This window comes from Agromyces terreus (genome assembly GCF_009749465.1).
GTDB lineage: Bacteria > Actinomycetota > Actinomycetes > Actinomycetales > Microbacteriaceae > Agromyces > Agromyces terreus.
Window position 1 is genome coordinate 1 of the sequence record NZ_WBIS01000004.1, and the last position, 55,869, is coordinate 55,869.

Genomic DNA, 55,869 nt, shown 5'->3' on the forward strand with positions numbered 1-55,869 from the left:
CCTTCGATCCGATCGAAGACCTCAAGTACCTGTTTCTCGGCGGTGTCGAGGCTCTCCGGGCGACCATCCGGAACGAGCAGAGTGACCACCCAGACCGCTGCGAGAAGGCCCACGGCACCCAAGGCGAGCCAGAAAGTTCCTCGGGAAGCACCCATTGAAGCCATTTCCCCAAACTAGAGGTTCCGCGCACGGGTGCCCGCAGGGATCGTTCAGTGAGGCACCCTAGACCTGCTGATATTTTCGTATTACGCTCAAAGTATGGGCGGAGACGAAACGATCAACGGAGCACCGGTCACAGAAGAGCAGATCGCGGCCTGGTCGGCAGAGGCAGAGGCCGGCTATGACGTCGATACGCTCAAGCGTCGCGGGCGCGGGCGCCCCGGGCGTGGCGCCGAGCCTGCCCAGGTCGTCGCACTGAGACTCACGTCCGAAGAACTCGCAGCGCTCGAGGAGCGAGCTGCGCGCGAGCACAAGTCGCGATCGGAGCTCATTCGTGAAGCGATCGCGGCGTACGCCGCGTGAGAGTCCATGACGCAGCGCTGAAGCACGGCATCACACCGGAAGACTCAATCCAGGCAGCATCTTGGCCGCTCTGGATCGAAGACCTCGACGAGGACTCGCCTGCGCGCCAGCTGCGCCTCGGTTTCGACACGCAGGGGCGACTCCTCGAAACCGTCGTCCTCGTCTTCGACAGCGGAAGCGAACTCATCATCCACTCGATGAAGGCGCGCCCACAGATGCTCGACCTCCTGCCCTAGCCCACGGCAGCAAAACGGCGGCACCGACTATCGAGCCACAACGGGGTCGGCCGCTGCCGAGGACCGGCATTCGGGTTCGGGCACGTTCCAGTGCATGGGAATCCGGTGGATGCCGCCCATGCGACGGCCATCATGCGAAATCTCATGCACTGGTCGACCGGCATGCGGGCGGGGTCGGGCTTCCGCTCGCTGCATCGGACCGATGCGTCCGGACCGGATCGGTGGCATCGCCGCATCGGGAATCGCCGATCGGGTGCACGATACTGCTGGCATGGGATCAACGCGGCAATCGAGCTGGGACTCAACGACCATACGTCACAAGCTCCTGGTCGGCGCTGCCATCGTCTCAGGCTTGACGGTTCTCATTATCGGTGGCCGGGTCATATCTGAGAACGCGGCCGAACCCACCGGCCTTGCGGTGTTCGACACCCCGCCGGAGCCGTCAGACAAGCCAAATACCCCGCTGCCCGAAGGGCCAGCCGAAGACACCCGCTATCTCACGAATCTCGTGGGATGGAATATTTTCGCGGCACGTGATCTTGAGCAGCGCGTCTGTCTCATCATCGAGCAGGGCGGAAAAGGCGGGGCGAACTGCGTGACTGAGGAAGAGTTCGACTCGAGCGGGCTGACCACCATCATCTATTACGGCGACATCAGGTACGACGATCGTCCCGCATCGCTCTCAGAAGGTGAAAGCGTTCGGATCGAGTGGTCTCCGAAGACGCTCCCGATCTGGGAAGTCGATAAGGTGCGGTACGTGTCCCAGTGAGGATCCTGCTGCGGTCAGGATCGATAGATTCCGACCGAATTTCGGTGAGAGACGAGTTTGGGCACCGAGTAGTCTGCGTGTGAAGTCGCAGGGAGGCGCATGTCGATCGAATCAATGCCGCGAACGGTGATCCTTTGGGGCGCTGGGGTCGCCGTGGTTGGAGGGCTCCTCGTCGCGGCCGCACCCCAGGTACTTGAAGCCTGGTGGGCGCCCAACACTGACGAATGGTATTCAGCGGCCGGGATCTTCGAGATCCTCATCGCCATCGCACGGACGGTCCTCGCACCGCTCGGTGCTGCCCTTATCGCCGCGGGCGTCGTCATGCACTACGTCGACCGGCGCTTGAAGGGCGACAACATCGCCGACCGGCCCCGCAGATGGCGATGGCCCGACGAGGCGCAGAACCGCAATCAGTAACGGTCGACCGTGACCGCAGCAGGATCCTGGAGCGCCAAACGCATGGCACGCTCTGTGTGGAGGGGCCCATGACCGAAACCGCACCCGTCGACGATAGCCAACCCGCCAAGGTGAGGTGGTTCCGCCGTCGACCGCCAGCCGAGTACGACCGGTTCCTCCGAGGCGTTTGGTGGGCCGGCCATGGGCAGTTCTTCATCGCCGCGGCCCTGCCGTTCGTCGCCGTCATCACCTTCGGGTTCGTCGACATTGACGAACGGAGCGTGTACCTGGGCGTCCTCTTCCTCACGCTGGCGATCCCGTTCTGGTATTCCGGGTGGCTGCTGCGGGGTCTCGCGGGCTTCCTTCCTCCGGCGCACCCGAAACCGCGAGTGTTCGACTGGGTGGGACGGATCTACATCCTCATCCTCGCGGTCGCCGGCATCGGCGTGCACGCGATCATCGGCGTGATCATGCAGGTGCTCGCCGCGATCATGCTCGGCTCGACGATCGCGAGCGTCACCTGATGGGCTGCACCGGAACGGCCGAGTTCAACCAGATCGCCCATGGAAATCCTGAGCGCGGAGTCCCGCGCGAAAGGCCGCGAACCGTCCCTGGTGTGGGAGCAGCCGATCCGTGAGCGGGCGGCCCATTGGTGACTTGAGTTCCTCGTTTTCTTGATGCGGGCTGTCACACTTCTGGTGGTAGTGGCCATGGATGGGGCATGAAGGCAGAAGAACCACAGGCTGAAGACGACCCGGAACTCCGGGCGCGTCTGCGACCCCTGGGTGGTGTCCGACTTGATGAGGCGCTCGCGGTGGCTGCTCGAGAGCTCGCAGTCCAGCTCGAGGACGAGAGCGTCCGGTCAGCGGCGTTCGGAGAGTCGCGGCGGACATCGCGGCGGCGGTCGGGCGTCATCGTTGCGAGCGTGCTGGCTGCGGTTCTCGCGGCCGGTATCGCGGTGCCGGTCACGGCGGTCGCCAACTGGCTCTCGGCCCGAACGGGGGACTACGGCGACACGAGCCGAGGCACTCAAGAAGACAACACCGAGTGGCTCAACCTGGCAGGCGAGGATCTTCCAGCCGTCATTGCAGAGGCCTACCCGGACGGGCTGCAACTACCGGCAAGCCTCGGACGGGAAGACGCGATCGAACGCGTCGATGCAACCGTTTCGCGTCTGGGCAGTGAGCCGAACTCGTTCGTACAGGAGGGAGCAATCACGACGACGTTCGAGTTCTGGGCGATCTGCGCCTGGTACGACGAATGGCTCGACGCTGATGCGGACGACGAATCTGCACGCCGTGCAGTAGCCAGTGATTGGCTGCTTGATCAAGCGCACTACCCGTCGATCGTCGCGAACGACGGCGGCGGCGTCGTCGACCGCCTCCAAGAGATCGCCCGCAGTGCGGCCGCCGGCGACCGGTCCCTCGTTGAGGCCGGGTACGGCGAATCGGCTTGCGATGGACTGCTGGGACGTGACGAGTGAGTACCGAGCCAAGAATCACTTCATCCGCCGCGGCGGGCGTGGGTGAGTCTGGGGAGGGAGATGAGTTCACCGTGTTCGTTCGGTCTATCGCCCCCGAGTTGCTCACCTACTTCGGCCGCCGCGTCAACCCTGCCGAAGATGCCGCTGACTGTCTCGGCGAGACGCTCCTTGTGCTTTGGCGTCGCCGGGACGCATTCCCGGTCGAACGATCGGATCAACGTGCGTGGACCTATGGGATCGCGCACCAAATCCTGAGGACCCGCCGCCGCGGTGCTATCCGTCGGATCCGGCTTACCGAGCGGCTGAGAGACGAACTCCACGTCTCGAAGCAATTCAGCGCACGAAGCGACGACCACACGGCCATCGACGCAATGGCCCGGCTCTCGGAAGCCGACCGTGAAGTCCTCGCCCTCGTCATCTGGGAAGGCTTCACCCTGACGGATGCCGCGAAGATCCTCGGCATCCGCCCAGAAGCAGCACGGGCTCGCTATTCACGCGCCAGAACGCGGATGCGCCGACTGCTCGCCGCGGAGGACTAGACCGCGAAGTGATGCTCGCTGACCTCCAAGCGCCCAACTCGGCCAGAGAGTACCGGTCGCAACGTTCGAGATCATGGCGTCAGCGTTCGAGTCAGAAGCGGATCGACGAACGGGCGACGTGGGCTAGGGGCGGTAATCCGCCCGCTTCGCTGGCAGATCGTCACTCGGGCGGCCTATTGGCAGCCCACCACCCGAACCCATCGCAGAGAGTGCCGAACCTAAGCTCGCAGCTAGCGCTCTCAGCACTCGCCAAATTCCTGGGCGGTACTCCGAATCGGCCATCTCGTCGCCTCCTTCACGGAGGCTAGCAAGGGATGGATGAGACGGCGAGGAATTCACGGATTGGAGCCAGCCCGCAAACCGATCCCCTACTGAGCCGCCACTGCGTCTGCATCGTGAATCAGCCGGAACTCTGTGCCACTGGTGAGGCCCGTCGCTCGAATCGCCTCGACCAAGTCGCCTCGGAGGAAGAGATCACCTCGGGGAAGCTCGGCAAGTTTGAACGCGCTTTTCCCCGCGAGCGCACCCATATTGAAGACATGGCGGCGGATATCCATGATTCGTCCGGATGTAAAACGGACGATTTCAGATTGGTTTTCCTCGAGCGCGTTCGCCACTTGGGGAGCGTTAAACACCATCAGTCGGGCTTCATCACACTCCAGAGGCAGCAGCTCGCCGTGCGGGGCGAGGAGCGGCCCGACAGCCTCAATCGCTTCCTCGCGAAGGATGAGCACATGCCTACCTAGCCAGGGCATTTTCGAACGGCGCCATGGCAGCCCGTGCTCATCGTCCTTCAGGAAACGCATCTGGATCGGCTCCCAAGGACTGCCCGGCTGCCGCTCGGAGAGCGTCCAGAACACCTCGAAGTCGCCCGGATCGACCGGGAAGACCCACTCAAACCCATCGGGCACTGCTGGGCGAAACACGCGGACGTTCATCACGGGAACGCTACTGGGTTTAGAGGAGACCACTTGCGTCGATGTGGTGCCATCCGGGATCCGCTATCGCCTCATCCTCAGATCAGGCGCCGGCTGCCCCAGAGCGGCTTCATAGTCCGGAGGAGCTTCAGGGGATCGGTATTGGAATCAACGTGAATTCGTCGATGCCTGGTTCGTAGCGAATGACGACGTCGTCGAAGTTCCCCTCGTGAGACAGGGTCACCGGCTTTCTTAGCGACCGTCCTAGGAGTACGAGAACTTCGCAGAGGGCGTCGAGCGCGCTTTGATCCTCGAGCTCGCGCAGATCGACGTCGAAGAGTACCTCGTCGCCCAGGAAGAAGTTCACTTGGACGTTGGGCATGGGGCGCACCGCGAATGAATCATGACGGCGATCCGGATCGTGTAGCTGACCAAACTCGACGTTTCCACCGTCGCGATTCCACGCCACGTTCCATCCGGTGCGAGCGATCGCCCGCATTACCGCTGGCCAGTCAGATTGGCTCGACCCGAGGACCTGCCCATCAGGCAAAGGGCCGGCGAAGTCCCCGCCAAAGGCCGCTTTGAAATCGGCGAGGGAGACGACACTCTTCACATTGCTATTCTCGGGTCGGCACTCCAGCCGACCAAACTGTTTCCGATTCGCCGCGACGGCCCGCACACGGATCGGCAACTGGGCCGGCCAGTGCCCTCTGAGAGCGCAGCGGCCGTCCAGTTAGGCTCGCCCCATGGCGTCCTTCGATCTGCAGACCGATCTCGGTCAAGACCCCGCATATCGACTGCTGGCCAATTCGCCCGTCACGCTGTTCCATAGGGCCAACCGGATGGCCTCGACGCTCGAGGAGCTGAGGAAGCTCCGCTATCAAGTCCTGGAGTTCGACGCCACCACTTGGAGTCAGCTCGCGGCAATGCACGATCAGCTCGCGGCTGCGTTTGAGTTCCCGGACTACTACGGACGGAACTTCGATGCACTCGCCGACTGCCTGAGGGACGTCGTCGAGCACGACTACGGGTGGGACCCGAAGGCGACAGGACTCGTCGTCGTACTCAATCGATACGACGCCTTCGTGGAAGCCCATCCCGAATCGGCACAACTTCTCCTCGAGATCATGGCTGAGACATCGCGAGGCGCCGCATTACTCGGCGGCCGCTTGATCTGCCTCGTGCAGTCTGATGACCGCGAAATCGCGATTGCACCGGTCGGCGCGACCGTTGTGCCGTGGCACGATGCGGAGCATTGACCCGATCGACGGCGGTCGCAGCGTGGTCAACTCCAGTGCACCCGCACTGCGCAAGCGGATCCGCTCGCGGGCTGATGCGTTATCGGAGTGTGAGCACGCGTTCAGCGTCGTCTTCCTCGTTCGTCAGTCTCACGGTTACGGGTCTCCCGGTCACCTCGGACGGGAGATCAAACACGTGAGTGGTCGCGGCCATGTCTGCCGTGCACGGGTCATTCGGCGAAGCGCTGAGTGGGATGCTCACGTCATCGGAATCGATCACGTGCAATTCGCCGGCGACAACGGGGCAGCTACTGCTCCCGAACGTGATCAGCCCGAACTCGGACTCGCCCACCCAACCGACGATCGGGTCGCCGGTGAGGAGGTCTGGATTAGGTCCGGCCCAATTGTCCGGAAGCCCACGCACGGTTCTGGGAACCTCTGAGCCAGCGTCTGAGGTACTCCTCCCTTGCTCGACCTCAGCACATCCCGTCAAGATCATCACGCTCGCCACGACAACGCTGCCGGCCACCTGCAAGCATCGGCGGGAACCGCTGCGTACTCGAACACGTTCAACACGGAAATCGGCCACACCTGATCTCATCGTGCCAGCCGGCGGATAAGTGGGGCGACGCCGTTCTGTTGCCAAATCGGTTCCGAAACGAGTTGGAACCGAGATCGCACCGGCACAACCTCCCTGCACGCTCACTCGTTCGCAATGAACAGTGGTGCGATGGTGGATCCACCCACGGGCGCCCGGCGGCCGACCGGCTTTCGGCCTTGACTTCCCGAAGCCGACAGATGCTCCTCGGACCCTTACCTGCTGAGCTCGTCAGACGATCTTGGTTCTCTCGGGCGATGTCGCAACAATACGAACGAGCCGACCAGCAGGCAGCTGATTCCTGCGTAAAGCGGGACCGTTCCAAGGTCCAGAAAATCGTTCACCCGCGGTCGTCCGTCGCCGGCGAACAGTGAGCATTCCAGTCCGAACGGGAAGACGGTGTATCGGAAAGTCGGGTCGTCCTCCGGCCGACCCGAATCGACCGCGCCGGATGAGGACGCATCAACGAGGCACCATGACATCGCAGATCCACCGATTGCTCGAAGCGAGAGCGACAGACCGACAAACACGAGCAACGCAACACCGACGAAGATCAGCACCCAGGCAACTCGGGCCGAACCCGCCTCGCTTCGCATGATCCCCGTCGTCACCAATCCTCAGTTGACTGAACAGATCGAACGCTAGCGGTGGCGCTACTGAGGCGAGGAACCCCATAAGGAGGGCCAGACGTTACACCGCGCGCCCAATCGCCGCCGGGGCGCGCGCCCGCAAGCCGGTCCGGCAGCGGGCCCGCGCTCAACTGAGACTGCGAGCGCGCGCTTCGCCCGAAGGGTTCGGCGCGCCCGAATCCCGCAAGACCCGCCCGCGAAGATGCCCGGTGAAGGGGTGCTTTGCGGGGCAGCCAGCCGGGGCGACCGGATGCGGGCCGCCGAGCCCGAGACGGGAAGTCGATCCGGGTGCGGCCGGAGCCCGGATCGACGGTCGAGACATCCGTCGAAGTGATTGCGACATCCGTCCAATCCGATCTCGCGGGACCTCCGAACCCCTCGTGTCGACCCGCTCCGGGCCGGCCACTACGAAGGAGGAGATCCGATGCGATCGATCCGCAGCACCCGTACCGCACTCGCCGTGTTCTCGATCACGGCCGTCGCCATGCTCGGCCTGGCCGGATGCAGCTCGGGCGACACCACGTCGTCCGAGTCCGACGAGTCCACCATGTCCGAAGAGGCCGCCCCTAGCGAGGAGGCCATGGAGGAGATGGACCCCGCCGCCGACCTCGTCGGCCCCGGTTGCGCCGCCTACGCCGAAGAGGTGCCCGACGGCGCCGGATCGGTCGCCGGCATGGCCGAGGACCCGGTGGCGGTCGCGGCATCCAACAACCCGATCCTGACCACGCTCACCGCGGCGGTCTCGGGTCAGATCAACCCCGACGTGAACCTGGTCGACACGCTGAACGGTGACGAGTTCACCGTCTTCGCGCCCGTCGACGACGCGTTCGCGAAGATCGACGCCGCCACCATCGACACGCTCAAGACCGACGCCGACCTGCTGACGACGATCCTGACATACCACGTCGTGCCCGGGCAGCTCACGCCCGACGAGGTCGTCGGAACGCAGACGACCGTGCAGGGCGGCACCGTCGAGGTGACCGGCTCCGGCGACGACCTGATGGTCAACGACGCCAAGGTCATCTGCGGTGGCGTGCACACCGCCAACGCGACCGTCTACCTCATCGACACGGTGCTGATGCCCACGATGTGACGATCGCCGGGTGCTCCGCCCTCGGGCGGAGCACCCGGCACCCGCACCGAACGTCATGTCGCGGCATCCGCTCGCGCAACTCAGGAGGAAACATCATGGGAAACTCTGTCAACCGCATCGTCGGGGTCGTGTTCGGCGCGGTGTACCTCGTCGTCGGCCTGCTCGGCTTCGCCGTCACCGGCGGCGTCGGCTTCATCGCCACCGAGGGCGGGCTCCTGCTCGGGCTCTTCGCGGTGAACCCGCTGCACAACATCGCGCACCTGCTCATCGGAGCCGCGTTGCTCGTGGCCGGCATCGTGAGCGCCCGCGCGGCGAAGACGACGAACACCGTCGTCGGCGCCGCCTACCTGCTGCTCGGCATCGTCGGGTTCTTCCTGGCGGGCACCGCGGCGAACATCCTCGCGCTCAACACGGCCGACCACTTCCTGCACCTCGCGAGCGCGCTCGTGCTGCTCGGAGTCGGACTCGGCGCCGAGCGCTCGGTCTCGTCCACCCGCACGGCGACGGCCTAGGGAGCCCGGCCGTGTCGGCACTGACGGACCTCACGCGCAGCTGGCCCATGTTCGCCGCACTCGGCGCCGGGCTCGTGCTCACCGCGGTGGGCGCCGGTGCCCTGGGCGCAACGGCATGGGGGACCGCGGCGGCCGTCGCGCTCGTCGGGAGCGGCGTCGCCGCACTCGGCTGGGGCGTGGCGGCGCTGCGGGCAGGTCGTGCGCCCGCCCCCCGCGGCACGCTCGTCGTGTCGCTCGGGATCATCGCGGCGTCCGGGGCGGTCATCGCCTCGGGCGCCGCCCCCGATCTCGGCGTCTCGGTGCTGCCGATGCTCGCCGCCGACGTGTTCCTCGTCGCCGTCGCGTTCGGTGCCGCCGCAGCCTTGCGGTCTCGGCGCGTGGAGCGAGCGGATGCCGCGGGGCCGCGTCGAGCGGATGCCGCGGGGCCGCGTCGGGCGGATGCCTCGGGGCCGCGTCGGGCGGATGCCTCGGGCGGGCGTCGATCCGGCGCTCGCGCCTCGACGATCGGCATGCTCGTCGGCGCGACCCTCGTCGCCGCGCTCGCCACCCCCGCGCTCGCCGCGACGGAGGCCGGCGAGGTCGCCGTGCCGCACGGCGAACTGCACGGCGACGTCGGCCACCACCACTGATCCGGCGACGCCGGACCCACAGACCCCGCCTCCTCGCGTGCCGGCGACGCGCGCGAGGAGGCGGCCCAGAAGACGGCCCCGGGGACCCCGACCCCGGGGCCGTCGTCATGCCCCGAGCGCAGTCGCGAGCGCGACATGCTCGAACGCGCGCGAATGCGACGAGTGCGCGCGGTTCGCACCGCGCGCTCGTCGCATTCGCGCGCACTCGGCGGGGGCGGGGGCGGAGTTGGGCGTGCGGAGGCGGGTGTCAGACGAACGAGTCCGTGTCGACCGGCGTGCGCAGGTCGGCTGCGGCGCGCACGTCGGCTTCGCGCTGCTCGCGGTTCTTGCGGATCATCCGGTCGTCGCGCAGCGGCAGGTGCAGATGCTCCTCGGCCGGGATGCCCGAACGGAGCTGGCGCACCCGCTCCACCTCGGTGTCGAGCACCGCGCCGAGCATGATCGCGAGGTTCGACAGCCAGAACCACAGCATGAACGCCACGGCGAACCCGAGTGCGCCGTAGTTGCGCTCGTACGTTCCGAAGCCCACCGCATACCAGCCGAACAGCAGCGTCGCCGCGGCCCACACGAGCATCGCGCCGACCGCGCCGACGCTGAACCACCGGAAGTTGCGGCGACGCACGTTCGGCGTCGCCCAGTAGAGGAGCGCGATCGTGAGGGCCATCAGGCCGAGCGCCAACGGGATCTTCGCGAGATCCCACCAGAAGACGACCCCCTCGTCGAGGCCGAGCGACCGGGCCGCGGCATCCGCCACCGGCCCGCTCAGCAGCAGGATCAGCGCGAGCGCCCCGCCCAGCACGAGTGCCGCCGCCGCAACGAGGAGCATGAGCGGGCGCGACTTCCAGAACGGGCGGCCCTCGCCGACGTGCAGGATGCGGTTCATGCCGCGCCCGAACACGCCGAGGTAGCCCGACGTCGACCAGAGCGCGCCCGCGAGCCCCACGAAGATCGCGAACCACTGATGCGACCGGTCGAGCAGCTCTTCGACCGGGCCGCTGAGCGCGGCGGCCACCGAGTCGCCCCCGAGATCGGAGACGACGCCCAGGACGTCGCGCGTCACGTCCTGCGCCGTGCCGAACGCCCCGAGGATCGCGAGGGCGGCGAGGGTCGCCGGGAACATGGTGAGCACCGCGTAGTACGTGAGCGCCGACGCGATGTCGGCGCTCTGGTTGATGCGGAACTCGTGCCACGTGCGGACGGCGATCAGGCGCCATTCGTGCCGCGAGACGCGAATGGGGGAGTCCTCGTGCGTCATCTTCGCCTTCCTCGGGTGATCGGCTCCCGCCGATGATCGCACCTGCATCCGCTCAGGTCGAGCCGATCGCCGGATCAGCCGAGGTTCGCGTGCAGGAAGCCCGCCACCCGGACGCGCATCGCCTCGTCGAGGATGCCGATCGAGTGCTCGGAGCCGGGCGCGACGGCCAGCTCGACCTCGACCCCGGCTGCGGCGAGTTCGTCGGCCAGCCGCTGCGACTGGCCGAGCGGGATGATCTCGGTCTCGGCGTGGCCGATGAGGAACGGCGGGTCGCTCGCGTCGACGAACGTCGCCGGCGAGGCATCCGTCGCCTGCCGGCACGCGTCGATGGCGTCGGGCTCGCATCCGAGGTAGTCGGCGACGATGCCGCGGAGCCAGGGGGACGCCCCGTCGGCGAGCAGCGACTCGGCCGAGAGCCCGACCGGGCCCGAGAGCTCGGCGACCGCCGCGACCCGCGAACCCTCGTCGAGCGGCCCTTCGCCGGTCGTGCCGAGCAACGCCGCGAGGTTGCCGCCGGCCGAACCGCCGAACGCGCCGATGCGCGTCGGATCGAGGCCGAACCGGCTCGCCTGCTCGGGGTCGCGCAGCCACGCGACGGCATGCGCCACGTCTTCGATCGCCGCCGGGAACCGCACCTCGGGCACGAGCCGGTAGTTGACGGATGCCGCGACGAAGCCCTCGCTCGCGAGCCACATGCAGACGTTCCGCCAGTCGGCGTTCGCCTTGTCGCCGCGCGCCCAACTGCCGCCGTGGATCGACACGACCGCGGGCAGCGCGGTCACGTCGTCGTCGGTCAGCGCCGCGGCGGCGGCCGGGGCGGCCTCGGCGGGCATCGAAGCCGGTCGGCAGATGTCGAGCGTGAGCACGGTGCCGTCGTCGCGCACCCCGTACTCGAGGTCGGCGTCGACGGTGATGCCCTCGGGCGCGGTGAACGTGCGGATGCCGACGATCGCGGGGGTCGTGACCTCGCTCGCGGCCTGCGCCTCGCCCGGGTCGAGCTCGCGAAGCTGGTGGTGGAAGCCCGAGAGGGCGGACACGCCGACGATCGCCGCGAGGGCGGCAGCGGCGGTCACCAGGACTCGCCGGGAGCGAATGCCGGAGCCGCCTGCGTTTCGGGTCGAGGTCACCAGGAGCTCCGGGTTCAGGGGTGCAGCGATGCTACTCCGCGGATGCCGCAGGGCAAAGTCGAGGACCGGCGGCGACATCGCCGGGTGTACGGCGGTTTCTCAGCGGCATCCGCTATTCTTCAAAGGTCGGTTCTGGACACCGCGCATGTCGTGCGGATGGGTTTGTGAGTCCAGGGGCCGGTTTCGGGGCAGTCGCCCTCGAATAGTCACCGTATGTGAACGGCCCCGGTCGACGATGTTCCGGGTTCTCAGCGCGCCGCCCCGCGGCGGTACTGCCATGTACTTGAAGTAACCCAGAAAGCATCGCCATGCCCAAGAACAAGAAGCCCGCCGGCGGCCGACCCGCCAAGAACTTCGACCCCTCCTACGCGAAGGGCGGCAAGCCCGCGCGCCACGGGTCGTCCAAGCCCGGCAGCCGCAGCGCCGGCCACCGCGGATACCGCGCCGAAGAGGCCGAAGCGCCTCGCGCCAAGGACCGTTGGTCGCGCGACGAGCGCGTCTCCGCCGGTCGCTCGCCGCACCGCGCTGACCGTGCCGACCGTGCGCCTCGCGACGACCGTGCTCCTCGGTCGTACGACCGCGGCGGCCGCGACGAGCGCCCCGCGCGTTCGAACGATCGCGACGACCGCGCTCCCCGCTCGTACGACCGCGGCGGGCGCGACGACCGTGCGCCCCGTTCGTACGACCGCGATGACCGTGCTCCCCGTTCGTACGACCGCGGCGGCCGCGACGAGCGTCCCGCGCGTTCGAACGATCGCGACGACCGCGCTCCCCGCTCGTATGACCGCAACGAGCGTCCCGTGCGCTCGTTCGACCGCAACGACCGCACGGACCGTGCTCCCCGTTCGTACGATCGCGATGACCGTGCCCCTCGCTCGTACGACCGCGGCGGCCGCGACGAGCGCCCCGCGCGCTCGTACGACCGCAATGATCGCAACGACCGTGCGGCTCGCCCGGCCCGCTCGTTCGATCGCGATGACCGTGCGCCTCGTTCGTTCGATCGCGATGACCGTGCGCCTCGTTCGTTCGACCGCAACGACCGCAACGACCGCGCACCTCGTTCGTTCGACCGGAACGACCGCGCCGACCGCGCCCCCCGTTCGTTCGACCGGAACGACCGCCCGACGCGCTCCTTCGAGCGCGACGAGCGCGCGCCGCGCCGCGACTTCGACCGCAACGACCGCCCCGCACGCCGCGACTTCGACCGCCCGGGCTTCCAGGACTCCGCGCGCCGCCCGTCGAGCTTCTACCCGGCCAAGGACGCCGGTGCCCACTTCACCCCGAACGACGACGTCGTGCTCGAGCGCCTCGAGGCCGAGGCCATCCAGGCCGGCGACGTCGACGGCGTGAGCTTCGGCGACCTCGGTCTCGGGCCGAACGTCGTGCGCGTGCTCGCCGAGCTCGGCGCGGCATCCCCGTTCCCGATCCAGGCCGCGACCATCCCGGTCGTGCTCGAGGGTCGCGACGTGCTCGGCCGCGGCAAGACCGGCTCCGGCAAGACCATCGCCTTCGGCGCCCCGACGGTCGAGCGCCTCATGAGCCTGTGGGCCCAGTCGGGCAAGGCCGGCGGCAAGCGCCAGATGGGCCGTCGCCCCCGCGCGCTCATCCTCGCCCCGACCCGCGAGCTCGCGCTGCAGATCGACCGCACCGTGCAGCCCATCGCGCAGAGCGTCGGCCTCTTCACCACGCAGATCTACGGCGGCGTGCCCCAGGGTCGTCAGGTCGGCGCGCTCCAGCGCGGCGTCGACATCGTGATCGGCACCCCCGGCCGCATCGAGGACCTCATCGAGCAGGGCCGCCTCGACCTCAGCGAGATCGCCATCACGGTGCTCGATGAGGCCGACCACATGTGCGACCTCGGGTTCCTCGAGCCGGTGCAGCGCATCCTCCGCCGCACCGCGAAGGGCAGCCAGCGGCTCCTCTTCTCGGCAACCCTCGACCAGGGCGTCGCGACGCTCGTCGACGAGTTCCTCGTCGACCCGGCCGTGCACGAGGTCGCCGGCGAAGACCAGGCCTCCTCGACGATCGAGCACCGCGTGTTCGTCATCGAGAACCGCGAGAAGCGCGACATCGTCGCCCAGCTCGCCAACCGCAAGGGCAAGACCCTCGTCTTCAGCCGCACGCGTGCGTTCGCAGAAGACCTCACCGATCACCTCGAGGACTTCGGCATCCGTGCCGTCGCGCTGCACGGCGACCTCAACCAGTCGCGCCGCACGCGCAACCTGCAGCAGCTCACCTCTGGCCGGGTCGACGTGCTCGTGGCGACGGATGTCGCGGCGCGCGGCATCCACGTCGACGACATCGACCTCGTGATCCAGGCCGACGCGCCCGACGAGTACAAGACGTACCTGCACCGCGCCGGCCGCACCGGCCGCGCCGGCAAGGAGGGACGTGTCGTCACGCTCATCCCGCGCAACCGCCAGCGTCGCATGACCGACCTGCTCGACCGCGCCGAGATCGCCGCGCCGTTCGAGTTCCTCGCGTTCGGCGAGGAGGCGTTCCCCGAGGACGCGCCCGGCTACGTGGCTCCTGTCGCCGAGGTCGCCGAGGTCGAGGAGGCCGTCGAGGTCGAGGCATCCGCCGCTCCCGAGGCATCCGACGCCCCCGAGCAGGAGCAGCCCGACACGGCCGACACCCCCGACGTGCTCGAGGAGGCCGACGAGACGATCGAGTCCGACGACGAGCAGCAGACCGTCTGAGGCATCCGCCGCCCGAGCCGCCGCAGCGCAGCTGAACGAGGCCCCGCGTCGCATCCGACGCGGGGTCTCGTCGCGTTCGGCGCCGGCTGGACTTCGGGGTCCGTGACCCGTTCGGGTTGCGCGCGGCATCCGTCGTTGCGTACGCTCAATTCCCAACCGAACAATCGGTCAGGAAGTCGGGCGACGACGTCGGCTTCCGGGTCCATTCCCCCAAGCACGCCAGAACAACGGAGTTCGCATGTCGACCGAAGTCAGAGAGAGCACGAAGCCCGGGCGCATGCCCGCCGAGGAGCGGAGGGTGCTCGCGGGCACCCTCGTCGGCACCTCGATCGAGTGGTACGACTTCTTCATCTACGCCCAGGCGGCCGGCCTCGTGCTCGCGCCGCTCTTCCTCGCCCCCGTCGCCGAGTCGAACCCGGGCCTCGCCCAGGTGCTCGCGTTCGCGACCATCGGCATCTCGTTCCTCTTCCGCCCGCTGGGCGCGGTCGTCGCCGGCTACCTCGGCGACAAGCTCGGACGCAAGCGGATGCTGGTCTTCACCCTCATCATGATGGGCCTGTCGACCTCGCTCATCGGCTTCCTGCCGACCTACGCCGCGATCGGCATCGCGGCGCCCATCCTGCTCATCCTGCTGCGCATCCTCCAGGGCTTCTCCGCCGGCGGAGAGTGGGGCGGCGCGGCGCTCATGGCGGTCGAGCACGCCCCGAACGGCAAGCGCGGCTTCTTCGGCGCCTTCCCGCAGATCGGCGTGCCCGTCGGCATGATCCTCGCCACGTTCACGCTGTGGGTGCTGACGAGCTCGATGTCGCCCGAGGCCTTCATGGCGTGGGGCTGGCGCATCCCGTTCCTGCTCTCGATCGTGCTCATCATCGTCGGCTACGTGATCCGTCGCGCGGTCGAGGAGAGCCCCGTCTTCGAGGAGCTCCTGAAGCGCCGTAAGGAATCCTCGACCCCGCTGCGCGAGCTGTTCCGCCACAACACCAAGCAGGTCGTGCTCACCGCCGTCATCTTCATCGCGAACAACGCCGCGGGCTACCTGCTCATCGCCTACTTCGCGACCTACGCGGTCACCGCGCTCGGCATGGACCGCCCGAGCGTGCTGCTCGCGACCACGTTCGCCTCGTTCGGCTGGCTCGTGTTCACGCTCTTCGGCGGGCGCATCTCCGACCGGCTCGGGCGGGTGCGCACGTTCCAGATCGGGTACGCGTTCCTCGCGCTGTGGGCGATCCCGATGTGGTTCCTCATCGACACCGGCAACATCGTCTGGTACTTCGTCGCGCTGTTCGTGATGACCTTCGGGCTCGGGCTCTCGTACGGACCGCAGGCCGCGCTCTACGCCGAGATGTTCCCGGCGCGCGTGCGCTACTCGGGCGTCTCGATCGGCTACGCGCTCGGCGCCATCCTCGGCGGCGCGTTCGCCCCGATGATCGCCGAGGCCCTGCTCAACGCGACCGGCCAGTCGTGGACGATCGGCCTCTACATCGCGATCGCCAGCGTCATCTCGCTCATCGGCGTCTCGCTGGTCAAGGAGACGAAGGGCCGCGACCTGCTCGACTGAGCGACGGATGCCCCGGCCCCGCGCCCCGGTTCGCACTCGTGCGGGCCGGGGCGTTTCGCGTTCGGCATCCCGAGCGGATGCCGCGGGGCCGGCGTCGGGTCGGGCGGATGTCGCCGGCCGCCGGCCGACGGCGCCCGGGTGGCGTGCCGGCGGGTGCGCGTGCCATAATTACTTCCTGAACGGTCGGTCACTAATTCGACCGGACAACGACGTCAGGAGATTCGATGCCCGAGGCCTATCTCGTCGGAGGCGTGCGCACGCCCGTCGGTCGATACGGGGGAGCGCTCGCGAGCGTTCGGCCCGACGACCTCGCGGCCCTCGTCGTCGGCGAGGCCGTGCGCCGCGCGGGCCTCGACCCGGCCGCCGTGGCCGAGGGCGTCATCGACGAGGTCATCCTTGGCGCCGCCAACCAAGCCGGTGAAGACAACCGCAACGTCGGCCGCATGTCGGTGCTGCTCGCGGGGCTGCCCGACTCGGTGCCCGGCATCACCGTGAACCGGCTCTGCGCGTCGGGCATGTCGGCCATCACCATGGCCGCGCAGGCGATCCGGGCCGGCGACGCCGACCTCGTCGTCGCAGGCGGCGTCGAGTCGATGACCCGTGCGCCGTGGGTGCAGGCCAAGCCCGAGAAGGCGTGGGCCAAGCCCGGCGCCGCCTACGACACGTCCATCGGCTGGCGGTTCCCGAACGCGCGACTGCTCGCCCGCGACAAGGCCACCTTCTCGATGCCCGAGACGGCCGAAGAGGTCGCCCGGGTCGACGGCATCACCCGCGCCGAGGCCGACGCCTTCGCGCTGCGTTCGCAGCAGCGCGCCGCCGCCGCGATCGACGCCGGCCGCTTCGCCGACGAGATCGTCGGGGTGCCGCTCGCCCGCGGCGGCGAGGTGCTCGTCGACGAGGGCCCGCGCCGCGACACCACGCTCGAGGCGCTCGCCGGGCTGCGCCCCGTCGTCGCCGGCGGATCCGTGGTCACCGCCGGCAACGCCAGCTCGCTCAACGACGGCGCCTCGGCGATCGTCGTGGCCAGCGCCGAAGCCGTCGAGCGGTATGGACTCGAACCGCGCGCACGCGTCGTGGTCGGGGCATCCGCCGGTCTTGCCCCCGAGATCATGGGCCTCGGGCCCGTGCCTGCGACCGAGAAGGCGCTCGGCCGCTCGCGCCTCACCGTCGGCGACCTCGGCTCGATCGAGCTCAACGAGGCGTTCGCCACGCAGTCCATCGCCTCGATGCGCCGCCTCGGCCTCGACCCCGAGCGCGTCAACGCCGACGGCGGGGCGATCGCCCTGGGGCATCCGCTCGGCTCCTCCGGATCGCGCCTCGTCGTGACGCTGCTCGGCCGCATGGAACGCGAGGGCTCGCGCTACGGCCTCGCGACCATGTGCGTCGGCGTCGGGCAGGGATCGGCCCTCATCGTGGAGCGCATGTCATGACGGATGCCTCAGCCGGGCGTCGGACGGACGCATCGCCCTCGGCCGGGGCCGGCGCCGGTGCCCACGCACCCTCGCCGCTCCGGATCGAACGGTTCCCCGACCGCGTCGTCGCGACCCTCGACCGGCCCGACGTGCGCAACGCCATCGACCAGCGCACCGTCGACGCGCTGCACCTGCTCTGCGCGGAACTCGAGGCGATCCCGCGCATCCTGATCCTCACCGGCGCGGGCGGCGTGTTCGCGTCGGGCGCCGACATCGCCCAACTGCGCGAACGCCGAGCCGACGACGCCCGCCGAGGCATCAACGCGAACGCGTTCATCCGGGTCGCAGAACTGCCGATGCCGGTCATCGCCGCGCTCGACGGGTACGCCCTGGGTGGCGGCGCCGAACTCGCCTACGCCGCCGACATCCGCATCGCGACGCCGTCGCTCAAGATCGGCAACCCCGAGACCGGGCTCGGCATCCTCGCCGCCGCCGGTGCGAGCTGGCGTTTGAAGGAGATCGTCGGCGATGCGCGCGCCGCCGAGATGCTGCTCACCGGGCGCACCGTGCAGGCCGACGAGGCGCTCGCGATCGGGCTCGTCAGCGCGCTGCATCCGGCCTCCGAGCTGCTCGGCGCCGCGCACGCGATCGCCGACCGCATCGCCCGAAACGACCGCGACGCGACCATCGCCACCAAGCGCGTGTTCCGCGCGCCGCGGGCCGAGCACCCCCGGGTCGACCACGAGGCGCAGGCGGTGCTCTTCGAGAGCCCCGAGAAGTTCCGGCGCATGACCGAGTTCCTGGAGAGGAAGCAGCCGTGAGTGACGTGAATCCGCGGGATCTCGAGACGCGTGCTCCTGCGTCGCGCGCTCCTCGATCGGCGGGGGGCGGTGCTCCTGCGTCGCGCGCTCCTCGATCGGCGGGGGGCGGCGCTCCTGCGTCGCGGGATGCTCGATCGGCGGGGGTCGGTGCTCCTGCGTCGCGCGATGTTCGATCGGCGGGGGTCGGCACCGGCGCGCCCGCCGAGGTCGGCGTGCTCGGCGGCGGACGCATGGGCGCGGGCATCGCGCACGCGTTCCTCCTCGCGGGCTCGCGCGTGACCGTCGTCGAACGCGATGCGGATGCCGCGGCCGCCGCCTCGGCGAAGGTGCTCGCCTCCGTCGCGGCATCCGTCGACCGCGGCACCGCCGACGAAGCCGCCGACGTCATCAGCGCGCGCTTCTCCACGAGCACCGACGTCGCCGCGTTCGCTCCCTGCTCGCTCGTCGTCGAGGCCGTGCCCGAGCAGCTCGACCTCAAGATCGACGCGCTCACCCGGGTCGAGGCCGTGCTGGCCGACGACGCCGCCCTCGCCTCGAACACCTCGTCGATCTCGATCGACGAGCTCGCGGCGCTGCTCGACCGGCCCTCGCGGTTCCTCGGCACGCACTTCTTCAACCCCGTGCCCGCGTCGACGCTCGTCGAGATCGTGCGCGGCGCCGCGACCGACGAGGCGCTCGTCGACGAGGCACGCGCCTGGGTGCACGCCATCGGCAAGACGCCGATCGTCGTCGCCGACGCCCCCGGCTTCGCGTCGTCACGGCTCGGCGTCGCGCTCGGGCTCGAGGCGATCCGCATGCTCGAAGAGGGCGTGGCCTCGGCGGAGGACATCGACCGGGCCATGACGCTCGGCTACAAGCATCCGGTCGGCCCCCTGCGCCTGACCGACCTCGTCGGGCTCGACGTGCGCCTCGGCATCGCCGAGTACCTCGCCGCGAATCTGGGCCCGCGATTCGAGCCGCCCGCCCTGCTGCGCCGCATGGTCGCCGAGGGGCGCCTCGGGCGCAAGACGGGCGAGGGCTTCACCTCGTGGGACGCGTCATGAGCGCGCGCACGTCGACCGTGTTGATGTCGATCCGTCGATCTTCGCCCTTCGCCTGCGCGGGTGGGGCGAACATCGACGGATCACGAGAGGAGAACCGATGAGTGGGATGCTTCCGAGCTACGTGAACGGGGAGTGGTGGGTTCCGGATGCCGCGGGCGGGGCGGATGTCGCGGACGGGTCGGATGCCTCGGGCGGGGCGGGGACGCAGGGCACCGCGGTGCGCGACGCGTCGACCGGGGAGGTCGTGGCCCGCGTCTCGACCGAGGGTCTCGACCTCGGCGCCGCATTGGAGTACGCGCGCACGGTCGGGCAGCGCTCGCTCGGCGCCCTCACCTTCCACCAGCGTGCCGTGCTGCTCAAGCAGATGGCGCTCGTGCTGACCGAGCGCAAGGCCGAACTCTACGAGATCTCGAGCCGCACCGGTGCGACGAAGCAGGACTCGTGGGTCGACATCGACGGCGGCATCGGCGTGCTCTTCACGTACTCGTCGAAGGGTCGGCGCGAGCTGCCGAACTCGCAGGTCTACGTCGACGGCGGCGTCGAGCAGCTCTCGAAGGACGGTTCATTCCTCGGACGGCATATCTACACGCGCCTGCCCGGCGTAGCCGTGCAGATCAACGCGTTCAACTTCCCGGTGTGGGGGTCGCTCGAGAAGTTCGCGCCGGCGTTCCTCGCGGGGGTGCCGACCCTCGTGAAGCCCGCGACCCCGAGCGGATACCTCGCCGAGGCGTTCGTGCGCATCCTCGTCGAGTCGGGGCTGCTGCCCGACGGCTCGCTGCAACTCGTCTCGGGCAGTGTGCCCGACCTCTTCGAGCACCTCCGATTGGGCGACCTCGTCGCGTTCACCGGGTCGGCGTCGACGGCCGAGCGCCTTCGCGCGAACGACTCGGTGCAGACCGGCGGCGTGCGGTTCACGAGCGAGACGGACTCGATCAACGCCTCCGTGCTCGGCCCGGATGCCGTCGAGGGCACGCCCGAGTTCGACGCGTACGTGAAGCAGCTCGTCACCGAGATGACCACGAAGGCGGGGCAGAAGTGCACGGCCATCCGTCGGGCGGTCGTGCCCGAGGCATCCGTCGACGCCGTCATCGAGGCCGCCCGCGCGCGCATCGAATCGCGCGTCGTGGTGGGCGACCCCCGCGCCGAGGGCGTCACCATGGGCCCGCTCGCCTCGATCGCCCAGCGCGACGAAGTGCTGCGACAGGTGCGACGGCTGGCCGACGCGGGCGGCGAGATCGTCATCGGCTCGACCGACGCGCCCACCGTCACGCTCGCCGACGGGTCGACCGGGGCATCCGCCGAGGGCGCGTTCGTCGAACCCGTCATGCTGCGGTTCGCGGATGCCGCGAGCCCGGCCCTGCACGACGTCGAGGCGTTCGGCCCGGTGACCTCGATCGTCGGCTACTCGAGCGTCGACGAGGCTGTGCAGCTCGTGGCACGCGGTGGCGGGTCGCTCGTCACGAGCGTCGCGACGCACGATCCCGCCGTGGCCGTGGCGCTCGCCTCGGGCATCGCGGCGTACAACGGACGCCTACTGCTGCTCGATCGCGACGACGCCCGCACGTCGACCGGGCACGGCTCGCCGCTGCCGAACCTCGTGCACGGCGGACCCGGGCGCGCCGGCGGCGGCGAAGAGCTCGGCGGCATCCGCGCCGTGCTGCACCACATGCAGCGCACCGCCGTGCAGGGCTCGCCCGAGATGCTCACGGCGTTGACCGGCGTCTGGCACGCGGGCGCCGAGTCGACGCCGTACGCCGCGGCGGGCGAGGTGCATCCGTTCCGGAAGTCGCTCGCCGAGCTGCGCATCGGCGACCAGGTCGTGTCGGGATCGCGCACCGTGACGCTCGAGGACATCGAGACGTTCGCGCACTTCACGGGCGACACCTTCTACGCGCACATGGATGAAACCGCTGCGGCCGCGAACCCGTTCTTCCCGGGGCGGGTCGCGCACGGATACCTGCTCGTGTCGTGGGCGGCCGGGCTCTTCGTGGACGCGGCCCCGGGCCCGGTGCTCGCGAACTCCGGGCTCGAGAACCTCCGGTTCGTCACGCCCGTATCGCCCGGGGACTCGGTGCGCGTCGAGCTCACCGCGAAGCAGATCACCCCGCGCGAGACCGACGAGTACGGCGAGGTGCGCTGGGATGCCGTGCTGAAGAACCAGCACGACGAGCTCGTCGCCTCGTACGACGTGCTGACCCTCGTGGCGAAGGAGCAGGCGGCCGCGTAGCCGCGCCCTCTCCGTACCTCGCCCACCCGCACCCCGCGCCCCGCCCCGCCCTCTGCACCCCGCACCAGTTGCGTATTCAGGAGCGGAGGCGTGTCGCAGCCCCGCGTTCCGCGTCGCACCCTGCGACACGCCTGCGCCATCCTGAATTCGCAGAGTATGAGAGGCGGGATGGGATGCGGGTGAGACGCGGGTGGAGCGCGGGGTTCGGCACCGGGTGGGTGACCCGGCCCGGGCGTGGCGCGGGCGGGGTCAGCCGCGAAGGGCGAGCACGAAGGGGAGCACGCTCGTCGCACCCGCGCGGCGGAGTTCGCGGGCGGCGACGGTGAGCGACCACCGGCTGTCGGCGAGGTCGTCGACGAGCAGCACGCCGCCGGCCGGCACGTCGAGGGCGTCGGCCGAGAACCGCTGCCAGACGCCCGCCAGCCGGAACGCGCTGTTGCCGCCGGGTTGGCCGCTCGGTCCGCCGTTCGCGGGCTCGAGCGCTCCGAGGTAGGGCAGCCGGCCGATGCGCGAGATCCCCTCGGCGAGGGAGCGCACGAGCTGCGGATGCGAGCGCGAGGGCATCGACACGACGGCGACGGGACGCTCGGACCAGCCCCAGTCGGCGAGCACGCGCACGCAGGCTTCGAGCATCTGCGGCGTGACGGGGGCGTCGGGTGCGCCCGCGGCGAAGACCTCACGCAGGGTGTTGCCCCAGCCGAGGTCGGTGAGGCGTGCGAGCGCGCGCCCCTCGCCCGCCTGCTCGCCCGGTGCGATGCGGCCCTTGACCGGAACGCCGAGCCGGTCGGCACCGGTCGGCCAGGCCTTGCGGGCCTCGACCGCGACGCCGACCCGATCGAGGGCTCCGGATGCCGCGGCCGCGGCGCCCTCGTCGAGGTCGCCCGGGTACCAGACGCCCGCGCAGTTGTCGCACCGGCCGCACGTCGCCGCCGTCTCGTCGTCGAGGGAACGCTGGAGGAACTCCATGCGGCATCCGTCGGTCTGCTCGTAGTCGATCATGTGCTGCTGCTCGGCCTCGCGCTCTGCGGCGATGCGCGCATACCGGTCGGCGTCGTAGCTCCACGGCTCGCCGGTGGCGACCCAGCCGCCTTGGACGCGGCGCACGGCGCCGTCGACGTCGAGCACCTTGAGCAGCAGTTCGAGCGGCGTGCGGCGGATGTCGACCCGCGCCTCGAGCGCCGGCGTCGACAGCGGCACGTCGGAGAGCTCGTCGATGACCCGGCGCGCGCGGTCTTCGTCGGGCATCGACGCGGTCGCGAAGTAGTGCCAGATCGCACGGTCTTCGGAGCCGGGCAGCAGCAGCACGTCGGCGCTCTCGCTCGCACGGCCCGCACGGCCGACCTGCTGGTAGTACGCCACCGGCGACGACGGCGCGCCGAGGTGCAGCACGAACCCCAGGTCGGGCTTGTCGAAGCCCATGCCGAGCGCGCTCGTGGCCACGAGCGCCTTGACCTCGTTGCGCTTCAGCAGCCCCTCGGACTCCTCGCGCTCATCGGGGTCGGTCTGCCCCGTGTAGGCGCGCACGTCGTGGCCGCGCTCGCGGAGCACGCGCGCGATGTCGTTCGCCGCCGAGACGGTGAGCGTGTAGATGATGCCCGAGCCCGGCAGCTCGTCGAGGTGGCTGAGCAGCCACGCGAGCCGGCTCTCGGAGTCGGGCAGGCGCAGCACGCCGAGGCGCAGCGAGGTGCGCGCGAGCGGTCCGCGGATCGTGAGCACGCCGTCACCGCCGTCGTCGCGGGCAGGGCCGCCGGCAGCGTCGCCGGTGCCCGCACCGTCGGACCCGAGCTGCTCCGCGACATCCGCCACGACCCGGCTGTTGGCCGTGGCCGTGGTCGCGAGCACCGGCACCGACGGCGGCATCTGCGCGATGAGGTCGCGCAGACGTCGGTAGTCGGGCCGGAAGTCGTGGCCCCAGTCGCTGATGCAGTGCGCCTCGTCGACGACGAGCATGCCCATGCGGCGCACGAGGGTCGGCAGTTGCTGCTCGCGGAACGAGGGGTTGTTGAGCCGCTCGGGCGACACGAGCAGCACGTCGACCTCGTCGGCGTCGAGCTTGTGCAGCACGTCGCCCCACTCGTGCGCGTTGGTCGAGTTGATGGCCACGGCGCGCACGCCCGCCCGCTCGGCGGCCGCGATCTGGTCGCGCATGAGCGCCAGCAGCGGCGACACGAGCACGGTCGGCCCGGCGCCCTGCCGGCGCAGCAGCAGCGTCGCGACGAAGTACACCGCCGACTTGCCCCACCCCGTGCGTTGCACGACGAGCGCCCGACGGCGACCCTCGACGAGTGCGCTGATCGCCTCGAACTGCCCGTCGTGGAACACCGCGTCATCGCGCCCGACGAGCTCGCGCAAGGCCTCGAGGGCCCCCTCGTGCAGGTCGACGGGGGCCGCCGCTTCGGACGGGGGCGGCGGGGCTGCGGTCATGGTTCCACTCTGTCGGATGCCGCTGACATCCGCCTGCGGGGTCGCCCACGCGGCATCCGCTCGCCAAGCGTCCCTCGCAGGCGACCCGTTCGGGGGCGTTGCCGCCGACCCGGCCTGCGAGTAGCGTGCGCCCGGCACGCCCCACCGTGCATCCGTGTCCACGACGATGCGGCCCGACATCGCCGACCTGGTGGAAGGGTACGCCCGTGGTTCGTCATCGCAGCATCCGCACCGCACTGGGGGCCGTCGTCGCGACGCTCGCCCTCGTGGCCGCATCGATCGCCGGGGCATCCGGCGCGCAGGCCGCAGCGCCGCCTCCGCCGTCGATCGCCGCGCTCGGCGACTCCATCACCCAGGCGACGGATGCCTGCGGATACAAGGACTGCCCCGCCTACAGCTGGTCCACCGGAACATCGTCGAGCGTGAAGTCGCACGCCACTCGGCTGAAGGCCGCGGGGGCGACCACCCTCGCCGTCTACAACAACGCGGTCACCGGATCGAAGGCGGCGAACCTGCTCGCGCAGGCGCAGAAGGCCGTCGCCCAGCAAGCCCAGTACGTGACCGTCGAGATCGGCGCCAACGACGCCTGCACCACGACCGTGGCGGGCATGACGCCCACCGCGACCTTCTCGGCCTCCGTGCTCGCGGCGCTCCAGACCATCAACCAGGGCACGCCCACGGCGAAGATCTTCGTCGCGAGCATCCCGAACCTGAAGCAGATGTGGTCGCTCAGCAAGTCCAAGGCCGGAGCGCGTCTCGTGTGGGCCGCGGGCCGGGTGTGCCAGTCGATGCTCGCGAAGCCCACGAGCACCGCCGCCGCCGACAACGCCCGCCGCGACCAGGTGCAGGCGAGGGTCGTCGAGTTCAACACGGCGCTGGCCGCGGCCTGCGCGGCCGTCTCGAACTGCACGTTCGACGGCAACGCGGTCGCGAACCTGGCCTTCACGTCGAGCCACATCTCGGTGCTCGACTACTTCCACCCGAGCATCGCGGGCCAGGCGAAGCTCGCCGAGGTCACCTGGCCGCTGACGCCGTACGGTGCCCCATGACCCGCGCAGGAGCCCCATGACCCGAACACCTCAGACGCCCTGAGGCCGGCCGGGCCGCGGCATCCGAAGAATAGGGCGATCGCCGGATACGCCTGAGGCACCTCAGCGACGAATCTCGACTCCAGACGGACAGGGAGTCGACATGATGATCTCGGAACTGAGCTACCTCCACCTCCAGCAGAGCGAGGAGGCCCGCTTCACGCGGGAGCTCGAGCGTCGCCGTGAGCAGCACGAGCGGGCGACGGATGCCGCGGGCGCGACGGATGCCGCGGGCGCCCGGGCCGCTCGCGGCGGCCGCGGAGGCCGTGCGGCGAGCCGGTGGGCGGCCGTGCTGCACTTCGGGCGGAACGCGCACGGGGCGCACTGAGGGGCGGGGCGGGGCACGGCATGCGCCGAGCCCGCGGCATCCGCCCCGCGCCGCCGACGTCCTTGACCCGGTGCCGCGCGTCGTCCACGCTGGGCACATGAGTGCATCGACGAGCGCATCCGTGCGCGGCGCAGCCTTCTGGATCTGCTACGCGGTCACCGTGATCAGCGCCGTCGTCAGCATCGCGTTCGCGATCGCGGCGGTCGTCGACGGCGGCGTCGCGGCCGACAACGCGGACGCGCTCTATGCGGCCTCGCGAAGCACCGCGCTCGTCGTGCTCGTGCTCGTCGCGCCGCTGTTCCGCTCCGACGCCGCACTGCTGGCGCTCGCCGTCGCGATGACGATCGTGCAGGGCATCGACGCGTTCGTGGGCGCGGTGCAGGGCGACCTCGGCAAGGCCCTCGGACCCGCGGTGCTCTGCCTCGCCACGATCATCGCGGCCACGTTCCTCGCCCGGAGCGATCGCATCCGATCGGCGGACTGACGCGCCCATGCCCCACGAGCACCCCCTGCACGTCGACGTCGAGGCGCGCTGCCTCTGCTGCGGGAGCCTCCAGCGGTTCCGGTTCGCGTCGCCCTCCGACCAGGTCGTGTGCGAGCACTGCCGCACGCACGGCGGCGACGAGAAGGCGGTGCGGCGCGATCGCGAGCACATCGCGCTCTGGCGCGGCATCCTCGAGCATCAGGCGGCGGATGCCTCGGCCGCCGCGGCGGCCGCGACACTCTCCCAATCGGAGGCGGCGGCCGAACTCGCCCGCGTCGCCGCCGAGCGCGACCGGCTGCGCGCCGGCGTGCTCGACGAGAACGACCCCGCGGGTGCGGAACTCAGGCGCTCCCTGCAGGGCGACCTCGTGCGCCGCGCCGAGCGCGCGACCGCGCTGACCGCGCGCCGTGTCGACAAGGCGATGGTCGCCCTGTGGCGGCTGCAGGCGTTCCACCACCCCGATGCTCGAAAGCCCGGCGCGTGCACCTGCGGGCGGACGCTCGCGGCCTGCGGCGAGAGCCGGGTGCTCGAGGCGCAGCGGCAGGACATGCTCGACTGGGAGCGCCGGCAACTGGTGCTGCTGAAGGCCGGCGAGCGGCACGGACTGCCGCCCGAGCACCCCGAGGTCGGCGCGGGCTGACGGGGGCGCCGGGGCGGTGTTGCCCGGGCGGTGCGGCTCGGGCTCGGGTGCGGGCGCGCCCGGCGCGGCGCGGCTCGGGCTCGCCCGGCTGGGCTCGGCCTCGCTCGCTCAGCCGAGCAGGTCTTCGACCCGGTTCGCCGTCGGCATGCGGAGCCCGTCGAGGGCCACCGCGACGACGTCGTCGGCGATCCGGTCGGCGTCTTCGCCGCCGCCGGGGCGGTACCACTCGACGATCGAGTTGATCATGCCGAACGTGAGGCGCGAGACGACGCTCGCGTCGAGGTCGCTGCGCAGTGATCCCTCGGCCTGCGCCTCGGAGACGAGGGCGGTGACGCGCTTGTCGAAGGCGCGCCGCCGGGCGAGCGCGAGCCGTTCGACCTCGGTGTTGCCGCGCACGCGCAGCAGCAGCGTCACCGACGGCAGTCGCTCGACGAGCACGTGCACGGCGCCGCGCAGCACGAGGTCGAGCCGGTCGGCGGCGCGCCCGGTCGAGGCATCCGCCTGCTCCAACACGCCCTCGAGCGCCGACAGCGCCGAATCGAGCGCCCGATCGAGGATCTCGTCCTTCGACGTGAAGTGGTGGTAGATCGCCGACTTCGACAGCCCGAGCCGATCGGCGAGCACGCCCATCGACGTGGCGTCGTAGCCGTACTCGTTGAACGCGGCGACGGCGACGTCGAGGATGCCCTGCTGGTCGTAGCCTGGCCGCCCGCGTCGAAGGGTGTTCTCTGACATCCTCATCAGTCTCCCACCCGAACGGTCGGTTGGGCGCGCGCCGCGCCCCCTGCCGCATCCCCGCCGCTCTGCCCCTTGCCCCCTGCCGCACCCCTCCCGCCACCCCTCCCGCCAGCTCTGCCGCCAGCTCAGCCAATTCAGGAGCGGAGCCGTGTCGCACCCCGCACTGCCGCATATGCTGGCGCGACACGCCTGCGCGGTCCTGAATTCGCAGATCTGGGGCGGATGCCGCGGGCGGGCGGATGCCGCGGGGCGGGCGGATGCCGCGGGGCGGATGCCGCGGGGCGGCGAGGTTCGGTGTCGGCGGTGGCTGGCAGACTGACGACGTGACGAAGCAGATCGGAACCCCGGGCGGCACGCCGGAACGCCCGGCGGTGTTCTTCGCCGATGCGGCGGAGTTCCGCGCCTGGCTCGAGGCCAACCACGACACGGCCGCCGAGCTCTGGATGGGCCTCTTCAAGAAGCACGTCGAGCCGCAGGGCCTCACGTGGGCCGACGCCGTGCCCGAGGCGCTGTGCTTCGGCTGGATCGACTCCGTCTCGCAGCGCATCGACGACGACGCGCGGCGGCAGCGGTGGTCGCCGCGCAAGTCGACGAGCATCTGGTCGGCGGTGAACATCGCGCATGTCGAACGGCTCGTCGCCGAGGGGCGCATGCGTCCGCCGGGGCTCGCGGCCTACGAGCGCCGTCGCGCCGACCGCTCGGGCGTCTACTCGCACGAGAACGACGAACGGCAACTGCCCGACGAGGCGGTGGCGCGGCTCGAGGCCGACGCCGCGGCATCCGCGTTCTGGCTGGCGGCCACGCCGACCTACCGACGCGTCGTCACGCACTGGATGCTGTCGGCGAAGCAGGAGGCGACCCGCGAGCGCCGGCTCGTGCAGCTCATCGACGACAGTGCGGCGGGGCGGCTCGTGTCGTTCCAGCGGTACGGCGAGACGCCCAAGTGGGTCGAGCGCGCCGCGCAGGCGGCCCGCGACGCGGGCGGGCCGTCGACGTCGATCGAGTAGCGACGCGCGGCGGGATTCCATGGGCTCGGTCTCGAGACGGCTCGGTCTCGAGACGGCTCCTTCGTCGCCTCCTCGACCGGCGGGAGGGCACCGCCTCCTCGACCGGCGGGCGGTCAGCGCAGGTCGTAGACGCGCTTGTACTTGCCCTCGCTGCGCGGCAGCGTGCCGGGCTCCTCGAGCTGCACCTCGACGGTCGAGCCGATGAGTACCTTGATCTTCTTCGCGAGCACGACGGATGCCGCCTCGCAGGTCTCGCGCGAGAGGTCGGGGTGGCGTTCGATGCGCACCTTCATAGTGTCCATGCGCCCGGCCTTCGACAGCTCGAGGATGAAGTGCGGGGTGAGCGTCTCGATGCCGAGCACGATCTCCTCGATCTGCGTCGGGAACAGGTTGACGCCGCGCAGGATGATCATGTCGTCGTTGCGGCCGGTGATCTTCTCGATGCGGCGCATCGCGGGGCGCGCGGTGCCGGGCAGCAGGCGGGTGAGGTCGCGCGTGCGGTAGCGGATGACCGGGAACGCCTCCTTCGTGAGCGACGTGAACACGAGCTCGCCCATCTCGCCGTCGGCGAGCACGTCGCCCGTGTCGCCGTCGATGATCTCGGGCAGGAAGTGGTCCTCCCAGATGTGGGGGCCGTCCTTCGTCTCGAGGCACTCGTTGCCGACGCCCGGGCCCATGACCTCGCTGAGGCCGTAGATGTCGAGCGCGTCGATGCCGAGGCGATCCTCGAGCTCGTGGCGCATCTCGTTGGTCCAGGGCTCGGCGCCGAGCACGGCGACCTTGAGCGAGGTCGAGCGCGGGTCGATGCCGGCCTCGACCATGGCGTCGGCGATCGTGAGCAGGTAGCTCGGCGTGCAGAGGATCGCGTCGGGCTCGAAGTCCGTGATGAGCTGCACCTGGCGCGCGGTCTGCCCGCCCGACATCGGGATCACGGTCGCGCCGAGCGCCTCGATGCCGGCGTGCGCGCCGAGTCCTCCCGTGAAGAGGCCGTACCCGTAGGCGTTGTGCACCTTCATGCCCGGGCGGATGCCGCTCGCGCGGAGCGAGCGCGCGATGAGCTGCGCCCAGCGTTCGAGGTCGCCCTTCGTGTAGCCGACGACGGTGGGCCGGCCGGTGGTGCCGCTCGAGGCGTGGATGCGGGCGACCTGCTCCATGGGCACGGCGAACATGCCGAACGGGTAGGTCTCGCGCAGGTCGGCCTTGGTCGTGAACGGCAGCTTCGAGACATCCGCCAGCGTCGTGATGTCGTCGGGGTGCACGCCCGCCTCGTCGAACTTGCGCGTGTAGAGCGGCACGTTCGCGTACGCGTGGCGCACGGTCTGCTGCAGGCGCTCGAGCTGGAGGGCCTCGAGTTCGGCTCGCGACATCCGCTCTTCGAGGTCGAGAGCGTCGGATGCCGCGGGCGCGAGGCCCGAGACGCTGGGGGCCGTGATCGCGGTGGGGGAGAGGGTCGTCATCGACACGTGGTGCTCCTGTGGTTTGTGCTGGAGTCGAGTTGCCCGACTTTGTGCAAAGTTCGGCGACTCGGTGGTTGCGGTTGCGGTTGCGGTTGCGGTTGCGGTTGCGGCTGCGGTTGCGGTTGCGTCGGCAGGCGGCCCGGCGGGCGCGGGTCAGAAGCTGCGGTTGGTCGAGATCGATCGGCCGCGGAACTCGGCGACCGGGTCGCCGTGCTCGTCGACGACCGAGACGTCGTAGAGGCCGGTGCGGCCGCTGCGCCTGCGCCGTACGGCGGTGGCGGTGAGCGTCTGCCCGGCGACGGTCGACTTGAGGAACGTGATGTCGGCGCCCGCGGCGACGGTGACGCGGTCGTCTTCGTTGCACGCGATCGCGAAGGCCGTGTCGGCGAGGGCGAAGACGAGGCCGCCGTGCGTGATGGCGAACCCGTTCGTCATGTCGTCGCGCACGCGCATCGAGACGACGGCGTGGCCCGGATCGTCGCGCTCGACCCGCATGCCGAGGGCGGCGGAGGCCCGGTCGCGCTGCATCATCGTGCGCGCGTGCTCGCCCGCAGGCGGCGCAGGCGGCGCGTGCTCGCCGGCAGGCGTGGCGGGGTTCGGGTCGACGGCCGTCGCGGCATCCGTCATCTGAAGCTCCTCGTCGAGTCGATGCGTCCAGGTCATGCGTCGGTGCGTCGTTGCCGTCGCGCCTGATCTCAGCATATACTAACTGAACGATCGGTTGGTATTGTTCTCGTGGCCCGACGGCCGCGAGAACGGGTTCTCACGAGAATCGGATGCCGCCGCACCCGCGAACAACAGGAGTCGACGATGACCTCACCCGCTGACCTCAGCGCGGTCGAACGCGAGCGCACCCCCGAGGAGGCGCAGTTCGACGACCTCATCGCCGCGGACTCGCGCATCGAGCCCCGCGACTGGATGCCCGACGCGTACCGCAAGACGCTGATCCGCCAGATCAGCCAGCACGCGCACAGCGAGATCATCGGCATGCAGCCCGAGTCGAACTGGATCACGCGCGCACCGAGCCTCAAGCGCAAGGCGATCCTCATGGCCAAGGTGCAGGACGAAGCGGGCCACGGGCTCTACCTCTACTCCGCCGCGCAGACGCTCGGCATCACACGCGACGAGATGATGGCCCAGCTCATCGAGGGCCGCGCCCGCTACTCGTCGATCTTCAACTACCCCACGCCCACTTGGGCCGACATGGGGGCCATCGGATGGCTCGTCGACGGCGCCGCGATCTGCAACCAGGTGCCGCTCTGCCGTGCCTCGTACGGGCCGTACGGTCGCGCGATGGTGCGCATCTGCAAGGAGGAGTCGTTCCACCAACGGCAGGGCTTCGAGATCCTGCTCGAGCTCATGCAGGGCACCGACGAGCAGCGGCAGATGGCGCAGGATGCGGTGAACCGCTGGTACTGGCCCGCCCTGCAGATGTTCGGGCCGCCCGACGACCAGTCGCCGAACTCGGCCCAGTCGATGGCGTGGAACATCAAGCGCTTCTCGAACGACGAACTGCGCCAGCGCTTCGTCGGCATGCTCGTGCCCCAGGCCGAGGTCATGGGCGTCACGCTGCCCGACCCCGCGCTGAAGTGGAACGACGAGACCGGCCGGTACGACATGAGCGAGATCGACTGGACCGAGTTCGAGGAGGTGCTCGCCGGTCGCGGGCCGGCGAACGCCGAGCGCATCCGCCGCCGCCGCGAGGCCCACGAGGAGGGCGCCTGGGTGCGCGAGGCCGCGGCCGAGTACGCCCGCAAGCAGGCGGAGCGTCAGCTCGCGGCATCCGGGGCGGTGGCCTGATGCGCACCGCGCCCACCCGCGTGCCCGCCCTCGCGCCCGTGCCCGCCCCCTCGCCCGCCCTCGCGCCCGGCCTCAACACGTTTTCGGCGCCTGAGTGCCGAATCGGTGCGGCCGATCGGGCACTCTCACGCCGATTCGGCACTCAGACGATGGCAGGAGCAACACGATGAGCACCCCCGGCGAGATGGGGACCGAGCCCTGGCCCCTGTGGGAGGTCTTCGTGCGCGCCAACCGCGGCCTGAGCCACGTGCACGTCGGCTCGCTGCACGCGCCCGACCCCGACATGGCCGTGCGCAACGCGCGCGACCTCTACACGCGACGCAACGAGGGCGTGTCGATCTGGGTCGTGCCCGCCGACGCGATCACGACGAGCGACCCCGACGCGAAGGGCGCCTTCTTCGAGAGCCCCGCCGGCAAGAACTACCGGCACGCCGTGTACTACACGAAGAGCGAAGGGGTGAAGCACCTGTGAGCGTCGAGACCGGCGGTCGAGGAGTGAGCGCCAGCGAGCGTCTCGAGACCCCGCACGAGGATCTCGAGACGCCTCCTTCGTCGGCTCCTCGATCGGCGGGGGAGACGCCTCCTTCGTCGGCTCCTCGATCGGCGGGGGTGACGCCTCCTTCGTCGGCTCCTCGATCGGCGGAGGATGCGCACGATGTGCACGGCTCCGTCACCGTCGACGAGCTCGCGCTCGCCGAGGAGCTCGCGGGCTCCGGCATCACCGGTGCGGGCCGGGTCGCCTCGGCGGATGCCGCGGAGTACGCGATGCGGCTCGGCGACGACGCCCTCGTGCTCGCCCAGCAACTCGGCATGTGGATCACGCGTGCCCCCGAGCTCGAAGAGGACGTCGCCCTCGGCAACATCGGCCTCGACCTCATCGGCCACGCCCGCTCGCTGCTGCACTACGCGGGCACCGCGACCGGACGCAGCGAAGACGACCTGGCGTACTGGCGGGGCGAGCCCGAGTTCCGCAACGCGTGGCTGTTCGAGCAGCCGAACGGCGACTTCGCGCACACGATCGCGCGGCAGCTCGTCGCCTCCCTGTACCTGTACGAGCTCTACGGCGCCCTCGAAGAGTCGGCCGACGAGACGATCGCGGCGATCGCGGCGAAGTCGGTCAAGGAGGTCGACTACCACCGCGACCACGCCGTGCAGTGGGTGCTGCGCCTCGCGGGCGGTACCGACGAGTCGCGTCGCCGCATGATCCTCGCCGTGACCGACACGTGGCCGTACGTCGACGAGCTCTTCGTCGACGACGAGCTCGTCACGCGTCTCGCCGCCGACGGCGTCGCCGTGCTGCCGTCGACGCTGCGTCCCGCGTTCGAGGCGGCGGTCGACGCCGTGTTCACCGAGGCCGGACTCGAACGGCCGACGGGGCGCACCGCGTTCATCGCGTCCGGTGGGGGAAGAGCGGGCCGGCACACCGAGCACCTCGGCCCGCTGCTCGCCGAGATGCAGGTGCTCGCGCGTTCGCACCCGGGGGCATCGTGGTGACCGCGGTGGCTGGTCTCGAGACGGGCGCTGGTCTCGAGACGGGCGCTGCGCGCCCTCCTCGACCGGCGGATGCGGCTGGACGCCCTCCTCGACCGGCGGATGCGGCTGCGCGCCCTCCTCGACCGGCGGGGGCGGACGCCCGTGCGTGGGACGTCGCGGCGACGGTGACCGACCCCGAGATCCCGGTGCTCACGATCGAGGACCTCGGCGTGCTGCGCTCGGCGTCCGTCGACGAGACGGGAGCGGTTCGCGTGCAGCTCACGCCCACGTACAGCGGATGCCCCGCGCTCGACGCCATGCGCGACGACGTCGTGCTCGCACTCACGCACGCCGGCTACGACGACGTGTCGGTCGAGCTCGTGCTCGCCCCCGCGTGGACCACCGACTGGATGAGCGAGGCCGGCAAGGCGAAGCTTCGCCGCTACGGCATCCAGGCGCCGACCGGCCGTGCCGCCGCGCGCGACGCCGGCCCCGTGCGCGTGCAGCTCGCGGTCAAGTGCCCGCGCTGCGACTCGCTGAACACCCGCGAACTCGCCCGCTTCGGCTCGACGTCGTGCAAGGCGCTCTACGAGTGCCGCGACTGCCTCGAGCCCTTCGACTACTTCAAGGTGCTGTGATGGCCGCGCGCAATCTGGGTTCCGTCGGTCGAGGAGGCGCGACAGCGCCGTCTCGAGACCTCGACGGTGGTGTCGACGGTGGTGTCGACGGTGGTCTCGACACGCCTCCTTCGTCGGCTGCTCGACCGGCGCCGGCGGTCTCGCAGGTCTCGCAGGTCTCGAGACGCTCCGCTCCTCGACCGGCGTCCGCTCCTCGACCGGCGTCCGCTCCTCGACCGGCCTCAGCCGCCGCAGAGGCGTTCCTCGCCGCGACCGTCGGCGGCGAGGCCGCCGCCACTCCCGAGGCATCCAAGCGTCGGCGGGCGCGGTTCCACTCGCTCGAGGTCGCCGAGGTCCGTCCGCTGACGGCCGACGCCGTCGAGGTCACGTTCGCCGTGCCGGCCGAACTCGCCGACGAGTACGCGTACCAGCCGGGCCAGTACGTGGCCCTCCGCGCCGAGCTCGAGGGCCACGAGCGCCGCCGCAGCTACTCGATCTGCCGTTCGCCCTCGCGTGCGGCCGACGGCTCGGGCACGATCTCGGTCGGCATCAAGCGCGACCTCGGGGGGATCTTCTCGAGCTGGGCGAACACCGAGCTGAAGGCGGGCGATGCGCTCGACGTGATGAGCCCGCAGGGCACGTTCACCTCGACGCTCGAGGCGCTCGACGGCAAGCATGTCGTCGCGATCGCCGCGGGGTCGGGCATCACCCCGCTCATGGCGCTCGCCCAGACGGTGCTGGCCCGCTCCGAGACATCCGAATTCGAACTGGTCTACACGAACCGGTCGACGCTCGACGTGATGTTCCTCGAGGAGCTCGCCGAGCTGAAGGACCGCTACCCGTCGCGGCTCGCGCTGCACCACGTGCTCTCGCGCGAGCAGCGCACGGCGCCGCTGCTGTCGGGCCGCATCGACGCCGAGAAGCTCGGCACCATGCTCGACGTGCTGATCCGGCCCGAGACGGTCGACGAGTGGTTCCTGTGCGGGCCGTTCGAGCTCGTGCAGCTCGCCCGCGACACCCTCGCCGCGAAGGGCGTGCCCGCCGAGCACGTGCGGTACGAGCTGTTCACGACCGACGCCGACCGCGTCGAGCCGCGCCACGGCCGCCCCGTCGAGGTGCGGCAGGGCGAGCGCACGTTCGCGATCGAGTTCACGCTCGACGGGCAGAGCTCGACCGTCGAGAGCCCGGTGTCGGCGAACGAGTCGATCCTGAACGCGGCGCTGCGCGTGCGCCCCGACGTGCCGTTCGCGTGCGCCGGCGGCGTGTGCGGAACCTGCCGGGCCCGCGTCACCGAGGGCGACGTGGCGATGACCGAGAACTACGCGCTCGAACCCGAAGAGCTCGAGCGCGGGTACGTGCTCACCTGCCAGTCGCACCCGACGTCCGACCGCGTGAGCGTCGACTATGACGTCTGACCCGCTCGAGCTCGCCGCACGAGAGAGGAACCGAACGTGATCGAGATGAGCGTGGGCGACGGCGTCGCCGAGATCGTGCTGAACGCCCCCGAGAAGCTCAACGCGCTCGACGAGCGGGCGCTCGACGAGCTCGGTGAGGCGTACGGCGAGGCCGACCGGATGTCGCAGCGCGGCGACGTGTGCGCGCTCGTGCTCCGCGGCGAGGGGCGCGCGTTCTGCGCGGGCCGCGACATCTCGGGCGTGGATCCGCGCGAGGACGACGTGCTCGGCTACCTCGGCGGGCGCGTGCAGCCGCTGCTGGAGCGCATGGCCGCCTTCCCCGCGCCCACGTTCGCGGTCGCGCACGGCGCGTGCCTCGGCGTCGGACTCGGGCTGCTCGTGGCATCCGACATCGTGTACGTCGCCGACACCGCGAAGATCGGCTCGCCGTTCGCGAACCTCGGCGCGACGCTCGACTCGGGCGGACACGCCCTTTTCGTCGAACGCCTCGGTGCGCACCGCACCATGGACCTCATCGTCACAGGCCGGCTCATGTCGGGCACCGAGGCGGTCGCCGCGGGGTTGTTCTCGCAGGTGTTCCCGTCCGATGCGGTGACGGATGCCGCCCGCTCCGCGGCACGCGTCGCGGCGACGGGGGCGACGCAGGCGTTCGTCGCGTCGAAGGCGCTCGTGGCATCCCTGCGCGACGACCGGCTCGGCCTCTGGGCGTCGATGGCCGACGAGAACCGCGCCCAGGCCGCCCTGTGCGAGACATCCGACTACCGCGAGGGATTCGCCGCGTTCCAGGAGAAGCGACGGCCGACCTTCACCGGCCGCGCCTGAGCGCGGGCCGCGCCTGAGCGCGGGCCGGGCCTGAGCGCAGGCCGGCGCACCGCCGCACCCGCGCACCCGCACCCCGACGCCCGGGCGCGAACCGACACGCGGCCCGGGCTCAGCGCACGTCGTCGGCCCGCGGCATCCGGGCGGCGTCCTGGTCGTGCTCGGCGATGTCGCGTCCGAGATCGTCATCGAGGAGCAGGTCGCGGCGCACGTGGTCGCTGCGGTACGCCGAGCGGCCGAGCATGTGGGCGGTCATCGGCTGGGTGAGCAGCTGGAACGTCATCACGAGCACGACGGTCGTGAGCACGCCCCACGTCGGCACCTGCACGACGATCGCGACGAGGATCGCGGCGAGCCCGAGCACCTGCGGCTTCGTCGCCGCGTGCAGCCGGGTGAGCACGTCGGGCAGCCGCACGATGCCGATGCCCGCGGCCATCGAGAGGAAGCCGCTCACGAGCACGAGCAGCCCGACGGCGATCTCGGCGGCGCTCACGAGGCATCCTGCTTTCCCATGAAGCGGGCGATCGAGATCGACCCGACGACCGCGAACATCGCGAGCACGAGCATCACCACGAGGGTGTCGGTGTGCTTGTTGATCGCCATCTCGGCGCCGAGCGCGCAGATCGCGATGGCGAGCAGCACGTCGGTGGCGAGGGTGCGGTCGAGGATCGACGGGCCCTTGATGATGCGGATGACGGCGGCGATCGCGCCGATGCCGAACATGATGCCCGCGATGATGCTCACGACGGTCAGGAAGGTCATGCGTCGCCTCCATTCGATTCGGATGCGCCGTGGCGCCCGCCCGGCGAAGTGCCGGCTGCACGGCGCTCGCGCCTCGCCTCGCGCACCGACTCCGCCTGCTCGCGCGTGCCGATCGCGAGCACGATGCGCTCCTCGGTGCCGAGCACCGACCGGTGCATGCGCTCGATGTCGGCGTGGGTGCGGGTGCCGAGCGCGTGCAGGTACAGCAGACCCCGCTCGCGGTCGATGTCGACGACGACGGTTCCGGGCACCACCGAGATCGCCTCGGCGGTCAGGGTGGTCACGAGGTCGGATCGGGTGAGCAGCTGCACCGCGATGATCGAGCTCATGGGCTTCCACCACGGGTTGATCGAGAAGTACGCGACCTGGAGCGAGGCGACGACCACGTCGAAGATCATGCGGAGGCCGAGCAGCAGGCCGCGCCACGGGTTGAAGCGCCCGCTGAGCAGCACGGGCGGCAGGTACAGCGCCCGCGTCACGAGCACGGCGAGCAGGATGCCCGTCGTGATGGTGAGCGCGTCGATGTGATCCCACAGGAAGCACCACAGGGCGACGAGCGCGACGAGCAGGGGGAGCTGGCGCCAGACGCTCCACCAGCGCGACATCTCGGCCTCGGGGAGGTGGTCGGGGGTCACGGCGCACCTCCGGGGAACACGAGCGAGACGTAGACCGCCGGGTCGGTGAGGTTCGAGGCGGCTCGGTCGGCGAGGCCGAAGATCGGGCCGGCGAACACGGTCAGCAGCACGGTGACGACCACGAGCACGGTCGTCGCCGCGACCATGAGGGTCGGGGTCGACTTCGTGGCCGTGACGGTCGCGCCCTCGGGTGCTTCGACGACGGATCCGAGCAGCACCGACTCGTAGCCCTCGAGCTCGTCGCGGCCGCGCCAGAACGCCATGTTCCAGAACCGGGTGAGTGCGTACAGCGTGATGAGCGACGTGATCGCCCCCGCCGCGATGACGGCCCACACGAGCCACGCCGTCTCGGGGTCGGCCGCCGCCTGCTCGCCGCCCGCGAGGAAGAGCCCGGTCTTGCCGAGGAAGCCCGAGAACGGCGGGATGCCGCCGAGGTTCAGCGCCGGGATGAAGAACAGGATCGCGAGGAACGGCGAGGCCTTCAGCAGCCCGGCGAGGCGGTTGATCGAGGTGGCCCCGCCGAAGCGCTCGATGAGGCCGGTCGTGAGGAAGAGGCTCGTCTGCACCGTGATGTGGTGCACGACGTAGTAGATCGTCGCGGTCATGCCGAGCTGCGTGCCGAGGGCGATGCCGAAGATCATGTAACCGATGTGGCTCACGAGCGTGAACGAGAGCAGGCGCTTGATGTCGGCCTGGGTGAGCGCGCCGAGGATGCCGATGAGCATCGTGAGCCCGCCCACCACGAGCAGCAGCACCGACAGGTCGTGGTCGGCGAAGATCAGCGTCTCGGTGCGGATGATGGCGTACACGCCGACCTTCGTGAGGAGGCCGGCGAACACGGCCGTGACCGGTGCGGGCGCCGTCGGGTACGAGTCGGGCAGCCAGAACGACAGCGGGAACACCGCCGCCTTGATGCCGAACGCGATGAGCAGCAGCAGGTGCAGCACGAGCTGCACCTGGTCGGGGAGCTCGCCGATGCGCACCGACAGCTGCGCGAGGTTCGCGGTGCCGGTCGCCCCGTAGACGAGGGCGATCGCGCTGAGGAAGAACAGCGACGAGACGAGGCTCACGATGATGTACGTGACGCCCGCACGGATGCGCTCGCCGGTGCCGCCGAGGGTCAGCAGCACGTAGCTCGCCGAGAGCAGGATCTCGAAGCCGACGTAGAGGTTGAAGAGGTCGCCGGCGATGAACGCGTTGAAGACGCCGGCCGACAGGATGAGATAGCTCGGGTGGAAGATCGACACCGGCGTCTCGCGGTGGCGGTCGGCGACGCCCTGGCCGACGGCGTACACGAGCACGACGAGCAGCACGATCGCGGACACGAGCAGCATGATCGCCGAGAGCCGGTCGACCACGAGCACGATGCCGTACGGCGCGGGCCATGCCCCCACGGTGACCGCCACGGGCTCGCCGCCGTCGACGATCGCCAGCAGCACGGCCGCGATGACCGCCACGGCCGCGAGCGCCACGACGCTCACCACGACCTGCGCGCGACGGTGGCGCCCGAGGATCAGGGCGGATGCCGCGCCGAGCAGCGGCAGCAGCACGACGAGGGGCACGAGGGCGGCGGTCATCGGTCTGCCTCCGGTCGCTCGGCGGAGCCCGCCTCGAGGTCGTCGCGAGCGGATGCCTCGAGCTCGAGCTCGTCGTCGAGCGCGCGGTCGTACTCTTCATCGCTGGCCTCGATGAGCTCCTGCACGGCGGCGTCGTCGGCCGCGGAGATGCGGAACAGGTCGGCGGCCTCTTCGGCGTCGTGCAGGTCTTCGTCCTCGTCGTCGATGAGGTCGCCCTTCGCGCCGAGCTGCGCGAGCCACCACGAGCGGTAGATGAGGGCGAGCATGAACGCCGTGATGCCGAGGTTGATGACGATCGCGGTGAGCACGAACACCTGCGGCAGCGGATCGGAGATCTCGTCGGCGTCGACGCCCTCGCCGAGGATGGGGGCCAGCCCTGGCGCGCCGCTCATGAGGTAGATGAGCACGTTGACGGCGTTGCCGACGAGCAGGAACCCGATGAGCACGCGGGTGAGGCTGCGCTCGAGCATGATCGTGATGCCCGCGCCGAACATGACGGCCATCAGGACGACGAGGGTGAGCGAGGCGGTCATGCGCGGCCTCCCTCGGCGGGCTCGGGCTCGGGCTCGCGCTCGGACTGCGCGGGGTCGGCGGGCGTGCGAATCGACCCGCTGGGCGTGGGGTCGGGCAGTGCGGTCGGCGCGGGCCGGGCCGGCACCGCGGCGGTCGGGGCGGGCTCGGGGTCGTCGAGGCCGGTATCGGCCTCCTCCTGCTGCCGGTCGACCTCCCCGCCGAGCGAGCGCAGGATGTCGAGCACGAGCCCGATGACCACGAGGTAGACGCCGATGTCGAAGAGCGTGGACGTGCCGATCGAGATGGTGCCGAGCACCGGCACCTCGGCTTCGAACCAGGCGGACTCGAGGGCCGCCCCGCCGAAGAGCAGCGAGCCGGCGGCGGTGCCGGCGGCGAGCAGGAGCCCGGTGCCGAGCAGTCGCCCCGCATCGACGGGCGCGGCCTCGCCGAGTTCGTAGCGCCCGCCCGCGAGGTAGCGTGCGACGAGCGCGAGACCTGCGAGCAGGCCGCCGGCGAAGCCGCCGCCCGGGGCGTTGTGCCCCACGAAGAGCAGGTACACCGACACGACGATCGCCGGGTGGAACAGCAGTCGCACGAGCACCTCGATGAGGATCGAGCGGTTGCGCGGCGAGATGGTGCGCCCGGCGATGAGCCACGTCTGCCGCGTCGAGGCGGCCTCGGCCGCGGCATCGGTCTCGCCGTCGGTGTCGGCCAGGCTCGTGCGGGGGGCGCGGATGCTGGACGCGGCCTCGGGCAGCGGGCGCGTGCGGTTGCGCCGGTCGAGCCCGAGGTCGCCGTCGTCGAGGCGCGGCGCCCCGCCCGTGCGGCCCGAGACGAAGATGAGGCTCGCGACGCCCGTCGCGACGGCGACGAGCACCGAGATCTCGCCGAGGGTGTCCCACGCGCGGATGTCGACGAGCATGACGTTCACGATGTTCTTGCCGTGCGCCTCGAGGGCGAGGGCCGGCAGCCCGTCGGCGATGGTCGGCTCGACCCGGGCCCCGAGGGCGACGAGTCCGATGACGCCCATGACGATGCCCGAGAGTGCGCCGATGACGCTGCGGGCGAGTTTGTGGACGGGCGGGTTGCGCTGCGCGATCTGCTTCGGCAGCCGGCGCAGCACGAGCACGAACACGACGATGACGATGGTCTCGACGAGCGCCTGCGTGAGCGCGAGATCGGGCGCGCCCGACATGCCGAACAGCACGACGAGCCCGTATCCGGTGACGCTCACGAGGAGCACCGCGGCCATGCGCTGCCGCACGACCACGGCCGCGACCGCGGCGATGCACATCACGAACGCGATGAACGGCTGCGCCGGGTAGTCCCAGAGGCGGACGTCGTCGGCCCAGCCGGCGTCGAGGATCGCCGCCGTGCCGAGGCCGCCGATGAACACGGCGAGGATGATCGACAGGTAGCCGGGCAGCCCCCGTGACTGGATCGCGGTGGTCAGCGACGCGGCGAGCCGGTCGACGACGGAGACGATGCCCAGGTAGCCGCGGCTCGCGTCGACGACCGGCGCCACCGCGGCCTGCAGGCGGGCGACGCCCCGCCTCGCCCAGACGAGCACGCCGCCGAGCGCGAAGACCCCGAGCGAGATCCACAGCGCGGGCTCGAACCCGTGCCAGAGGGCCAGATGCGCGTGCCCGCCGGGGAACACGTCGGCGTACGCGGCGAGCAGGGGTTCGATGAACGAGACGCCGAGGGCCGTGACGAGGCCGGCGAGCGCGAGGGTCGCCGGCGCGACGACGATCGCCGCGCCGGTCGCGTGCAGCGGGGTCGGCGGCACGTCGGGCTTGGTCGAGAACGCCCCCCAGAGGAAGCGGACCGTGTACGCGACCGTCAGCACCGAACCGGCAACCGCGCCGATGAGGGCGACCCACGCCCAGAGCGCGACCGAACCGCCCTCGGCCTGCGCGTCGAGCAGGGCCGTGAACACGCCCTCCTTCGCCACGAATCCCAGCAGCGGCGGGACGCCGGCCATCGAGGCGCCGGCGAGCACGGCCACGGCGGCGAGCACCGGCATCCGTCGCCCGAGACCCGAGAGCCGGCGCCAGTCGCGCGTGCCCGCGGCGTGGTCGACGATGCCGACCGTGAGGAACAGCGTCGCCTTGAACAGCGCGTGCGCGAGCAGCAGCGCCACGCCCGCGAGGGCGGCGTCGCGCGTGCCGAAGCCCGTGACGAGCACGAGGAACCCGAGCTGGCTGACCGTGCCGTAGGCCAGCAGGAGCTTCAGGTCGTACTGCCGCAGGGCCCGCCAGCCGCCGACGAGCATCGTGAAGGCGCCGAGGCCGATGACGATCGGATGCCACACCTCGAGGTCTGCGTACCCGGGGGCGAGGCGCGCCACGAGGTAGACGCCGGCCTTGACCATCGCCGCGGCGTGCAGGTACGCCGACACGGGCGTCGGGGCCGCCATCGCGGCCGGGAGCCAGAAGTGGAACGGCACGAGCGCGCTCTTGGAGATCGCTCCGAGCAGCACGAGCGCGATGCCCCACTCGCCCGCGGCGCCCGCGACGGGGTTGGCGACGAGCTCGGAGAGCGAGGTGGTGCCGCCCGCGACGGCGAGCACGACGAGGCCGACGAGCATCGCGAGCCCGCCGAACGTCGTCACGGTGAGGGCCTGCAGCGCCGCTCCGCGGCTCTCCTTGCGACCCGTGTAGTGCCCGATGAGGAGGTACGACAGCACGCTCGTCGCCTCCCAGAAGACGAAGAGCACGAACACGTCGTCGGCCGTGACGAGGCCGAACATGACGCCCGCGAACGCGAGCAGCAGCGCCGCGAACCGGCCGAGCGCGGGCTCGTCGTCGGCGAAGTACCAGGTGCAGTAGAGCAGCACGAGCGCGCCGATGCCCGTCACCACGAGGGCGAGGACGAGCGCGAGCGCGTCGAGCCGGAAGCTCAGAGCGATGTCGAGCCGGGGGATCCATTCGACGGTCTCGACGACCGGGGCGCCGTCGAGGACCCCCGGCATCCAGGTCAGCAGCAGGACGAATGCCGCTGCGGGCACCAATGCGATGACGGCGAACACCCGCCGCCCGAGCAGTCTCGTGAGCCACGGCGTCGCGATCGCGACCGCGCCGAAGATCGCGAGAGTGAGGATCATCCGCTCTCCTCACGCCGTGGGCTGCCGTCCGTCCGGCCAGTTTACCGGGCGAGCGGCTCGGATCCCCCGGCTTCCGGGCATCCGGCGAGGTCGGCGGATGCCGCGTCCGCGCGTGTTGGCGCATGATGGACGGATGTCGATCCTCATCTCCGACCGCGAACTCGCCGCACGTATCGAGTCGGGCATGCGAACGGTCGTCCTCGACGCGCGCTGGACCCTCGCCGAGCCCCACGGGCTCGAGTCATTCCGCGCCGGGCATATTCCGACGGCCGTCTCCGTCGACCTCGAGGACGAGCTCTCCGATCACGCCGCATCCGGCCTCGGGCGGCATCCGCTGCCCTCCGATGCGGCGTTCACGGCCGCGATGCGCCGTTGGGGCATCCGCACCGGCGACCTCGTCGTGGTGACCGACACCACCGCGAACCTCGCCGCCGCCCGGGCGTGGTGGCTGCTCCGCCACGCCGGGCACGAGCAGGTGCTCCTGCTCGACGGCGGCATCGATGCCTGGGTCGCCGCGGGCTACCCGCTCGAGACCGGCGACCGCACCCCCGAACCCGGCGACGCGACGGCGCGCTTCGGCGCCATGCCCGTGATCGACATCGACGAGGCCGCCGGGTTCGCCGACGACGGCGTGCTCCTCGACGCCCGCGCCGCCGAACGCTACCGTGGCGAGGTCGAGCCGGTCGACCCGAAGGCCGGGCACATCCCGGGTGCGCGCTCGGCGCCCACCTCGATCGCGCTCGACGCCGACGGGCGGTTCCTCGAGCCCTCCGCGCTCGCGGCGAGGTTCGCCGGACTCGGCGTCGAGCCCGGCGCGCCCGTCGCCGCGTACTGCGGCTCGGGGGTCGCGGCCGGCCACCTCGTCGCCGCGCTCGCGATCGCCGGAATCGACGCGGCGCTGTTCCCCGGGTCCTGGAGCCAGTGGTCGAACGACCCCTCGCGGGAGGTCGCGACGGGGTCCGAACCGCGCTGAGCCGACCCGCGGCTCGCAGCGCCCGACCCGGAGCCCGCAGCGCCCGGGCCGGCGCGCGGCGCGCGGGTGCGGCATCCGCTCACTCGGGGCGGTGCCCGACGCCGATGATCGTCGAGAGGTCGACGCGCGAGATGCCGCGTTCGGCCCGCAGCGCGTGGAACGCGGTCGCGACCCGGTCGCGCGTCGCGTCGTCGAGGTCGGCCACGAGCCGGCGTCGCGACATGCCGAGCACGAGCCGCCAGGCCAGGTCGTCGTCAAGATCGAGATGCCTCGGCACGAGCTCGCCGCGCGTGCGCTCCAGCCCGAACGAGCCGAGCCACTGCGCGAGGGCGCCCGGCGTCGACGGGACATCGGGGCGCCCGCCGCTGCGATAGGCAGCGACGGCCTCGGCGCCCGCCTCCCCGCCCTCGGCCTCGACCGCGTCGCACAGCGCCTCGGTGAAGTCCTTCACGGCGCCCGGCGCCCACAGCGTCACGACGAACCGCCCGCCCGGCTTCAACCGATCGACGAGATGCGCGACGCCGCCCTCGACGTCGTCGAAGAAGAAGACGCCGAGCACGCACTGCACGAGGTCGTAGCCGACGGGCTCCCACTCCGTGGCATCCGCCGCGTGCAGCCGGAGCTGCGGCAACGGCGCCGCCTCCCCCTCGGCCCGCTCGCGGGCGAGCTCGGTCATCGCCTCCGACCGGTCGACCGCGTCGACCGCGCCGCCGGGCCCCACGAGCTCGGCCGTCGGCACCGCGGACGCCCCGTCGCCGCAGCACGCGTCGAGCACGAGCTCCCCGAAGCGCGGCGCCGCGCGGAGCACCGTCGCCATCGAGATCGGATTCCACACCGCGGCATCCAACTCGGCGAAAGCCGAGGCATGCTCAGCGAAATGCCGGACGGTAGCACTGACGTCAACCTGTTCCCCCATTGCTCCATTCTGGCGCTGATCGGGACGGATACGCGGGATTCAGGCAACGGAAAGCCGAAGCGTGCAGACTGGAGGCATTCCGCTCTCCGATCGAATCGAGAAGACCCCCTCATGAATCGTGTCCTGCGCCGCGCAGCGCCCGCCGCGCTCACCGCCGCCGCCGCGGCCCTGGTCCTCGCCGGGTGCGCCGGCGCCGGCGACCCCGAAGCCACGCCGACGCCCACCGCCGCGGCCTGCATGGACGTCCCGTCCGGCGACCTCAGCGACGCGGTCACGGTCGAGGGCGACTTCGGCGCCGTCCCGACCGCGACGTTCGAGGCGCCGCTCGAGGTCGACGAACTGCAGCGCACCGTCGTGACCGAGGGCGACGGCGAGACCACCACGGCCGGCGACAGCGTGAACGCGGTCGTCACGGTCTTCTCGGGCGCCTCGGGCGACCAGCTCTTCTCGCAGCCGGCGACCATCACCGCCGGCGACCCGACCGTCTTCGAGGCGTTCCTCTCGGGCGTCGACTGCGTGCCCACCGGCACCCGCAGCGTCACCGTCGCCCCCGCCGACACGCTCTACGAGGGCGCCGGCAACGAGAACATCGGCCTCGCCGCGGGCGAGAGCGTCGTCATCGTGGTCGACGTCAAGGAGCCGCTCACGGCCGAAGAGTGGACCGAGGACGTTCCCGAGGTGAAGTTCGGCGCCGAGGGCGAGGCCCCCACGGTCACGTTGCCCGACACCGCGCCGCCCGCCGAGTACCGGCTCAAGGTGCTCGAGGAGGGCGACGGCGACGTCGTGCAGGCCGGCGACACCGTCACGCTCGACTACCAGGGCACCAGCTGGGACACGGGCGAGGTCTTCGACCAGAGCTACGGCGGCGAGCCCGCGCAGTTCTCGACCGATCAGGTCATCCAGGGCTTCGGCGCCGCGCTGATCGGCCAGAAGGTCGGCACCAAGCTCATCGTCACGATCCCGCCGGAGTACGCCTACGGCACCGACGCGAACGCCGCCGAGCTCGGCGGGCAGACGCTCGTGTTCCTCGTCGAGATCCACGACACGGCGCCGTCCGCGTAATCCGGCGCCCGCCGACGCGAGAACGGGCCGCAGCGAGCGATCGCTGCGGCCCGTTCGTCGTCTGCGGAGGGGTTGCCCGGCCGGCGCCGGCAGCCGACCACGACCACGCGCTCACGACTGCCCCCGGGCACTGGGTTGCAGGAAGAATCCGGCGAATCGCCGGGCTCCGGATGCCGCGGCACGGCGTTTCGCGCCGTTGTTCCTGCATTTGCCGGGGGTCGCCGCGAGGGCGGGGGTTGAAGGGGAGGGTGAGGGCGGCGGAGGTTTCAGACTTGGGCTGCGGGCCCGGCCGGTGCTGTGGCATCCGTCGGTGCTGCGGCATCCGTCGGTGCTGTGGCATCCGTCGGTGCTGTGGCATCCGCCGGGCTCGTGGCATCCGTCGCCTTCACCCGGCGGACCGGGCGCTGCAACCCGCGCGCGACCCCGGTGCGGTCGAGCCGGCGCGCGATGAGCAGTCCGAGCCACACGCCCGCGAGGTTCGAGAGCACCGACAGCACCGGGTACGCGACCTGCGCCCAGAACGGGAACCGGTCGACGCCGAGGAACGGCATCGAGTAGAGCGCGTACGGGAGCGCGAAGGCGGCGGCGCCGACGTAGAAGATCCACGGGCGGAACGAGCGGTAGAGGCCGAGCGCGAGCGGGATCTCGACCATCGCGCCGATCATGAGGCACGTGAGGATCGCCGACGGGCCCTGCGGCGTCAGCACCGCGTTGATGAGCCCCGCGATGAGCGAGGTCAGCAGGCCGACGCCCGGCTGCCGCAGCAGCGCGAGCGCGACCACGAACGGCACGCTCCAGATGCCCGCGAAGGCCGCGTAGAGCAGCGGGATCGCCGGGGCGACCGCCGTCGACAGCACGAAGGCCGGCACGAGCAGCAGGCCCGCGGCGGCGCCGATCGCGGCGCAGGTGAGCAACAGGCGGGTGGGGACGTTCATGCGGCGCATGGTTCAGGCTCCGATCAGCTGGGCGGCATCGACGGCGGGGGCGCCCTTCGGCAGGCGCCAGTAGCCGCAGAAGCTCACGTCGCCCTTCGCCCAACCGCGCTCGGTCACGAGCAGGCGACGGATGCCGGTGGCCAGCCCCGACTCGCCGACCGCGTAGGCGTGCGCGGCGACCGCGCCCGGAACCTCGACGGCGGATGCCGCGGCGTACGCGCCCGCGCCCGGGCGATCGCCGTGCTGCCGCACGACCCAGTGCACCACCACGCCCGCGGGCTTCGGGAACTCCTGGGCGTCGGCCGCGTCGGGGATCTCGACGATCGCCGCGCCGGTCACGTCGGCCGGGAGCGAGGCGCAGATGCCCGCCACGGCGGGAAGGCCGGTCTCGTCGGCGACGAGCAGGAACCACGACGCCGCCTCGGACGCGTCGAAGCCGTAGCCCTCGTCGAGCAGTCCGACGCGGTCGCCCGCGCGGCATCCGGCGGCCCAGGCTGCGGCGACGCCCTCGAGCGCGCCCGTGTCGGGGCTCTCGTGCAGCACGAAGTCGATGTCGAGCTCGGCGCCCCGGTCGGCCGTCGCGGCACGGAACTCGCGCACCGTGTAGTTGCGCATCGTCGGACGCACGGCCTTCGGGGTGCGCAGCAGCTGCGCGTAGCCGAGGTACCCGTCGCGGTCGGGCAGTCGCACCTCCGCGGCATCCGCCGGCGGCAGGAACAGGCGGAACCACTGGTCGTATCCGCGGGGCGTGAAGCGGTCGATCTCTGCGCCGCCCAACGTGACCCGCACGAACGACGGGCTGACACGGGCGGTGGCGAGGACTTCGAGCTCGATCGGCGCGGTGCGCTCGGGCTTCACCTGGCGGCTATGCGTCTTGGGCATCGGGGGACCTTCCGGGGTCGTGGGCGTGGATGGAGGATCGGGCGGCGGCCTGGGCGGCCTGGGCGGCTGCGGCGCGGGCGGGGCGGGCGGCATGGCGGGCGGCGCTCACAGGCCCACCTCGGTGCGATCGGGCGTGACGCCGCCGAGCCCGGCCTGCAGCGCCCACCAGTAGATGCCGAAGGAGACGGTCCAGAACAGCAGGACGAAGACCGTGTCGCGCGCCCGCCAGCGGCTGATCGTGCGCTCGGTGCGCGTCGGGTGGGCGCCGAACGCGCGCGCGTCCATGGCGAGGGCGACGCGCTCGGCGTGCCGGATGGCGCTCGCGAGCAGCGGGATCGCGGTGCCGACGGTGCGCTGCACGGCCGCGAACGGTCCGCGGCCGGCATCCGTCCCGCGAACGCGGTGCGCGGCGCGGATGACCTCGAGCTCGTGTCCGAACCGCGGCACGAAGCGGAGCGCCGCGAGCGCCGTGTATCCGATGCGGTAGGGCACGCGCAGGTTCTGCACGAGCGCGCGCACCAGCTCGGGGCCGCTCGTGGTGAGCCCCGCGATGAGCGAGAGCATGAGCAGCGCCGCGATGCGCAGCGCCGTCGCGAGGCCCACGAGGTACGCGGCGAGCGTGAACCGCCAGTCGCCGATCTCGAGGAGGACGACGGATGCCGCGGCGCTGCCGTTCTCGATGCGGTCGGGGTCGACCCAGATGCCGAAGCTCAGTCCGAGCACGAGGATCGCGACGGGAACCCCCAGGAGCAACGCGGCGAGGGCACGGCCCGAGAGCCGCGCGCCGACGACGAGCAGGCCGAGCGCGACCACGATGAACGCCAGCGGGATCGCGATGCCGCGCGTGAAGATGAGGGCGAGCATCACCGGCAGGGGCGCGGCGAACTTCGCGAGCGGGTTCAGGCGGTGCAGGAACCGGATGCCGCTCGTGGGCGCCTGCTCGGCGTAGGGGTCGCGCGGGGCGACCGTCGGTCGGGGAGGCGTGCGGGCGGGGTCTGGTGGCCGGGTTCCGCTGGTCTCGAGACGCTGCGCTGCTCGACCGGCGGGGTGTGGGGCGCTGGTCTCGAGACGCTGCGCTCCTCGACCGGCGGCGGCGGCGGTGTCGGCGGCGCTCATGCGGCGGCCCGATCGCGGACGGGAAGCTGCGACATCCGCGTGACCGCGTGCCATTCGGGGTGTCGCTCGAGCCCTCGGGTCGCCCGGGCGAGGGGCGGATGCCGCAGCCCCGCCGCCTCGATGAGCGGGCCCGCGAGCACCTCGGCCGTCGGCCCGGAACCGAGCAGGCGCCCGTCGCGCATGACCGCGATGTGCGTGGCGTGGTCGGCCACGAGCTGCAGGTCGTGCGTGACGACGAGCACGGTCGTGCCCTCGCGGTTGAGGTCGGCGAGGATGTCGAGCAGTTCGGACGCGCGGGCGCGGTCCTGGCCGAACGTCGGCTCGTCGAGCGCGAGCACGGGAGCGCCCGCGACGAGCGCGGTGCCGACCGAGAGCCGGCGCTTCTGCCCGCCCGAGAGGAGGAACGGATGCCGGTCGCGGTGCTCGGTCAGGTCGAAGCGCTCGAGCATGCGCTCGACCTCGGCCCGCCGGGCGGCCTCGTCGACCCCCTGGAGGCGCAGTCCGAGCTCGAGCTCCTCGGCGACGGTGTGTGCGACGAACTGGTGCTCGGGGTTCTGGAAGACGAATCCGATCTGCCGGGCGCGCGACCGGGCGTCGGCGCGGGACGGATCCATGCCGAGCACGTCGATGCTGCCGCGCGGCGCCGGGATGACGCCGGCGATCGCCTGGAGCAATGTGGTCTTGCCCGCTCCGTTGGTGCCCACGACGGCGAGGAAGTCGCCCGCGGCGACGTCGAGGTCGACCCCGTCGACGACGATCGGCCCGCGTCGTCCGCCGCGGCGGACCGAGCAGTCGCGCACCCGGATCGCGGGGGCGGCGGGCGCGGTCGCAGCTGCCGCGTCATGTCCGGGCACCGCGGCCGAGACGGGCGCGGCCGTGACGGACGCGGGCTCGTGCGCAGGGGCGGGCTCGCGCGCGGGCGCGGGCAGCGCAGGCTGTGCGTCGAGCGCGGCGCCGAGCTCGGCGGGGCTGAGCGGCAGCGGGTCGAGCGCCACGCCGGCGTCGCGCAGCCGCAGCGCCGCGAGTGTGGAGACGGGCAGCCAGACGCCGAGGTCGAGCAGCTCCTCGGCCCGGCCCTGGAGCACCTCGCGGGCGGGGCCGTCGATCACGAGGCGTCCCGCCGCGTCGAGGACGACGACGCGGTCGACGATGTCGACGGCCGCGTCGAGGTTGTGCTCGACGAGCACGATCGCGTGGTCGCGCTCGCTGGCGAGTTCGCGGAGCACGGCGTAGACCTCGTCGATGCCGGCCGGATCGAGGTTCGCCGTGGGCTCGTCGAGCACGAGCACGGGTGACGCGAGGGCGAGGGCGCAGGCGACGGCAAGGCGCTGGCGACCGCCCCCGGACAGCACGTCGGGGTTGTCGGCCCGGCGCTCCCAGAGCCCGACGAGCTTGAGCGCCCGCTCGGCGCGCTCGAGCACCTCGGCGGCGGGCACGAGCCGGTTCTCGGGGCCGAAGCACACCTCGTCGAGCAGGGTGCCGGTGACGACCTGCGCGTCGGGGTCCTGGAAGACCATGGCCACGTGCTCGCTGAGCTCGGCGACGGTGTGCTCGGCGGTGTCGAGCCCGGCGACGCGCACGGTGCCGGCGAGCGTCGCCGGCACGGCGTGCGGGATGAGGCCGTCGAGCGCGAGCGCGAGCGTCGACTTGCCGCATCCGGACGGCCCGAGCAGCAGCACCACTTCGCCGGGGACCACCTCGAACGACACCGCCGACGGGGTCGCGCGCTTCGCCTCGTCGTGGCGGATGCTCACGGCGTCGAGGGTGATGAGGGGTTCAGCGTTCACGTGTCTCGCCAGATCGGCCGGCGCACCGGATGGGGGCTGCCGACCCGACGTCGGCTTAGGACAGCCTAACCTTGGAACGCGGATGCTGCGACACCGGGTTGCCGCGGCATCCGGGAATGCACCGGCGAGCGCGTGTGTTGTACATGTGTCCGGGTGCGGAGGATCCGCGCCGGAAGGAGGAGAACGTGGGCATCAGTTACGTCGAGTTCGAAGACGAAGCCGGGGTCCTGCGTCGCTACCGCAAGCACGTCAACGGCCGCGGTCTCGTCTCGACGACCGCGAAGGTCGATGCGACCGCCTTCGTCGACCCGACGGCGTACGTCGACCCCGGTGCCGAGGTGCAGCGCGGCGCGCAGATCGAGCACGGCGCCTGGGTCGAGGCCGGGGCGATCATCGCCGAGCGTGCGACCGTGGGCGTGAACGCCCGGGTCGGGCAGCGCGCGGTCATCGGCCGCAACGCCGTGGTCGGCCCCTTCGCCGTCGTCGGCTCGGGGGCGAAGGTGCAGAACGGCGCCAGGGTCCCCCGCGAGTACGTCGTGGAGTCGGCCGCCGAGTACCGGGCGTCGGGCGACGACCTGCGCCGCCTCGGCCTCGCGGCCTAGGCGGGCGCCGGCCGCCCCCGTCAGGGGCGCGGCGGCTGGCCGCCGCCCGCGACCATGGTGCCCTCGGCCTGATCCTGCTCGCCGGCCACGCCGGATCCGACGCTCGTCGCGCCGTCCGCGCTGCCCGAGGCGCTGAGGCCGCCGAGCGCGTCGCCGCTCCCCGTGCCGCCCGCGACGAGCGTGTACGCCTCGCCGTTCACGAGGTCGGGCGAGGTGAAGACGACCGATTCGGTCTGCTTCGCGGCCGTGTACGTGGCGACCACCGTGCCGTCGGATGCCACGAGGTGCAGCACGGTGCCCGCGGCGACGGGGGAGTCGAGCACGACGGCGACCGCGGCCTGCGCGGAGTCGACGTCGGGCGCGACGAGCATGCGTGCGCTGCCGGCCGCGATGAGCGTGCCGCCCGACACGTCGAACGCGCCGTCGGCGTCGAGCGGGCCGTTCATCTGCTCGGTCGGCCCGTCGACGACGGTCGTGCCGCCGGTGACCGTCGCGTCGCCGTTCACGTCGATGCCGTCGCCGCTCTCGCTCGTATGCACGACGAGCGTGCCGCCCGAGATGAGGAGGGTGCGGCCCGACGATGACGCGGATGCCCCGAACCCGTCGCCCGGTGCGCCGCCGCCCGCCTCGGTGCCCGAGCCGTCGGTCCCGCCCGCGACGTTGATGCCGTCGTCGCTTCCGGTGATGTCGGAGGCGCCGCCGCTGATCGTGATCGCCGCGGCCTCGAGGCCCTCGTACGACTCGGTCACGGTCAGTCGGCCGCCCGAGACCGTGAGGGCGACGTCCGCGTGCACGCCGTCGTCGCCCGAGGCGAGGGTGACCTCGCCCGACGCGAGATGCGCGGTGTTGTCGGTGTGCAGCGCGTCGTCGGACGCGTCGACCTGCACGGTGCCGCCGTCGACGACGACGTACACGTCGCCCTTCACGCCCTTCGTCGAGGTGTCGGATGCCGCGGAGCCGGCGCCCCCGCCCGCGGTCACGTCGAGCGTGCCGCCCCAGACGACCGCGTCGGTCGCCGCGTCGATGCCGTCGGCGCCCGAGACGATCGCGACGTCGCCCCCCGCGATCGCGACGTAGCCGCGCTCGGCCTCCTCGGCGTTGTCGGACTTGATGCCGTCGCCGCCCGCCGTCACCTCGACGGCGCCCCCGACGATCATGACGAGGTCCTTGCCTCGGATGCCGTCGTCGACCGCGTCGACGGTGAGGTCGCCGCCCGCGATCGTGAGGGCGTCGCGGCTCGCGATGCCGTCGTTGCCGTTGCCGTGCACGTCCAGCGAACCCGAGCCCGAGATGACGAGGTCGGCGGCGCTCGCCAGCGCGGCGTTCGCGGACTCGTCGTCGGCGTAGCCGGAGGCATCCGACAGCGAGTTCTCGCTGCCCTCGGCGAGCACGAGCTGCACCTCGTCGGCGGCGACGATGTCGATCGCGGCACCGTCGGCGTTCGCGATGTCGACCCCGTCGAGCACGATGGTGACGTCGGCGTCGGCCGCGTCGACCGACAGCTGCCCGTCGAGCGATCCGGTCACGAGGTACGTGCCGGCCGCCGAGACGGTGACGGTGTCGCCGTCGACGGCCACGCCGTCCGCGGCCTCGGGGTCGGCGAGGTCGATCGGGACCGCGGTCGCCGGGTCGTACTGCGCGATCGCCGTCGGCGCCTCCTCGTTGTCGGCCATGACCTCGGCCGCGCTCGCGCCGGGCTCGACGGCCTCGGCCTGCTCGATCGTCACGGTCGAGTCCTCGGAGGCCGAAGAGCTGGAGGCGGACGAGGAGGCGGCGCCCTCGCTCGCGCAGCTCGCGAGCAGCAGCGTGCCCGCCAGGGCCAGTGGTGCGGCGGCCATCAGCCAGGGGCGCCGGCGGGCGCGGGCGGGGCGGGTGGGCTCGGGGGCCCCGTCGTGGTTCGTGCGGAGGGTGTTCATGTTCGGTCCTTTCAGCGACTCGCGGTCGCGGTGGCGAAGTGGCGGCGCAGCACGGGCGTCCACCGGTTGGAGGGGAGGTCGGGTCGCAGGGCGGCGAGTCCCGTGGCGTACTTCGAGACGCTCGTGGGCCGATGTCCGAGCGCCCAGAGGGCACGGTCGACCGGTCCGGCGCTGCCCCCGGACTTGGTCTCGACGATCACGGACGACGGAGTCGCCAGACGCCGGCCGTGCGGCCCCAGCTCGACCCATTCGAGGTCGACGTCGATGGTCGCGCGGGTCCCGCCCGGCACGAGCAGGGTCGCCCGCCGGTACCGGGTCGTGAGCACGGGCACGAACGGGTCGGCGTCCGGCGGCGTGATGCCGGCCTCGTCGAGGGTCGACGCCGCATAGGCGAGGGCCTCGCCCGTGAGGCGGGTCGAGGCATCCGGATCGATGCGGACGCGTTCCTTGACCGTGACCGAGCGGCCGCCGCGCGTCTTGACCTCGAGGAAGCTCAGCGCGGAGTCCACGTACGAGCGGGTGCGGATCTTGTACCGCCGACGTCGTCCGTGCGCCGCGAGGTGGTAGCTCGCGAGCCCGGGGCTGTCGAAGTAGACCGACTCGTACCGCGACGACCGCTGACCGTCGATCTCGAGCACGCGCGTGGCGGCCGGCAGGTGCGCGAGCAGGTCGGGCACGATGGCGGCGGGCAGCATGTACTTGCGGTCGACGCGGGTGAGCAGCCCGGCCGCGTCGTTCAACTCGTCGAGCCCGACGGGGTCGAGCTCGTGCAGGGTCGCGATCACGACGCCACCAGCTCGCGAGCGGATGCCGCGTGGTGCAGCTCGTAGCGCACGTCGACGCTCGTCGTGTCGTTCACGAGGTCGAGCCGCTCGATGCGGACCGCGCGGACGCGCCCCCCGAGGAGGAGCTCGAGGTGCTCGCGCAGTTCGGCCTCGTCGGCGATCGCCCGGTCGATGACGACGATCTGCCGACGGTACCGGCGCATGACCCTGCCGTTGTCGACCGCGGCGAGGACGCCGACCACGAGCGCCATGAGCGCCGGGCCGGCCCAGCCCATGCCGGCGCCGAGGCCGCCGATGAGGCCGAGCGCCAGCGACGCGAAGTAGTACGCGACCTCGTGCTGCTGCACCTCGCTCGAACGGAGGCGGATGATCGACAGCACGCCGAACAGCCCGAGGCCGAGCCCCGCTCCGACCGCGGTCGAGCCGAGCACGAGCGACACGGCGAGCACGCCGACGTTCACGGTCAGGAAGGCGATCAGCAGATCGCGGCGCCGATGGCGCGGGAAGTACAGGCCGAAGACCAGGGCGCTGATGGCGACCAGGTCGACGGCGAGGAGGATGAGGGGATCCATGGGTGCTCCGAACGTTCGTCGATGCACCCATCCAGCCAGCCGGGCCCGGCCGTCGACTATGACGAGCCGATGAGGTTCCTATGCGTCCGAGCGCGGTTCGCTGAGTGTCGGCGCTCGCCGCGTGCGGGGCCTACGCGGCGGACGTCAGCTCGGCGGCGAGCAACTCGAGCGTCTGCTCGCGGCCGGGCGAGGCATCCGCCGGCTCCTCGGCGAAGGCGCCCGCGATCGGCGAGATCATGACCTCGTCGATGCCGTGACGGCTCGCGAGCCCGCGCAGTTCGGATGCCGCGGCCGACGGGTCGCCGATGATCCAACGCCGCTCCATGCCGGCGATGAGCCCCTCGACCGTGCTGTCGGCCGGGGCCGCCTGCGCCTCCTCGACGGTCTCGAGCTCGCGCATGGGCAGGTTGGCGCGCAGGCGCGCCATCGCCCGCATCTGCGGCAGCGCCCGGGCCCGCGCCTCCTCGGACGTGGGGGCGACCGACGCGTTCGCCGTGAGGAAGGTCTCGGGCGCCGGATGCGCCTCGCTCGGCCGGTACTCGGTGCGGTAGAGCTCGAGCGCGCGCTCGAGGCCCTCGCCCGAGAAGTGGTTCGCGAACACGTAGGGCAGCCCGAGCTCGGCCGCGAGCTTCGCCGAGTAGTCGCTGGATCCGAGCAGCCACACCCGGGGTGCACCGGCCGCCGCGGGCGTCGCCGTGATCGCGTACTCGCGCCCGCTCGTGAGCCGCAGCGTCGCGCCGTCGGGGGAGACGAGGCCGAGGATGTCGGCGATGTGATCGGGGAACCGGTCGACGTCGGCCGTCGGGCCCGAGATGCGCAGCAGTTGCGTGATGACGGGGTCGCTGCCCGGCGCACGGCCGAGGCCGAGATCGATGCGTCCGGGTGCGATGGCCTCGAGCGCGGCGAACTGCTCCGCGACGACGAAGGGCGCGTGGTTCGGCAGCATGACCCCGCCCGATCCGACGCGGATGCGCTCGGTCTGGGCGACCGTCGCGGCGATCAGCACGGGCGGCGTCGTCGAGGCCACCGAACGCATGTTGTGGTGCTCGGCGAACCAGTAGCGGGTGAACCCGAGCCGATCGGCGAGCTTCGCCAGCCGCACGGATGCCGCGACGGCCCCCGCACTGGTCTGGCCGCTCCGCACGGGAACGAGATCGAGCACGGACAGGCGCAGTGAATCGGACATCTCCTGCGACAACCGCGCGCCGCGGTCGGATATTCCGCGCGCCGAGGCATCCGCTCGGCCGGCCCGCTCGACCCCGCGCGCGGCGCCGCGCTTCGAGGGATACCCCTGAGGCAGGAGCAGGGATCCCACTGGCGCGCGCGGCGCGCGGCGGTCGTTGTATGGGTCTCGCGTTCGTGCGTGCCGACGGGATCCCCCGCGGCCGTCCGCCTCCGATGCGAGGCTCGGGCCCGCGGCGCGATCCATCGAAAGGAACCATCAGTGAACACCCCTGTGTCCGGCGCCGCCTCGAGCGCCGCCCAGCCCGCCGAATCCGTCTCGGTGATCGTCGACGCGTCGACCGTCGACGCGTCGATCGCCGCGGAGCAGATCGCCCCCGTCGTCGACCTCGCGTCGGCTCGCATCAGCCACGAGCTCGCCGAACTCGGCCGACGACTCGACGGACGGCTCAGCCTTCCCGGCGACGCCGGCTGGAACGCCGATCGCACCGCCTGGAACCTCGCGGTCGACCAGCGCCCCGCCGCGGTCGTCGTCGCCGGCAGCGCCGACGACGC

General features: G+C 71.3%; 55 protein-coding genes (1 of these 55 only partly in view). 32 read left to right on the forward strand and 23 right to left on the reverse strand.

Annotated elements, in window-relative coordinates; genetic code table 11:
• Positions 1–258: 258 nt before the first annotated feature.
• The 7 genes from GQQ92_RS10145 (at position 259) to GQQ92_RS10175 (ending at position 3,945) form a co-directional block, all read left to right on the forward strand.
• Positions 259–522 carry a ribbon-helix-helix protein, CopG family gene (locus tag GQQ92_RS10145; RefSeq protein WP_156999153.1) on the forward strand — a complete coding sequence of 88 codons (264 nt, stop codon included), beginning with the start codon at positions 259–261 and terminating at the stop codon, positions 520–522.
• Entirely contained in the window at positions 519–758 is a 240-nt protein-coding gene (locus GQQ92_RS10150) for a toxin (RefSeq protein WP_156999154.1), read from the forward strand. Before GQQ92_RS10145 ends, GQQ92_RS10150 begins: the two co-directional genes overlap by 4 nt.
• Positions 759–960: 202 nt before the next feature.
• Positions 961–1,527 (forward strand): hypothetical protein, encoded by a 567-nt coding sequence (locus GQQ92_RS10155; protein WP_156999155.1) that lies wholly within the window; start codon positions 961–963, stop codon positions 1,525–1,527.
• A gap of 99 nt (positions 1,528–1,626) precedes the next feature.
• Positions 1,627–1,944 carry a hypothetical protein gene (locus tag GQQ92_RS10160; RefSeq protein WP_156999156.1) on the forward strand — a complete coding sequence of 106 codons (318 nt, stop codon included), beginning with the start codon at positions 1,627–1,629 and terminating at the stop codon, positions 1,942–1,944.
• 68 nt (positions 1,945–2,012) lie between these two features.
• On the forward strand, positions 2,013–2,447 hold the full coding sequence (locus GQQ92_RS10165) for a hypothetical protein (RefSeq protein WP_156999157.1): 435 nt from the start codon (positions 2,013–2,015) through the stop codon (positions 2,445–2,447).
• A gap of 197 nt (positions 2,448–2,644) precedes the next feature.
• Positions 2,645–3,406, forward strand: a complete 762-nt coding sequence (locus GQQ92_RS10170; protein ID WP_156999158.1) for a hypothetical protein — start codon at positions 2,645–2,647, stop codon at positions 3,404–3,406.
• Between the two features lie 71 nt (positions 3,407–3,477).
• Positions 3,478–3,945 carry an RNA polymerase sigma factor gene (locus tag GQQ92_RS10175; RefSeq protein WP_269149165.1) on the forward strand — a complete coding sequence of 156 codons (468 nt, stop codon included), beginning with the start codon at positions 3,478–3,480 and terminating at the stop codon, positions 3,943–3,945.
• A gap of 368 nt (positions 3,946–4,313) precedes the next feature.
• Here GQQ92_RS10175 and GQQ92_RS10180 read toward each other — a convergent pair whose 3' ends face one another.
• Both GQQ92_RS10180 and GQQ92_RS10185 read right to left on the reverse strand, forming a co-directional pair.
• Positions 4,314–4,883 (reverse strand): hypothetical protein, encoded by a 570-nt coding sequence (locus tag GQQ92_RS10180; protein ID WP_156999160.1) that lies wholly within the window; start codon positions 4,881–4,883, stop codon positions 4,314–4,316.
• Between the two features lie 127 nt (positions 4,884–5,010).
• Complete coding sequence (locus GQQ92_RS10185; protein ID WP_156999161.1) at positions 5,011–5,475, reverse strand: hypothetical protein; 465 nt, start codon at positions 5,473–5,475, stop codon at positions 5,011–5,013.
• 133 nt (positions 5,476–5,608) lie between these two features.
• Here GQQ92_RS10185 and GQQ92_RS10190 point away from each other — a divergent pair, with 133 nt between their 5' ends.
• The 4 genes from GQQ92_RS10190 to GQQ92_RS10205 all read left to right on the forward strand — a co-directional run bounded on the left by GQQ92_RS10190 (position 5,609) and on the right by GQQ92_RS10205 (position 9,561).
• Entirely contained in the window at positions 5,609–6,121 is a 513-nt protein-coding gene (locus GQQ92_RS10190) for a barstar family protein (protein WP_156999162.1), read from the forward strand.
• A 1,630-nt stretch (positions 6,122–7,751) separates the two neighbouring features.
• On the forward strand, positions 7,752–8,420 hold the full coding sequence (locus GQQ92_RS10195) for a fasciclin domain-containing protein (RefSeq protein WP_156999163.1): 669 nt from the start codon (positions 7,752–7,754) through the stop codon (positions 8,418–8,420).
• 95 nt (positions 8,421–8,515) lie between these two features.
• Positions 8,516–8,932: a DUF4383 domain-containing protein gene (locus GQQ92_RS10200; protein ID WP_156999164.1), complete on the forward strand. Its 417-nt coding sequence runs from the start codon at positions 8,516–8,518 to the stop codon at positions 8,930–8,932.
• Positions 8,933–8,943: 11 nt separating this feature from the next.
• Positions 8,944–9,561: a hypothetical protein gene (locus tag GQQ92_RS10205; RefSeq protein WP_156999165.1), complete on the forward strand. Its 618-nt coding sequence runs from the start codon at positions 8,944–8,946 to the stop codon at positions 9,559–9,561.
• Between the two features lie 247 nt (positions 9,562–9,808).
• Here GQQ92_RS10205 and GQQ92_RS10210 read toward each other — a convergent pair whose 3' ends face one another.
• Positions 9,809–10,816, reverse strand: coding sequence for a YihY/virulence factor BrkB family protein (locus GQQ92_RS10210; RefSeq protein WP_197738199.1), 1,008 nt, complete (start codon positions 10,814–10,816; stop codon positions 9,809–9,811).
• 74 nt (positions 10,817–10,890) lie between these two features.
• Positions 10,891–11,889, reverse strand: coding sequence for an alpha/beta hydrolase (locus GQQ92_RS10215; RefSeq protein WP_156999167.1), 999 nt, complete (start codon positions 11,887–11,889; stop codon positions 10,891–10,893).
• Between the two features lie 362 nt (positions 11,890–12,251).
• Here GQQ92_RS10215 and GQQ92_RS10220 point away from each other — a divergent pair, with 362 nt between their 5' ends.
• The 6 genes from GQQ92_RS10220 to paaZ all read left to right on the forward strand — a co-directional run bounded on the left by GQQ92_RS10220 (position 12,252) and on the right by paaZ (position 21,703).
• Positions 12,252–14,642: a DEAD/DEAH box helicase gene (locus tag GQQ92_RS10220; RefSeq protein ID WP_156999168.1), complete on the forward strand. Its 2,391-nt coding sequence runs from the start codon at positions 12,252–12,254 to the stop codon at positions 14,640–14,642.
• A gap of 238 nt (positions 14,643–14,880) precedes the next feature.
• Complete coding sequence (locus tag GQQ92_RS10225) at positions 14,881–16,200, forward strand: MFS transporter (RefSeq protein ID WP_156999169.1); 1,320 nt, start codon at positions 14,881–14,883, stop codon at positions 16,198–16,200.
• A gap of 224 nt (positions 16,201–16,424) precedes the next feature.
• Positions 16,425–17,630, forward strand: a complete 1,206-nt coding sequence (locus GQQ92_RS10230; RefSeq protein ID WP_156999170.1) for a thiolase family protein — start codon at positions 16,425–16,427, stop codon at positions 17,628–17,630.
• Positions 17,627–18,433, forward strand: a complete 807-nt coding sequence (locus GQQ92_RS10235; RefSeq protein WP_156999171.1) for an enoyl-CoA hydratase/isomerase family protein — start codon at positions 17,627–17,629, stop codon at positions 18,431–18,433. The genes GQQ92_RS10230 and GQQ92_RS10235 overlap by 4 nt, the downstream gene beginning before the upstream one ends.
• A 212-nt stretch (positions 18,434–18,645) precedes the next feature.
• Positions 18,646–19,476 carry a 3-hydroxyacyl-CoA dehydrogenase family protein gene (locus GQQ92_RS10240; protein ID WP_156999172.1) on the forward strand — a complete coding sequence of 277 codons (831 nt, stop codon included), beginning with the start codon at positions 18,646–18,648 and terminating at the stop codon, positions 19,474–19,476.
• Between the two features lie 97 nt (positions 19,477–19,573).
• Positions 19,574–21,703, forward strand: a complete 2,130-nt coding sequence (gene paaZ / locus GQQ92_RS10245) for a phenylacetic acid degradation bifunctional protein PaaZ (protein ID WP_156999173.1) — start codon at positions 19,574–19,576, stop codon at positions 21,701–21,703.
• Positions 21,704–21,952: 249 nt separating this feature from the next.
• Here the strand turns inward: paaZ and GQQ92_RS10250 are convergent, their stop codons facing one another.
• Entirely contained in the window at positions 21,953–24,127 is a 2,175-nt protein-coding gene (locus GQQ92_RS10250) for a RecQ family ATP-dependent DNA helicase (RefSeq protein ID WP_156999174.1), read from the reverse strand.
• Positions 24,128–24,333: 206 nt separating this feature from the next.
• Between GQQ92_RS10250 and GQQ92_RS10255 the strand changes: the two genes are divergently transcribed.
• The 4 genes from GQQ92_RS10255 to GQQ92_RS10270 all read left to right on the forward strand — a co-directional run bounded on the left by GQQ92_RS10255 (position 24,334) and on the right by GQQ92_RS10270 (position 26,667).
• Entirely contained in the window at positions 24,334–25,176 is an 843-nt protein-coding gene (locus GQQ92_RS10255) for an SGNH/GDSL hydrolase family protein (protein WP_197738200.1), read from the forward strand.
• Positions 25,177–25,318: 142 nt separating this feature from the next.
• Positions 25,319–25,543, forward strand: coding sequence for a hypothetical protein (locus GQQ92_RS10260; RefSeq protein ID WP_156999175.1), 225 nt, complete (start codon positions 25,319–25,321; stop codon positions 25,541–25,543).
• A gap of 97 nt (positions 25,544–25,640) precedes the next feature.
• The gene (locus GQQ92_RS10265) at positions 25,641–26,027 is read left to right on the forward strand and encodes a hypothetical protein (RefSeq protein ID WP_156999176.1); all 387 of its coding nucleotides are present in this window, start codon (positions 25,641–25,643) and stop codon (positions 26,025–26,027) included.
• Positions 26,028–26,034: 7 nt separating this feature from the next.
• Positions 26,035–26,667, forward strand: coding sequence for a hypothetical protein (locus tag GQQ92_RS10270; RefSeq protein ID WP_156999177.1), 633 nt, complete (start codon positions 26,035–26,037; stop codon positions 26,665–26,667).
• A gap of 108 nt (positions 26,668–26,775) precedes the next feature.
• Here the strand turns inward: GQQ92_RS10270 and GQQ92_RS10275 are convergent, their stop codons facing one another.
• Positions 26,776–27,402, reverse strand: a complete 627-nt coding sequence (locus GQQ92_RS10275) for a TetR/AcrR family transcriptional regulator (protein ID WP_156999178.1) — start codon at positions 27,400–27,402, stop codon at positions 26,776–26,778.
• 326 nt (positions 27,403–27,728) lie between these two features.
• On the opposite strand from GQQ92_RS10275, the gene GQQ92_RS10280 reads away from it, so the two are divergent.
• Positions 27,729–28,412: a YdeI/OmpD-associated family protein gene (locus tag GQQ92_RS10280; RefSeq protein WP_232057630.1), complete on the forward strand. Its 684-nt coding sequence runs from the start codon at positions 27,729–27,731 to the stop codon at positions 28,410–28,412.
• Between the two features lie 113 nt (positions 28,413–28,525).
• Here GQQ92_RS10280 and paaK read toward each other — a convergent pair whose 3' ends face one another.
• Together paaK and paaI are read right to left on the reverse strand one after the other, a co-directional pair.
• Positions 28,526–29,869, reverse strand: a complete 1,344-nt coding sequence (gene paaK, locus GQQ92_RS10285) for a phenylacetate--CoA ligase PaaK (protein WP_156999339.1) — start codon at positions 29,867–29,869, stop codon at positions 28,526–28,528.
• 153 nt (positions 29,870–30,022) lie between these two features.
• Positions 30,023–30,532: a hydroxyphenylacetyl-CoA thioesterase PaaI gene (paaI, locus tag GQQ92_RS10290; RefSeq protein WP_308206760.1), complete on the reverse strand. Its 510-nt coding sequence runs from the start codon at positions 30,530–30,532 to the stop codon at positions 30,023–30,025.
• 147 nt (positions 30,533–30,679) lie between these two features.
• Between paaI and paaA the strand changes: the two genes are divergently transcribed.
• The 6 genes from paaA to GQQ92_RS10320 all read left to right on the forward strand — a co-directional run bounded on the left by paaA (position 30,680) and on the right by GQQ92_RS10320 (position 35,996).
• On the forward strand, positions 30,680–31,669 hold the full coding sequence (paaA, locus tag GQQ92_RS10295) for a 1,2-phenylacetyl-CoA epoxidase subunit PaaA (protein WP_156999180.1): 990 nt from the start codon (positions 30,680–30,682) through the stop codon (positions 31,667–31,669).
• 166 nt (positions 31,670–31,835) lie between these two features.
• Positions 31,836–32,141: a 1,2-phenylacetyl-CoA epoxidase subunit PaaB gene (gene paaB, locus GQQ92_RS10300; protein WP_116084535.1), complete on the forward strand. Its 306-nt coding sequence runs from the start codon at positions 31,836–31,838 to the stop codon at positions 32,139–32,141.
• 185 nt (positions 32,142–32,326) lie between these two features.
• On the forward strand, positions 32,327–33,163 hold the full coding sequence (paaC, locus tag GQQ92_RS10305; protein WP_232057631.1) for a 1,2-phenylacetyl-CoA epoxidase subunit PaaC: 837 nt from the start codon (positions 32,327–32,329) through the stop codon (positions 33,161–33,163).
• A 164-nt stretch (positions 33,164–33,327) separates the two neighbouring features.
• Complete coding sequence (gene paaD, locus GQQ92_RS10310; RefSeq protein ID WP_232057649.1) at positions 33,328–33,780, forward strand: 1,2-phenylacetyl-CoA epoxidase subunit PaaD; 453 nt, start codon at positions 33,328–33,330, stop codon at positions 33,778–33,780.
• Positions 33,780–35,174, forward strand: coding sequence for a 1,2-phenylacetyl-CoA epoxidase subunit PaaE (paaE, locus tag GQQ92_RS10315; RefSeq protein ID WP_156999182.1), 1,395 nt, complete (start codon positions 33,780–33,782; stop codon positions 35,172–35,174). The genes paaD and paaE overlap by 1 nt, the downstream gene beginning before the upstream one ends.
• A 36-nt stretch (positions 35,175–35,210) precedes the next feature.
• Entirely contained in the window at positions 35,211–35,996 is a 786-nt protein-coding gene (locus tag GQQ92_RS10320; protein WP_156999183.1) for an enoyl-CoA hydratase/isomerase family protein, read from the forward strand.
• Positions 35,997–36,105: 109 nt separating this feature from the next.
• Here GQQ92_RS10320 and mnhG read toward each other — a convergent pair whose 3' ends face one another.
• From mnhG to GQQ92_RS10350, 6 genes are read right to left on the reverse strand one after another with little or no spacing between them, the layout of a single operon-like run.
• Positions 36,106–36,486 carry a monovalent cation/H(+) antiporter subunit G gene (mnhG, locus tag GQQ92_RS10325; RefSeq protein ID WP_156999184.1) on the reverse strand — a complete coding sequence of 127 codons (381 nt, stop codon included), beginning with the start codon at positions 36,484–36,486 and terminating at the stop codon, positions 36,106–36,108.
• Positions 36,483–36,755 carry a monovalent cation/H+ antiporter complex subunit F gene (locus GQQ92_RS10330; RefSeq protein WP_156999185.1) on the reverse strand — a complete coding sequence of 91 codons (273 nt, stop codon included), beginning with the start codon at positions 36,753–36,755 and terminating at the stop codon, positions 36,483–36,485. The genes mnhG and GQQ92_RS10330 overlap by 4 nt, the downstream gene beginning before the upstream one ends.
• Entirely contained in the window at positions 36,752–37,390 is a 639-nt protein-coding gene (locus GQQ92_RS10335) for a Na+/H+ antiporter subunit E (protein ID WP_156999186.1), read from the reverse strand. Before GQQ92_RS10335 ends, GQQ92_RS10330 begins: the two co-directional genes overlap by 4 nt.
• Complete coding sequence (locus GQQ92_RS10340; protein ID WP_156999187.1) at positions 37,387–38,967, reverse strand: Na+/H+ antiporter subunit D; 1,581 nt, start codon at positions 38,965–38,967, stop codon at positions 37,387–37,389. The genes GQQ92_RS10335 and GQQ92_RS10340 overlap by 4 nt, the downstream gene beginning before the upstream one ends.
• Positions 38,964–39,500, reverse strand: a complete 537-nt coding sequence (locus GQQ92_RS10345) for a sodium:proton antiporter (protein ID WP_156999188.1) — start codon at positions 39,498–39,500, stop codon at positions 38,964–38,966. The genes GQQ92_RS10340 and GQQ92_RS10345 overlap by 4 nt, the downstream gene beginning before the upstream one ends.
• Positions 39,497–42,586: a Na+/H+ antiporter subunit A gene (locus GQQ92_RS10350; protein ID WP_156999189.1), complete on the reverse strand. Its 3,090-nt coding sequence runs from the start codon at positions 42,584–42,586 to the stop codon at positions 39,497–39,499. Before GQQ92_RS10350 ends, GQQ92_RS10345 begins: the two co-directional genes overlap by 4 nt.
• A 133-nt stretch (positions 42,587–42,719) precedes the next feature.
• Between GQQ92_RS10350 and GQQ92_RS10355 the strand changes: the two genes are divergently transcribed.
• A complete protein-coding gene (locus GQQ92_RS10355; RefSeq protein ID WP_156999190.1) occupies positions 42,720–43,559 on the forward strand; it encodes a sulfurtransferase in 840 nt (279 codons plus the stop codon).
• A 79-nt stretch (positions 43,560–43,638) separates the two neighbouring features.
• On the opposite strand, the gene GQQ92_RS10360 is transcribed toward GQQ92_RS10355, so the two are convergent.
• A complete protein-coding gene (locus tag GQQ92_RS10360) occupies positions 43,639–44,394 on the reverse strand; it encodes a class I SAM-dependent methyltransferase (RefSeq protein ID WP_197738201.1) in 756 nt (251 codons plus the stop codon).
• Positions 44,395–44,586: 192 nt separating this feature from the next.
• Here GQQ92_RS10360 and GQQ92_RS10365 point away from each other — a divergent pair, with 192 nt between their 5' ends.
• Positions 44,587–45,537 (forward strand): FKBP-type peptidyl-prolyl cis-trans isomerase, encoded by a 951-nt coding sequence (locus tag GQQ92_RS10365; protein ID WP_156999192.1) that lies wholly within the window; start codon positions 44,587–44,589, stop codon positions 45,535–45,537.
• Between the two features lie 266 nt (positions 45,538–45,803).
• Here the strand turns inward: GQQ92_RS10365 and GQQ92_RS10370 are convergent, their stop codons facing one another.
• From GQQ92_RS10370 to GQQ92_RS10385, 4 genes are all read right to left on the reverse strand, one after another.
• Entirely contained in the window at positions 45,804–46,472 is a 669-nt protein-coding gene (locus tag GQQ92_RS10370) for an ECF transporter S component (RefSeq protein ID WP_197738202.1), read from the reverse strand.
• 12 nt (positions 46,473–46,484) lie between these two features.
• Entirely contained in the window at positions 46,485–47,354 is an 870-nt protein-coding gene (locus tag GQQ92_RS10375; RefSeq protein ID WP_156999194.1) for a siderophore-interacting protein, read from the reverse strand.
• Between the two features lie 105 nt (positions 47,355–47,459).
• Entirely contained in the window at positions 47,460–48,470 is a 1,011-nt protein-coding gene (locus tag GQQ92_RS10380; protein ID WP_156999195.1) for an energy-coupling factor transporter transmembrane component T family protein, read from the reverse strand.
• Positions 48,467–50,257, reverse strand: coding sequence for an ABC transporter ATP-binding protein (locus tag GQQ92_RS10385; RefSeq protein ID WP_156999196.1), 1,791 nt, complete (start codon positions 50,255–50,257; stop codon positions 48,467–48,469). The genes GQQ92_RS10380 and GQQ92_RS10385 overlap by 4 nt, the downstream gene beginning before the upstream one ends.
• A 185-nt stretch (positions 50,258–50,442) precedes the next feature.
• Between GQQ92_RS10385 and GQQ92_RS10390 the strand changes: the two genes are divergently transcribed.
• Positions 50,443–50,859, forward strand: a complete 417-nt coding sequence (locus tag GQQ92_RS10390) for a transferase (protein WP_197738203.1) — start codon at positions 50,443–50,445, stop codon at positions 50,857–50,859.
• A 20-nt stretch (positions 50,860–50,879) separates the two neighbouring features.
• On the opposite strand, the gene GQQ92_RS10395 is transcribed toward GQQ92_RS10390, so the two are convergent.
• From GQQ92_RS10395 to GQQ92_RS10410, 4 genes are all read right to left on the reverse strand, one after another.
• Positions 50,880–52,775, reverse strand: a complete 1,896-nt coding sequence (locus GQQ92_RS10395; RefSeq protein WP_156999198.1) for a carbohydrate-binding domain-containing protein — start codon at positions 52,773–52,775, stop codon at positions 50,880–50,882.
• Between the two features lie 11 nt (positions 52,776–52,786).
• Complete coding sequence (locus GQQ92_RS10400; protein WP_232057632.1) at positions 52,787–53,560, reverse strand: polyphosphate polymerase domain-containing protein; 774 nt, start codon at positions 53,558–53,560, stop codon at positions 52,787–52,789.
• Positions 53,557–54,132 (reverse strand): DUF4956 domain-containing protein, encoded by a 576-nt coding sequence (locus tag GQQ92_RS10405; protein WP_156999199.1) that lies wholly within the window; start codon positions 54,130–54,132, stop codon positions 53,557–53,559. Before GQQ92_RS10405 ends, GQQ92_RS10400 begins: the two co-directional genes overlap by 4 nt.
• Positions 54,133–54,262: 130 nt before the next feature.
• Positions 54,263–55,318 (reverse strand): LLM class flavin-dependent oxidoreductase, encoded by a 1,056-nt coding sequence (locus GQQ92_RS10410; RefSeq protein ID WP_156999200.1) that lies wholly within the window; start codon positions 55,316–55,318, stop codon positions 54,263–54,265.
• Positions 55,319–55,576: 258 nt separating this feature from the next.
• Here GQQ92_RS10410 and GQQ92_RS10415 point away from each other — a divergent pair, with 258 nt between their 5' ends.
• Positions 55,577–55,869 carry the 5' portion of an FAD-dependent oxidoreductase gene (locus GQQ92_RS10415; protein ID WP_197738204.1) on the forward strand. The gene runs 1,243 nt beyond the window's last position, so only the first 293 of its 1,536 coding nucleotides appear in the window; its start codon is at positions 55,577–55,579; the stop codon falls past the right edge of the window.

Excerpts from the sequence above, each read along its gene's own strand:
- GQQ92_RS10145 (WP_156999153.1), top strand. The coding sequence starts at position 259 with ATGGGCGGAGACGAAACGATCAACGGAGCACCGGTCACAGAAGAGCAG.
- GQQ92_RS10155 (WP_156999155.1), top strand. The coding sequence starts at position 961 with ATGCGTCCGGACCGGATCGGTGGCATCGCCGCATCGGGAATCGCCGAT.
- GQQ92_RS10160 (WP_156999156.1), top strand. The coding sequence starts at position 1,627 with ATGTCGATCGAATCAATGCCGCGAACGGTGATCCTTTGGGGCGCTGGG.
- GQQ92_RS10165 (WP_156999157.1), top strand. The coding sequence starts at position 2,013 with ATGACCGAAACCGCACCCGTCGACGATAGCCAACCCGCCAAGGTGAGG.
- GQQ92_RS10170 (WP_156999158.1), top strand. The coding sequence starts at position 2,645 with ATGAAGGCAGAAGAACCACAGGCTGAAGACGACCCGGAACTCCGGGCG.
- GQQ92_RS10180 (WP_156999160.1), bottom strand. The coding sequence starts at position 4,883 with ATGAACGTCCGCGTGTTTCGCCCAGCAGTGCCCGATGGGTTTGAGTGG.
- GQQ92_RS10190 (WP_156999162.1), top strand. The coding sequence starts at position 5,609 with ATGGCGTCCTTCGATCTGCAGACCGATCTCGGTCAAGACCCCGCATAT.
- GQQ92_RS10195 (WP_156999163.1), top strand. The coding sequence starts at position 7,752 with ATGCGATCGATCCGCAGCACCCGTACCGCACTCGCCGTGTTCTCGATC.
- GQQ92_RS10200 (WP_156999164.1), top strand. The coding sequence starts at position 8,516 with ATGGGAAACTCTGTCAACCGCATCGTCGGGGTCGTGTTCGGCGCGGTG.
- GQQ92_RS10210 (WP_197738199.1), bottom strand. The coding sequence starts at position 10,816 with ATGACGCACGAGGACTCCCCCATTCGCGTCTCGCGGCACGAATGGCGC.
- GQQ92_RS10220 (WP_156999168.1), top strand. The coding sequence starts at position 12,252 with ATGCCCAAGAACAAGAAGCCCGCCGGCGGCCGACCCGCCAAGAACTTC.
- GQQ92_RS10225 (WP_156999169.1), top strand. The coding sequence starts at position 14,881 with ATGTCGACCGAAGTCAGAGAGAGCACGAAGCCCGGGCGCATGCCCGCC.
- GQQ92_RS10230 (WP_156999170.1), top strand. The coding sequence starts at position 16,425 with ATGCCCGAGGCCTATCTCGTCGGAGGCGTGCGCACGCCCGTCGGTCGA.
- GQQ92_RS10235 (WP_156999171.1), top strand. The coding sequence starts at position 17,627 with ATGACGGATGCCTCAGCCGGGCGTCGGACGGACGCATCGCCCTCGGCC.
- paaZ (WP_156999173.1), top strand. The coding sequence starts at position 19,574 with ATGAGTGGGATGCTTCCGAGCTACGTGAACGGGGAGTGGTGGGTTCCG.
- GQQ92_RS10250 (WP_156999174.1), bottom strand. The coding sequence starts at position 24,127 with ATGACCGCAGCCCCGCCGCCCCCGTCCGAAGCGGCGGCCCCCGTCGAC.
- GQQ92_RS10260 (WP_156999175.1), top strand. The coding sequence starts at position 25,319 with ATGATGATCTCGGAACTGAGCTACCTCCACCTCCAGCAGAGCGAGGAG.
- GQQ92_RS10265 (WP_156999176.1), top strand. The coding sequence starts at position 25,641 with ATGAGTGCATCGACGAGCGCATCCGTGCGCGGCGCAGCCTTCTGGATC.
- GQQ92_RS10270 (WP_156999177.1), top strand. The coding sequence starts at position 26,035 with ATGCCCCACGAGCACCCCCTGCACGTCGACGTCGAGGCGCGCTGCCTC.
- GQQ92_RS10275 (WP_156999178.1), bottom strand. The coding sequence starts at position 27,402 with ATGTCAGAGAACACCCTTCGACGCGGGCGGCCAGGCTACGACCAGCAG.
- paaK (WP_156999339.1), bottom strand. The coding sequence starts at position 29,869 with ATGACGACCCTCTCCCCCACCGCGATCACGGCCCCCAGCGTCTCGGGC.
- paaI (WP_308206760.1), bottom strand. The coding sequence starts at position 30,532 with ATGACCTGGACGCATCGACTCGACGAGGAGCTTCAGATGACGGATGCC.
- paaA (WP_156999180.1), top strand. The coding sequence starts at position 30,680 with ATGACCTCACCCGCTGACCTCAGCGCGGTCGAACGCGAGCGCACCCCC.
- paaB (WP_116084535.1), top strand. The coding sequence starts at position 31,836 with ATGAGCACCCCCGGCGAGATGGGGACCGAGCCCTGGCCCCTGTGGGAG.
- paaE (WP_156999182.1), top strand. The coding sequence starts at position 33,780 with ATGGCCGCGCGCAATCTGGGTTCCGTCGGTCGAGGAGGCGCGACAGCG.
- GQQ92_RS10330 (WP_156999185.1), bottom strand. The coding sequence starts at position 36,755 with ATGACCTTCCTGACCGTCGTGAGCATCATCGCGGGCATCATGTTCGGC.
- GQQ92_RS10340 (WP_156999187.1), bottom strand. The coding sequence starts at position 38,967 with ATGACCGCCGCCCTCGTGCCCCTCGTCGTGCTGCTGCCGCTGCTCGGC.
- GQQ92_RS10345 (WP_156999188.1), bottom strand. The coding sequence starts at position 39,500 with ATGACCGCCTCGCTCACCCTCGTCGTCCTGATGGCCGTCATGTTCGGC.
- GQQ92_RS10350 (WP_156999189.1), bottom strand. The coding sequence starts at position 42,586 with ATGATCCTCACTCTCGCGATCTTCGGCGCGGTCGCGATCGCGACGCCG.
- GQQ92_RS10355 (WP_156999190.1), top strand. The coding sequence starts at position 42,720 with ATGTCGATCCTCATCTCCGACCGCGAACTCGCCGCACGTATCGAGTCG.
- GQQ92_RS10365 (WP_156999192.1), top strand. The coding sequence starts at position 44,587 with ATGAATCGTGTCCTGCGCCGCGCAGCGCCCGCCGCGCTCACCGCCGCC.
- GQQ92_RS10370 (WP_197738202.1), bottom strand. The coding sequence starts at position 46,472 with ATGAACGTCCCCACCCGCCTGTTGCTCACCTGCGCCGCGATCGGCGCC.
- GQQ92_RS10375 (WP_156999194.1), bottom strand. The coding sequence starts at position 47,354 with ATGCCCAAGACGCATAGCCGCCAGGTGAAGCCCGAGCGCACCGCGCCG.
- GQQ92_RS10380 (WP_156999195.1), bottom strand. The coding sequence starts at position 48,470 with ATGAGCGCCGCCGACACCGCCGCCGCCGCCGGTCGAGGAGCGCAGCGT.
- GQQ92_RS10395 (WP_156999198.1), bottom strand. The coding sequence starts at position 52,775 with ATGAACACCCTCCGCACGAACCACGACGGGGCCCCCGAGCCCACCCGC.
- GQQ92_RS10405 (WP_156999199.1), bottom strand. The coding sequence starts at position 54,132 with ATGGATCCCCTCATCCTCCTCGCCGTCGACCTGGTCGCCATCAGCGCC.
- GQQ92_RS10410 (WP_156999200.1), bottom strand. The coding sequence starts at position 55,318 with ATGTCCGATTCACTGCGCCTGTCCGTGCTCGATCTCGTTCCCGTGCGG.